Raw genomic sequence first — 54,364 nt, 5'->3', positions numbered from 1 at the left:
TCTCCCCAACAAAAAAGGCGGCCGAAGCCGCCTTTGAAGCATTTCCGCCAGACTTATTCGGCGGCGGTCTCGGCCGGCTTTTCGGCTTCCGCAGCGGCTGCAGCCTCGGCGGCGGCCTTCTTTTCTGCGGCTTCCTGGGCGGCCTTCTCGGCTGCCAGCGCCTCGGCGGCGGCGATCTTCTCGGCCTCGATGCGCGCCTTTTCGGCGTTCAGCGCATCGCGCTCGGCATCGTTGAGCTTGCGGGCGCGAACGCCGGTGTTTTCCGAGATGCGGGCCGACTTGCCGCGGCGATCACGCAGATAATAGAGCTTGGCGCGGCGAACCTTGCCGCGACGAACAATTTCGACGCCTTCGACCATCGGCGAGTACACGGGGAACACGCGCTCCACGCCTTCGCCGTAGGAGATCTTGCGCACGGTGAAGCTTTCCTGGAAGCCGGCGCCCGAGCGTGCGATCACCACGCCCTCATAGGCCTGCACGCGGGTGCGGCTGCCTTCGGTCACGCGCACCTGAACGCGCACGGTGTCGCCTGGCTGGAATTCGGGAAGCTTGCGTTTCGCTTCGATTTTTGCGGCCTGTTCGGCCTCGAGCTGACGGATGATGTCCATCGCCATTACCTCTTCTTGGTTCTCAACAGCCAGAGCGCCCGGCGCTTGCCTTGCAGTCCCATTGACCGCTCAGCTATGCCCTTCTTCCCGAAGGAAGCGAGGCAGGGGCGAATTCACCGTCCTTGTTGACGGGTCCCGGTCGAAAGTTGCCGGTTGGGCTGCGCGCATACACGCTTCCAGCGTATTTGTCACCTCTTACGCCGGTCTTTTTTGCCGCATGGCGCAAATGCGGGGCGGTCCGACTATTTCCTAGCCTTCTGCTTTGACCAAAGGCTAATCCTTCGCTCCGAGCAGATCGGGGCGACGCGCCCTGGTCAGTCGCTCGGCCTGCTCACGTCGCCAAGCCGCGATCTTCGCGTGGTTGCCGGACGTCAGCACTTCGGGGATCGCCCGGCCCTCGAACTCCTGCGGCCTCGTATAATGCGGATGCTCGAGCAGTCCGTTCTCGAAGCTCTCCTCGTCACCCGAAACCTCATTGCCCATGACGCCCGGCAGCAGCCGCACCACCGCGTCGAGCAGCACAAGGGCCGCCGGTTCGCCGCCGGACAGGATGAAGTCGCCGATCGACACTTCCTCCAGCGCGCGCGCGTCGATGACGCGCTGGTCGACGCCTTCGAAGCGTCCGCACAGGATCACCGCTCCCGGCCCGGCCGCGAGTTCGCGCACGCGCTCCTGCGTCAGCGGCTTTCCGCGCGGGCTCATCAGGATGCGCGGGCGCGGATCGCCCTCAGGCGAAGCGTGATCGATCGCTCTCGCTAGAATGTCGGCGCGCATCACCATGCCCGCGCCGCCGCCGGCCGGCGTGTCGTCCACCGTCCGGTGCCGGTCGGCGGCGAAGTCGCGTATCTGCACGGCTTCGAGCGCCCAGGTTCCGGCTTCCATCGCCCGGCCAGCGAGCGACAGGCCGAGGTGACCGGGAAACATTTCGGGGTAGAGGGTCAGCACCGTCGCGCGAAAACTCACCGGCTGCCTCCCGCATTCCGTGGCCCGCGCGGACGCCTTTCCGAATCGAAATCTTCGCCGTCCGGATCATCATCCTCGCCTTCGACCAGCCCTGCGGCGAGGGTGTCGATGCCGATGAAGCCGCCTTCGATGTCGATCACCGGCACGGCTGCCTGCGTGAACGGGATCAGAACCTGCTTCCTGCCGCCAAGCGTAAGCTCCAAAATGTCGCCGCCGCCGAAATTCTGCACCGCCGCTACCTTGCCGATCTCGGCTCCCGTCTCGTCCCTCACCGTCAGCCCGACCAGATCCGCATGGTAGAATTCGCTGTCGTCGCCCTCGTCGTCGGGCAGAGCGGAGCGATCGACAAAAAGCTCCGTGCCGGTCAGCGCCTCGGCTGCATTGCGGTCCTTGACTTGCTTGAAGCGCACCACGACGACCGTGTTTGCCGGCCTGATGTCAATGATCTCGAAGGATCGCCCGTCCTTGGTGAAAAGCGGACCGTAATCGCCCAGAGCAAGCGGGTCGGCGGTGAACGCCTTGACGCGCAACTCGCCCTTGATGCCGTGAGGCGCGCCGATGACGGCCATCTGGACGGGGTTGTTGAGCTTGGACATTTTCATTCCCTACTCGCCGCGTCACTGCATTTCAATCGCGCCATTCTTCACCGCTTGCTAACCTTGGCGCATCAGCATGCGTCGAATCGCCGGAAGCTCGCCATGCAGGAATTTCTCATCTCGGCCAAGCCCGACCTCCAGGCGGCGCGCGAAGCCTGGCTGAAGATGCTGGCCAGGGAGCGGCGGCTGTCGGCGCTGACGGTCGAGGCCTATGAACGCGATACACGGCAGTTCTTCCAGTTCCTGACCGGACATTGCGCGGGTCCGCCCGGCATTTCGGATATAAGCGAACTTCGGCCGGCCGATCTGCGGGCCTTCATGGCGTCACGGCGCTCTGGGGGAGCCGGCGCCCGTACCCTCGGCCGCGGGCTCGCCGCCATCCGCTCGTTCCTGCGCTTCCTGGAACGCCGCGGCCTCGTCAACGCCGCGGGGGCGGCGGCCCTTCGCGCGCCGAGGCAGCCGAAATCGCTGCCCAAGCCACTGACGGCGTCGGATGCAAGACGCGTCGTATCGAGCGGCGAGCAGCTCGCGGAAGAACCCTGGATCGCCGCCCGCAACGCAGCCGTGCTGACCCTGCTCTACGGGTCCGGCCTGCGCATCTCCGAGGCGCTCGGCCTTTGCGGCGGCGAGCTTTCGGGCGAAGGCGACACAGTTCTCCGCATCACCGGAAAGGGCGGCAAGACCCGGCTGGTTCCGGTGCTGCCGATCGCCCTACAGGCGGTGGCGGAGTATCGCAGGCTGTGCCCCTACAATCTCGATCCGAAGGCGCTGCTGTTTCGCGGCGCGCGGGGCGGTCCGCTGAACCCGGCTATCGTCCAGCGCGAAATGCAGAAATTGCGCGGCGCGCTGAACCTTCCCGACACGGCGACGCCGCATGCGCTGCGCCACTCCTTCGCCACGCATCTGCTCGGCAGGGGCGGCGATCTCCGCACCATCCAAGAATTGCTGGGGCATGCCAGCCTGTCGACCACGCAGGTTTATACCGGTGTCGATACGGCGCGCCTGCTGGAAGTCTACGAGGCCGCGCACCCCCGCGCTTAGAGCGTGCCATCGATTGGACAATTTTCGAGCGCCGGTTAACCGTTTCGCCTCATTTAGCGGCTAACGATGCGCCGATGAAACGCGTGATCGCCCTCGCCGACCGAAGCGCAATGCCGGCCTTGAAGTTGCTTGCCGCGGCCAATGTGCTGTTCCTGATCTCTTTCGCGGTCATGCTCGCGCTCGCGACCGGCGAAGCGCGCGGCGAAATTCCGGCCTGCAAGGGTATTGACATGCTCGCCGCCCTCGAGCGGGACGACCCGGCGCTATTGGCCAGGATCAGGGCAGAGGCCGCGGCAACGCCGAACGGCGATTCCCTGCTGTGGAAACTGGAGAAAGCGGGCCAGGAGCCGTCGTTCCTGTTCGGCACGATGCACATGACCGATCCGCGCGTCACCAGCCTTACACCTGCCGCCGAACGGGCTTTCGACGCATCGCGGACCGTGGTGATCGAGACAACCGATGTCCTCGACCCAGCAAAAATGCTCGCCGGCATGATGAAGAGGCCCGAACTGACCATGTTCATCGATGGCACGACGCTGGCATCGCATATGTCGCCGGAAGACGCCGAAGCGGTGGAGAAGGCGCTCGACGAGCGCGGCATTCCGCCGGCCACCGTCGCCAAGATGAAGCCGTGGATGCTGTCGGCGATGCTGGCGCTTCCCGCCTGTGAACTGGCGCGCAAGGCGGCCGGCGCGCCGGTTCTCGACGTCAAGCTGGCGGAAGATGCGAAGGCCGCCGGCAAAAGGCTCGAAGGCCTGGAAACGATAACTGATCAGCTCGAAGCCATGGCGTCGCTGCCGATTGAATTCCACATGCAGGGCTTGATCGACACGCTGAAGCTTGGCGACAAGACCGACGATGTGATCGAAACCATGATCGTGCTTTATCAGAGCGGCCAGACCGGCATGTACTGGCCGTTGTTCCGGGCGGTCCTGCCGGGCAGCGATGAAGATGAAGCAGGCTACGCCGCCTTCGAGGAAACCATGGTCACGGCCCGCAACCGGAACATGGCGGAGAAGGCCGCCCCGATTCTCGACGAGGGCGACGCCTTCATCGCTGTAGGCGCGCTGCACCTTCCCGGCCCCAACGGGTTGGTCGAATTGCTGCGCAAGGAAGGCTATACCGTTTCCGCCGTTAACTGAAACGCGTTCACGCAAAGCGTGATTTGTCCCGCGCGCCACTTCTGGTAGTCTTCATCCGTCCAATCGATTGCGAAGGATGACGATCATGACAAAATCGCTCCTGCTGGCCGCTGTTCTTGGCCTGTCGACTTCCGGGGCTTTCGCCTGCGAATTCCAAAGATCGGCCAAGGTCGACAAGACGGTCGTTGCAAGCGTCGCAACGCCTGCTCCCGAGCAGTCCATGTCGACGCCGGCACCGGTGGTCGTGCCGGAACAGCCGGCTATCGAGCAAGGGGCCGAGTAGCGCCAAAACAGGTCGGCTCACCCGGCATTCGCCATGAATCGACACCCGGATTCCGGGGGTCTTTTTGGCGGCTTTCCATTGAAATGAAACCGAATCGGCCATTGCGCGTTGTCCCGTCAGCTTAACCAGACGGAGTACCGACTATGGCCAACCCCTCACGCATACCGGATCCGCGCCAGAACGATCCGGACAACCCGTCTACGCCCGTCGGAGCCGATCCGCTAAGCTCCGATCCGCGGCTTAATCCAGCCAATTCGCAAGATCCGCGCGTCGTCGACAACCGCAATGTCGTCCAGTCCAGAGGCGCCGGCAGCGGCGTCCTGATCGCCGCCGTCGTCCTTGTACTCGCCGTCATCGCCTATTTCGTCTTCGCGCCGGGCACCGATACTGCCATGACGCCGGGAGCCGATACGACGACGACCGAACCGGCAACGCCGGCGCCTGAGGGAACGGCCCCTGAGACGCCCGCTCCGGACGCAGCCGCTCCTGCGCCTGACGCGACTGCTCCGGCCGATCCGGCAACGCCGGCCCCTGATGCGACCGCTCCGGCTGAACCGGCTCCGGCGCCTGCCGAGCCTGCTCCGGCCCCCGCGCAGTAAGGTTTTGAATGAGAAACGGCCCGCTTTCGAGCGGGCCGTTTTGCCATGTCTGCTCGCCAGAGACAGCGAGCGAGCCGCTCACATGTGGATCGGCTTGAAGAAGGTTGCGAGCGCCGCCTCCTTGACCGCTTCCGACATGGTCGGATGCGCGTGGCAGGTTCGGGCGAGGTCCTCCGACGAGCCGCTGAATTCCATCAGCACGGCGGCTTCGTGGATCATCTCGCCGGCGCCAAAGCCGACGATGTGAACGCCGAGCACCCGGTCCGATGCCTTGTCGGCGAGGACTTTCACGAAACCGTCGGTATGCAGGCTCGCCCGTGCCCGGCCGTTGGCGCTGAACGGGAATTTCCCGGCCTTGTATTCGATCCCGGCTTTCTTCAGCTCTTCCTCGGTCTTGCCGACCGCTGCGATTTCGGGGGTCGTGTAGACGACGCCCGGGATGACGTCGTAATTCACGTGGCCGGCCTGCCCGGCGATGATCTCGGCCACCGCCACGCCCTCTTCCTCGGCCTTGTGGGCGAGCATCGGACCGGCGATGACATCGCCGATCGCGTAGATGCCAGCGACGTTGGTCCTCAAATGCCCGTCGGTCTTGACCCGGCCGCGCTCGTCGAGTTCGACGCCTGCCTCTGCCAGCCCGAGCCCATCCGTATAGGGCCGGCGTCCGGTCGAGATCAGCACGACATCCGCCTCGATCGTTTCGGCATCGCCGCCCTTGACCGGCTCGAACGTCACCGAAGCGCCCTTCTTCGTTTTCGCGACGGCCGTGACTTTCGAGCTCAGCTTTATGTCGAAGCCCTGCTTGGCCAGCATGCGCTGGAACTGCTTTGCGACTTCGCCGTCCATACCGCCGAGGATCGTGTCGAGGTATTCCACCACGGTTACCTTCGCGCCGAGCCGCGCCCAGACCGAGCCGAGCTCAAGCCCGATGACGCCGCCGCCGACCACCACCAGATGGCCGGGAACCTCTGCGAACTCCAGTGCGCCGGTCGACGAAACGATCACCTTCTCGTCGAAATCGACCTCGATGCCCGGAATGCCGGCAACGTCGGACCCGGTGGCGATGACGATGTTCTTCGTCTCGATCTCTTCGCTCTTGCCGTCCTCGCCGGCGACCGAGACCTTGCCTGCGCCGAGCACCTTGCCGGTCCCGCGGAACACGTCGATCTTGTTCTTCTTCATCAGGAAATCGAGGCCCTTGACGTTCTGCTCGACCGTCTGGTCCTTGTGAGCCAGCATGTTCTTCAAATTGAGCTTCGGCTTGCCGACTTCGACGCCCAGCGTGGCGAAGGAATGCCCCGCCTCCATGAACATCTCGGAGGCGTGAAGGAGGGCCTTGGATGGGATGCAGCCGACATTGACGCAGGTGCCGCCATGGGTGGGGCGCTTTTCGACCACCGCGGTCTTTAGCCCGAGTTGCGCCGCCTTGATCGCGCAGACATAGCCGCCCGGGCCGGTTCCAATCACCACGACATCGTAAGCCATTTTCCATCCTTATACGGTTTGAGCGGCCTCGCCCGCTCACTGAAATTATGATCCGGCGTGGCGCTTTACCACGGCGGAGCCCTTCACTCCTGGCAACCCTTCAATGCAAAAACATCCCACGGCACCTTCGAAAACCCATCCTCGCCAAAAGCCGCTGATCTCTCCAGCGAATGGCCGAGATCCGGAAAAATCAGTTTGGCGGGAGCATCGGCGCCCTCGGCCGGCAAAAGGTCGATATTGCCTTGGTCGTCGGACGTGTAGATGACGCCCTGCCAGACCGTGCAAATTGCAAGCTCGGCCCCGGTTACGTCGCCCTGCGGGCATTTGTACATCAGCATGCCGTTTGGCCGCGGCTCGACTGCCGTCCACATCACAATGCCGTCGAGCACCACGTCATCGAGAAGCATGCGGAATGTGTTGGTAACGACCGCCCGGTTAAGCGTAGGCGTAAAGTTGATCTCGGCGACCCCGTCGCGTTCGCCATAGACGGCCAGTTCCATCGGGCAGGCGGCGAACGCCGGCGCGGACGACGACGCCAAAATGCCAAGCGCAGCCATGGTCCGCGCAACCCAAGCTTCGCCTCCAGCTCTGAAGGTTTTTTTATTGAGCAGACGGGTCAAGACATCAGCCTGATCAGCATCAGCAGAATACCAACGATCGATGCGAACCAGGCTATCGTCCGGGCGACCGGAATGCCCATGGCGTAAAGCACGAGGTAAAGCACACGGGCGATCAGCCACAGCCAGGCTCCGGTTGCGCCGATGCCGCCCGCTTTTCCCGTGACCACCAGCGCCAGTGCCAGGGCGATGAAAGCCGGATAGGTTTCAAGCAGGTTCTGCAGCGCCCGGCCGAGCCGACCGGCGAGCACATTCCTCGATTCGAGTTTTTCATCGCGAGGGCCGAGCAGATATTTCGGCCCGAGGTCAGCCGTCGCGATCCCCTGAATGACGATCTGCAACAGCAGGAGCACGACGCTCCACGCAAGAACGGCAATTTCGGTCGATGCAGCAGCGGCTTCCATGGAAAATCTCCCCGGTCGCATGTTCCGGAAGCGAGATTGCTTCCGGAAGGCGCTATCACAAACTCACGGCTACAGGATCGGCGAAGTCGCGTCTAAAGATCCAGCACCAGCCGTTCCGGATCCTCCAGGCTCTCTTTGACCCGCACCAGGAAGGTCACCGCTTCCTTGCCGTCGACGATGCGATGGTCGTAGCTGAGCGCCAGATACATCATCGGCCGGATGACGATCTGGCCGCCGACCACGACCGGCCGCTCCTGGATCTTGTGCATGCCGAGAATGCCCGATTGCGGGGCGTTGAGGATCGGCGTCGACATCAGCGAGCCATAGACGCCGCCGTTCGAGATGGTGAAGGTGCCGCCTTGCATGTCGGCCACCGACAGCTTTCCGTCGCGCGCGGCGAGTCCCAGCCGGCCGATCTCCTTCTCGATCTCGGCGATGCTCATCTGGTCGGCGTCGCGCACCACCGGCACGACGAGGCCTTTTTCGGTGCCTACGGCCACGCCGATATGGGCGTAGTTCTTGTAGATTATGTCGGCGCCGTCGATCTCGGCGTTGACAGCGGGAATCTCCTTCAGAGCATGAACGATGGCCTTGGTGAAGAAGCCCATGAAGCCGAGCTTCACGCCGTGCTTCTTTTCAAAAACATCCTTGTATTTCGTGCGCATGTCCATGATCGCCTTCATGTCGACCTCGTTGAAGGTCGTCAGCATGGCGGCGGCGGACTGCGCTTCCTTGAGGCGGCGGGCGATGGTCTGGCGCAGCTTGGTCATGCGAACGCGCTCTTCACGCGCTTCGTCGCCGGCCGAAGATGGTGTGCGGGCAGCGGCCGGGGCGGCTGGTGCAGCTTGCGGGGCCGAAATCCCCTTGGCCAGCGCTTCGAGCACATCGCCCTTCAGCACCTGGCCGCGTTTGCCCGAACCCTCGATCTCGTCCGCGGCGATCTTGTTCTCGGACAAAAGCTTGGCCGCGGCCGGCGCCGGCGGTACCGCGCCCTTGCGCTCGGTGATCTGCTCCTGTCCGGCGAGCCTATCGGCTTTGGTGGCGGCCTCCCCGGTGGTCGAAGCCGCGGCGGGTCCCGAAGCCTGCGCTACCGGTTCTCCTTCCGACTTGGTCTTGCCGTTCGTCTCCGGTTTGGCCTCTTCCCTGGCTGCCGCGGGCTTCGCGCCGGCGCCTTCCGAGATCGTGCCGAGCAGCGCGCCGACGCCGACCGTCTCGCCGTCTTTCACCGCGATTTCAGCCAGCGTGCCGGCGGTGGGCGCGGGCACCTCGATCGTCACCTTGTCGGTTTCGAGTTCGACCAGCGGCTCGTCGACTGCGATTGCGTCGCCTGCCTTTTTAAACCATTTGCCGATGGTCGCCTCGGTGACGGATTCGCCGAGCGTGGGAACGCGGATTTCGGTAGCCATTTTATGCCTGTCCGTTTCTGAATGTCTTGGTTGCCATGGTCGTCCGAAACTACTTCGCTACTCGCCGAGCGCGTCGTCGAGGAATGCCTGCAGCTGCGCCAGATGCTTCGACATCATGCCGGTCGCCGGCGACGCCGCAGCCGGCCGTCCCGTGTAGCGCACGCGCTGATGCTTGGCATCGATATGCGCAAGCACCCACTCCAGATAGGGATCGATGAACGACCACGCACCCATGTTCTTGGGCTCTTCCTGGCACCAGGTCATTTCCGCATTGCGGAAGCGCGACAGCTCGTTGATCAGCGCCTTGGCCGGGAAGGGATAGAGCTGCTCGACCCGCAAAAGGTAGATGTCATTGATGCCGCGCTTCTCGCGCTCCTCGTAAAGATCGTAATAAACCTTGCCGGAGCAGAGCACGACGCGGCGGATCTTCGAATCCTTGACCAGCTTGATCGGCTGGTCGGGCAGAAGCTGCGCGTCGTCCCACAGCAACCGGTGGAAGGCGCTTTCGCCCGACATCTCGGCCAGCGTCGACACTGCGCGCTTGTGGCGAAGCAGCGATTTCGGCGTCATCAGGATAAGCGGCTTGCGGAAGTCTCGCTTCAATTGCCGGCGCAGAATGTGGAAATAGTTTGCCGGCGTAGTGCAGTAGGCGACCTGCATATTGTCTTCGGCGCAGAGCTGCAGGAAGCGCTCCAGGCGCGCCGACGAATGTTCAGGTCCCTGGCCTTCATAGCCGTGCGGAAGCAGGCAGACGAGCCCCGACATGCGCAGCCACTTGCGCTCGCCCGACGAGATGAACTGGTCGAACACCACCTGCGCGCCATTGGCGAAGTCGCCGAACTGCGCTTCCCAGAGTGTCAGCGCCTTCGGATCGGCCAGCGAATAGCCGTATTCGAAGCCGAGCACCGCCTCTTCCGAAAGCATCGAATTGACGACTTCGTATTTCGCCTGCGCCGCGCTCAGATTGTTGAGCGGGATGTAACGGCTCTCGTCCCTCTGGTCGTAGAGCACCGAATGGCGCTGGGAGAAGGTGCCGCGCTCCGAATCCTGTCCTGAAAGACGGACTGGGTTGCCGTCGAGCAGTATGGAGCCAAAAGCCAGCGCCTCCGCGGTCGACCAGTCGATGCCTTCGCCCGAATCGATCATCTTGCGCCGCGTCTCGAGGAAGCGGCTGATCGTCCGGTGCGCCTCGAAGCCCTCGGGGACTTCGGTCAGCTTCTTGCCGATTTCCTTGAGCGTCTTGAGCGGCATGGCGGTCTTGCCACGCCGCTGTTCGTCCTGATTGTCGGCGGTTCGGAGACCCGACCAGGCGCCGTCCAGCCAATCGGCCTTGTTGGGCTTGTAGGACTGCCCAACCTCCCACTCGCTTTCGAGATGGGCGCGCCAGTCGGCCTTCATCTTCTCGAACTCGTCTTGGGTCAGATGCCCTTCGGCGATGAGCTTGTCGGCGTAGATCTGCACCGTTGTCTTGTGCGAGCGGATGGCTCGATACATGACCGGCTGCGTGAATGCGGGCTCGTCGCCCTCATTGTGGCCGAAGCGCCGGTAGCAGAACATGTCGATGACGACCGGCTTGTGGAATTTCATCCGGAATTCGATCGCCACCTTGGCCGCGTAGACCACTGCCTCCGGATCATCGCCGTTGACGTGAAAGATCGGCGCCTCGATCATCTTGGCCACGTCCGACGGATAGGGCGAGGAGCGCGAGAAGCGCGGATTGGTCGTGAAACCGATCTGGTTGTTGATGATGAAATGCAGCGTGCCCGCGACGCGATGGCCGCGCAGCCCCGAAAGCCCGAGGATTTCCGCGATCACGCCCTGGCCGGCGAAAGCGGCGTCGCCGTGCAGCAGCAGCGGCAGCACCTTGGCGCGATCTTCCAGCGGGATGATCTCGTCCCGGCCGCGACCGTAGAGCAGATCCTGCTTTGCGCGCGCCTTCCCCATGACGACGGGGTCGACGATCTCCAGATGCGAGGGATTCGCGGTCAGCGACAGGTGCACCTTGTTGCCGTCGAACTCACGGTCGGACGACGCCCCAAGGTGATACTTCACGTCACCCGAGCCCTCGACATCGTCGGGGGCGTAGGAGCCGCCCTTGAACTCGTGGAAAATCGCACGGTGCGGCTTGGCCATCACTTGCGAAAGCACATTGAGACGGCCGCGATGCGCCATGCCCAGCACGATGTCCTGCATGCCGAGCGAGCCGCCGCGCTTGACGATCTGCTCCAGCGCCGGGATCAGCGATTCGCCTCCGTCGAGGCCAAAACGCTTGGTGCCCTTGTATTTGACGTCGATGAACTGCTCGAAGCCTTCCGCCTCGACCAGCTTCTGCAGGATGGCCTTCTTGCCCGCCGGGGTGAAGGCAATACCCTTGTCCGGACCTTCGATGCGCTCCTGAACCCATGCTTTCTCTTCGGGATCAGACATGTGCATGAACTCGACGCCGAGCGTCGAGCAGTAGGTCCGCTTCAATATGTCGAGCATCTCGCGGATGGTCGCGTATTCGAGCCCCAGAACGCGGTCGATGAAGATCCTGCGGTCGTAGTCCGCTTCCGTGAAGCCGTAGGCTTCCGGCGACAATTCGTTGTAATCCTCCATCGGCTTGGCAATGCCGAGCGGATCGAGATTGGCGTGCAGATGGCCACGCATGCGGTAGGCGCGGATCATCATGATGGCGCGGACGGAATCGCGCGTCGCCTGCAGCACGTCGGCATCGGAAAGCACCACACCGCCGGCCGCCGCCTTGTCCTTGACCTTCTTTTCAAGATGTTTCTCGACCAGGCCCCAATCGCCGTCGAGCGCCGAAACCAGTTCGCCATTAGCCTGCAGCGGCCAGCTCGGCCGCGCCCATGACGCGCCTCTGGCGTTCTTTTTCACATCGCCGGCGTCATCCTTCAGCGCGCCGAAGAAATCGCGCCATTCGGTGTCCACCGAAGACGGATCGTCCTCATAAGCGGCGTGCAACTGCTCGATGTAGTCGGCATTGCCGCCATAGAGGAACGAAGTGAGGGAAAACTGGTCGTTGGCCTGATCTTGTCGTGCCATGTGCTTTTCGGAGTTTTTTGCTCCGTCTCCTTTGTCAGAGCGAATAGCGAATAGTGAGTAGCGAATAGAGATTCCCGCATTTGCGCCTATTCATTGCTTCTTCCCTATTCGCTGTTCGCTACTCCCTATTCGCTCAGCCCTTGATCGCCTCGACCAGCGTCGTGCCGAGCCGGGCCGGCGACGGCGATACGCGGATACCCGCCGCCTCCATCGCCGCGATCTTGTCCTCGGCGCCGCCCTTGCCGCCGGAAATCACCGCGCCGGCATGGCCCATGGTGCGTCCCGCCGGCGCCGTGCGGCCGGCGATGAACCCCGCCATCGGCTTCCTGCGGCCGCGCTTGGCTTCGTCGATGATGAATTGCGCCGCATCCTCCTCGGCCGAACCGCCGATTTCGCCGATCATGATGATCGATTTCGTCTCGTCATCGGCCAGGAACATCTCCAGCATGTCGATGAACTCGGTTCCCTTGACCGGATCGCCGCCGATGCCGACAGCGGTCGACTGGCCGAGCCCGGCATTGGTCGTCTGGAACACCGCCTCATATGTAAGCGTCCCGGAGCGCGACACAACGCCGACCGAGCCCTTGCGGAAGATGTTGCCGGGCATGATGCCGATCTTGCATTCGTCGGGCGTCACGATGCCCGGGCAGTTCGGGCCGATCAGCCGCGAACCCGAACGATCGAGCCGCGCCTTGACCTTGACCATGTCCATCACCGGGATGCCTTCCGTGATGCAGACGATCAGCGGAATCTCGGCCTCGATCGCCTCGATGATTGCCGCCGCCGCACCCGCCGGCGGCACATAGACCACGGACGCATTTGCTCCGGTCTTTTCCTTGCCTTCGGCGACCGTCGCAAAGATCGGCAGAGGAACGCTGCCGTCCCACTTTTCGCCGCCCTTCTTCGGGTGGATGCCGCCGACCATCTTTGTGCCGTGATAGGCCAGCGCCTGCTCGGTATGGAACGAACCGGTCTTGCCGGTCAGGCCCTGCACCAAGATCTTGGTGTTCTTGTCGATGAGAATGGACATGAAGGCTCCTAAAGCCGCTTGAGGTCTGCGACCGTGAGATCACTCTTGGCGTTGCCGGTGTTGAGCGTGGTCGCCGGTTCGAACATCAGCACGATTGGCTCCTTGGTCAGAGAGCGCGGCCGATGTTCGATGCCACGAGGCACGACGATGAAATCGCCTTCGCCGAGTTCGACAGGGCCGTCGCGAAAATCGACGGCGATTTTTCCGCGCAGGACGAGGAAGGCCTCGTCTTCCTGCTCATGCGCATGCCAGTCGAACACTTCGCCAAACTTGGCGACCTTGGCTTGAGAGTCGTTGATGTCGCCGGCGATATGCGGGTCCCACACATTGGCGATGGTCCGATCCGCCACGGCGACGAGATTTATCTTTCGCGGAGGCATTTGATCAGCCCTTTACCGCCGCGACGATCTTCTTGGCCGCATCGTCGAGATCGTCGGCGGAAATGACGTTCAGCCCGCTCTCGTTGATGATCCTCTTGCCGAGTTCGACATTGGTGCCCTCCAGGCGCACGACCAGCGGAACCTTCAGCCCGACTTCCTTGACCGCAGCGATCACGCCCTCGGCGATCACGTCGCATTTCATGATGCCGCCGAAGATGTTGACCAGAATGCCTTCGACCGCCGGGTCGGCGGTGATGATCTTGAACGCCGCGGTGACCTTTTCCTTGGACGCGCCGCCGCCGACGTCGAGGAAATTGGCGGGCTCGGCGCCGTAGAGCTTGATGATGTCCATAGTCGCCATGGCCAGCCCGGCGCCGTTCACCATGCAGCCGATATTGCCGTCGAGCGCGACATAGGCGAGATCGTGCTTCGAAGCCTCGATCTCCTTCTCGTCCTCTTCGGTCGTATCCCGCAGTTCCATGATGTCGGGGTGACGGAAGAGTGCGTTGTTGTCGAACGACACTTTGGCGTCGAGCACGCGCAGCCGGCCGTCCTTCATGACGATCAGCGGATTGACCTCCAGAAGGCTCATGTCCTTCTCGACAAACGCCTTGTAGAGCAGCGGGAACAGCGTTTCGCCGTCCTTTGCCGCATCGCCGTCGAGTTTCAGCGCCTCGTTCAGCGCTTGCAGATCATCGGCGGTGACGCCCTTTTCCGGGTCGACCGCGACGGTGACGATCTTCTCCGGCGTGTCGTGCGCGACTGCCTCGATATCCATGCCGCCTTCGGTCGACACGACGAAGGCGATGCGGCCGACCGAACGGTCGACCAGGATCGACAGATAAAGCTCGCGGTCGATGTCGGCGCCGTCCTCGATGTAGAGGCGGTTGACCTGCTTGCCTGCCGGGCCGGTCTGCTTGGTGACGAGCGTGTTGCCGAGCATCTCCTTGACGTTGGCGACGACCTCTTCGACCGACTTAGCCAGCCTGACGCCGCCCTTGGCGTCGGGGCCAAGTTCCTTGAACTTGCCCTTGCCGCGGCCGCCGGCATGGATCTGGCTCTTCACCACATAGAGCGGTCCGGGCAGTTTCTTCGCCGCCGCCTCGGCCTCGCCTGCATTCATGATCGCCACGCCCTCGGCGACCGGCGCGCCAAAGCTCTTCAGCAGTTGCTTGCCCTGGTATTCGTGGATGTTCATCGCGAAGGCCTCACTTCTTGCCGAGGTTGGGGGCGATGCCGACGCAGGCCTCGCAAAGGGCCGCGACCGAGGCCACGGACTTGTCGAACATCTTCTGCTCGGCGCTGTTCAGGTCGATCTCGATGACGCGTTCGACGCCGCCGGCGCCGATAACCGTCGGCACGCCGACATACATGTCCTTCACGCCGTACTGGCCGGAAAGATAGGCCGCGCAGGGCAGAACGCGCTTCTTGTCGCGAAGATATGCCTCGGCCATCTGGATGCCGGAAGCCGCCGGCGCGTAGTAGGCCGAGCCGGTCTTCAGCAGGCCGACGATCTCGGCGCCGCCGTCGCGGGTGCGCTGCACGATCTTTTCGAGCTTCTCCTTGGAGGTCCAGCCCATCTTGACCAGATCCGGCAACGGGATGCCGGCGACGGTCGAGTAGCGGGTTAGCGGCACCATCGTGTCGCCATGGCCGCCTAGCACGAACGCCGTGACGTCCTCGACCGAAACCTTGAACTCTTCGGCCAGGAAATAGCGGAAGCGCGCCGAATCCAGCACGCCGGCCATGCCGACGACATGGCTCTTGGGCAGGCCGGAGAATTTCTGCAGCGCCCAGACCATGGCATCGAGCGGGTTGGTGATGCAGATGACGAAGGCTTTCGGCGCATATTTCCTGATGCCCGCGCCAACCTGCTCCATCACTTTGAGGTTGATGCCGAGAAGGTCGTCGCGGCTCATGCCGGGTTTGCGCGGCACGCCCGCAGTGACGATGCAGACATCGGCGCCCTCGATGCCGGAATAGTCGTTCACGCCCGTGACCCGCGCATCGAAACCCTCGACCGGAGAGGACTGGGCGATGTCGAGGCCCTTGCCCTGCGGAATGCCTTCGGCGATGTCGAACATCACCACGTCGCCGAGTTCCTTCAGCCCGATCATATGGGCGAGGGTGCCGCCGATCATGCCGGAACCGATGAGCGCTATCTTGTTGCGTGCCATGTGTGGAGATTTTCCCTGTGTCTGTGACAGGCGCGCGGCGGCGCCGAAGGAGAAGGTTAGGCCAGAGCGAGGAGGATATGCTGCCAAGAATTTCGACGCCGGGCATAGCGTTATGACCAGCATTTTTCAACCGATTATTTCTGCACCATAGATTTCAATCGGTTAGACGAAAGCGGAGTTACGTAAACGTCAAAATTTTTCTGTCTCGGCGGAGGTGACTGCCTTCGCCGGCGGCGTTTTCTCCGCCTGCCGCGCCGCCCAGCCATCCAGCCAGTCGCGGCTTTGCATCTCGATCAGCCGCGAGGCTGTGCGGTCGAACTCGAACGCTTCCGTGCCGCGCCGGCCGCCATAGAGATCCTGCGGCGGCGCCGCCGCACTGACCACCAGCCGGACGTGATGATCGTAGAGCGTGTCTATGAGAAGAATAAGACGCTTCGCTTCGTTGCGCTTGCCCTCGGCGAGCACCGGCACATGATCGATGAAGATGATCGAAAAGCGTCCTGCGATCTCCAGATAGTCGCGCGCACCAAGCGGATTTTCGCATAGATCGGCAAACGAAAAGCGCGCCGCATCGCCCGCCGAGAGCGGCACGACAACCTGCCGGCCTTTTACCGTCAGCGTGGTCGCGCCAACCGGTTGACCATGGGTCACGAGTTCCCATTCCTCGTCCATCAGGCGATCCGCCTCGGGCCCGAGCGGCGTGATGTAGACCGGCATTCGGTTCAGCTTTTCCAGCCGGTAGTCGGTCGGGGAATCGAGGGCGAGCACGTCGGCGTGACGCTTCAGCAAGCCGATGAAGGGTTCGAACAGCCCGCGGTTCAGCCCGTCGCGATAAAGATCATCGGGCGCCACGTTGGAGGTGGCGACGAGCACGACGCCTTGCGAAAACAGCGCTGAAAACAGCCGCGACAGGATCATGGCGTCGGCGATATCGGTGACGGAAAACTCGTCGAAGCAAAGCACCCACGCCTCCTCGGCAAGCTGCCGCGCGACGGGCGGAATGGGATCGTCTTCCCTGGCCTCGCCATTCTTGCGCGCAAGGCGATGCTTCTGGATTCGGTCGTGCGCATCGGCCATGAAGTCGTTGAAATGGACGCGCCGCTTGCGCCGCGCCGGCAGGAGCTCGAAGAACATGTCCATCAGCATGGTCTTGCCGCGACCGACGCCGCCATGGATGTAGAGGCCTTTTACCGGCGCCTGAGTTTCCCGCCTCTTGGCGAACAGCCAGCCGAGCGCGCTCGACTTCTGAGCCAGCCGCTTGGAGCAGATCTCGTCGGTCAGCCGGTCGAGCGCGGCGACCACTTTTTCCTGCGCCGGATCTCGCTCTATCGCTCCGGTTTCGACGGAATGCGCATAGCGCTGCGCGACCGTGGCATGCGTCTGGATGCCGTCGCGCAGGTGCATGGCGTGTGCCGTGAATGACGACTAGCGGCTGAGCGAGATCGGCACGCCGGTTTCGGTCTGACCGTCGAATTTCTCCGGGCCGGAGGCGTAGAGGCGGGCAAGGGTGCCGCCACTTTCATCATAGAGCGTCAGCTGTTTGCCTGCGACATTCCACGACTTCACGCCGTCGATCGGAGCCGGGCAGCGCAGCGGCCCGGCGCGAAAGCCTTGGCCGAACTTGGTCTGCGGCGTTGCAACCTTGCAGCTTTGGCCCGAAACCGAGGCGTTCCAGACGCCTGCGACGCTGCCGGCGGTGAGATCAGGCGCGTTGGCGGCGGCTTCCGGCGGCAACGCCGCGACCTGCTCGCCCGCGCCGGGGGCAGCGGGAAACTGCGACGTAGCTGTACCTGGAGTTGCCGGAGGCGGCAGCGCTCCCGAGGTCACTGTGCCGGCGGGAGCGGCCTCCAGCGGAGCCGGCCGTGTGTCGAGCGACGACATGCGCGAACTCTGGCACCCGCTCGCCGCGAGAGCCATCAGCGATATGGCCACAAGGCCGGTTCTCGAAAATGCCATTAAAACCTCCGCCGGACGCAGTGCGCGCTGTCCGATCATTTTCCTGCCCCACCACAAAAACGGCGATGGTGGCCAAATTTCAACCGCATATGGTTAAAATGCGGTTTGCGGCAAAAAATGTTGCAGAAATGTCCCAGTATGTTGCGTGGCGGCCATGCGTCGCCCAGCCTTCAGCCGCCGATCGCCTGGCTCGGCACGAAGATATAGCCTTCCGGCCCAACGATATGGCATTCGCGCAATCCATGCGGCTTGTCGACCGAGCCGGCCAGAACGATGTGGCCCTCGTCGCGCGCTCGTGCCTCGATTCGGTCCGGGTCCGCGCCGTAAATTCGTATTTCGATGCCCGCGCCGCGTGTCTCCGCACCAGCGATCACCCCGCTCATCGGATTGTCGGAGTAGGAATGATCGGCATGCAGCATGAAGACCGAGCCGAGAATCTCGATCACGCCGAAATCCTCGTCGGCGTAGACGGTTCTAGCGCCGAGAACATTGCGGCAGAAAGTTTCCATTGGTGCGATCTCTGAAACCAGCAGATTGAGCCCGATGCCGCGCGGCAGCGAGCGCCCGAAATCATCGGCCTTCATCCAGGGTGTTCTGGTGCGCTTCATGGCCATGTATCGTCCCCCGTTCCGCCGCAGCCTGGATATGGCAGCCACCCAGTGCTCCTGACCTGACGGGAACCACATCTTCCGGGCCGGCGTTCAGCACTTTGGGATCAATCACAGGCTTTTGCAAAAATGATCAAATGGATTCTCATTCTTCTGGTGATCGCCGCGGTCGCCAGCCTGCTCGGATTCGGTCGCTTGGCAGGTGCGGCGGCAACCGCCGCGCAGATACTTATCGGCGTCGTGCTCATTCTCTTTCTGCTGGTCATCTTCGGCGTGATAGCGATCGCCTGAGCAATTGCGCCGCGCTGCCTGGCGCACTGGTAATTTCCGGCTGGTTCCGCCATATAGGCGCCAACAGAACGAGACTTTGATCGATGGCACGCGAGGCGCCCTTTGCCAAGATGAACGGGCTCGGCAACGAAATCATCGTTGCCGACATGCGCGGACGCGCGGACCGCGTCTCGCCGGCTGCTGCGATCGCACTCAACGCCGACCCTGCGACGAAATTCGATCAGATCATGGCGATCCACGACCCGCGGACGCCGGGCACCGCCAACTACATCGAGATCATCAATTCGGACGGCACGATGGCGCAGGCCTGCGGCAACGGCATGCGCTGCGTGGTGCAGGCGCTGGCTGCAGAGAGCGGGCAGAAGCTTTTCACCTTCGAGACCATCGCCGGCATATTGAACGCGGAAGAACATGCCGACGGAATGATCTCGGTCGACATGGGCGTGCCGCGTTTCGATTGGCAGGAGATCCCGCTGGCCGAGGAATTCGGCGATACGAGCAGGATCGAACTGCAGATCGGCCCTATCGACGCTCCGGTCCTGCATTCTCCCTCGGTCGTCTCGATGGGCAATCCGCATGCCATCTTCTGGGTCGACCGCGACGTTTGGGAATACGATCTCGACCGTTTCGGTCCGCTGCTCGAAAACCATCCGATCTTCCCCGAGCGCGCCAACATCTCCATCGCGCTGGTCACAGCTTCCGATGCGCTGACGCTGCGCACCTGGGAGCGCGGCGCCGGACTGACCAAGGCCTGCGGCTCCGCCGGCCGCCCCCGCCGCAGTCAGCGCGGCGCGCCCCGGCCGCACAGGCAGGAACGTCACGGTCACCGTGCCTGGTGGGCCGCTTGCGATCGAATGGCGCGCCGACGACCATGTCGTCATGACCGGACCGGCCGAGTGGGAGTTTTCCGGCGCTTTCGACCCGGAAACCGGCGCATGGACGCGCGACCGCCAGGACGTCGCCTGATGGCGGTGGAAGTGGTCACATTCGGCTGCCGGCTGAACACCTATGAATCCGAGGTGATGCGCCGCGAGGCGAACGCTGCCGGCCTTGGTGAACTGAAGGACGGCGCGGTGATCTTCAACACCTGCGCCGTCACCGCCGAGGCGGTGCGCCAGGCCAAGCAGTCGATCCGCAAGGCGCGGCGCGAAAATCCGCAGGCCCGCATCATCGTGACCGGCTGTGCCGCCCAGACCGATCCGGCGGCTTTCACCGCCATGGGCGAGGTCGACCTCGTGCTCGGCAATGAAGAGAAGCTCAAGGCGCACAATTACCGTGCACTGCCGGATTTCGGCGTCAACGACACCGAAAAGGCCCGCGTCAACGACATCATGTCGGTGACGGAGACGGCAGGGCACATGGTCGATGCGATCGAGGGCCGGGCCCGCGCCTTCGTGCAGGTGCAGAACGGCTGCGACCATCGCTGCACCTTCTGCATCATCCCATACGGCCGAGGCAATTCGCGCTCGGTGCCGATGGGCGCAGTTGTCGAGCAGGTGAAGCGTCTCGTCGGCAACGGCTATGCCGAAGTGGTGCTGACCGGCGTCGACATGACCAGTTTTGGCGCCGACCTGCCCGGCGCGCCGAAGCTCGGCCGGCTGGTCAAAACGATCCTGCGTCAGGTACCGGATCTCCCGCGTTTACGCCTGTCCTCGATCGATTCGATCGAGGCCGACGACGATTTGCTCGAAGCCATCGCCACCGAAAACCGGCTGATGCCGCATCTGCATTTGTCGTTGCAGTCGGGCGACGACATGATCCTGAAGCGCATGAAGCGCCGTCATCTTCGCGACGATTCGATCCGCTTTTGCGAAGATGTGCGGCGGCTTCGCCCGGACATCGTGTTCGGGGCCGACATCATCGCCGGCTTCCCAACCGAAACCGAGGAGATGTTCAAAAATTCCGAGAAGATCGTGGAGGAGTGCGGCCTGACGCATCTTCACGTCTTCCCGTTTTCGCCGCGCGAGGGAACGCCGGCCGCACGCATGCCGCAGGTCGATGGCGGAGCCGTCAAGCGCCGCGCCGCGCGCCTGCGCGCTGCCGGCGAGGCAGCCTACCGGCGACATCTCGACAGGCTGGCGGGTTCACGCCAGTCGATCCTGATCGAGCGCGGCGGGCTTGGCCGCACGGAAGGCTTCACGCTGGCGGCAATCGAATGCGGCACGCCGGGAGAGATCGTCGACGCGACAATCACCGGCCATGACGGCGCGCGCCTGATCGCCTCGCCGCTTGCCCGGCAAGCCGCATAGACGGACGGACGCATGGCATTCGGCTTCATCAAGAAAGTTTTTTCCTTCGGCAAGAAGGAGGTCGTGGAGGAGCGACCGGCCGAAGACGCGCCCTTGCCGCCGATCGACTGGAAATCGCTCGAGAGCTTAAAGGAAGGACAGGAGAGCGCATCTTCTGCCCTGCCTGACGAACCGGTTCCGACTCCTCCGGAAAAGCCTGCCCCCCAGCCGACTCCGGAAGAGCCTGCTCATCCGCCAACGCCGGAAAGACCTACGCCGGCTCCGACCCCTGAAGAGCCTACTCCGCCGGCGAAGCCGGAGGAACCTGCGCCGCAGCCGACGCCCGCCGAGCCGGAACCGGCCCCGACGCCTGTCCCTCCGCCGGCGCCTCAGCCGCCTGCGCCGCAGCCGGTTGAGCCAGAGCCCGCGCCTGTGGAGATTCCGCCGCCGGCCGAACCAGTGCACGAGCCGCAGCCGTCGGTTCCGCCGGAAATCCCCGTGCAGCCCCCGGAAACCCCGGGCACTCCGCCGCCCGAAGTGCCCGAGCAGCCCACGCCCGTCGAAATTCCGGTCCCTTCGCAGCCCACGGAATTGCCGCCGGCCGAAAGCCTGCCGCCTATTCGTCAGCCGTCGCCTGTCGAAACCGAGCCGGTACTGGCCGAGATCGCGCCCGAGTTGGAGGCCACGCCCAAGCCCGCCGCCGGCAAGGTCGTGGTGACGAGAAAGGTCGAGCAGAAGGCCGAGCCTTTGGCGGCCCAGCCCGTGGCGAAGCTGAGCTGGTTCCAGCGTCTCAAATCCGGCCTGTCGCGCTCGTCGCGGGAGCTCGGCGACAACATCTCCGGCGTCTTCACCAAGAGCCGACTGACCGAGGATATCGTCGAGGATCTCGAGGAGGTGCTGATCCGCGCCGACCTCGGCATGGAGACGGCGATCCGCATCACCGACACGTTGTCTTCCGGGCGCTACGGCCGCCAGACGACCGAAGCCGATGTGCGGCAGGTCATGGCGCAGGAGGTCGAAAAGGTTCTGGGGCCTGTGGCGATGCCGCTCGAGCTCGACCTGTCACACAAGCCGCATGTCATCCTGGTCGTCGGCGTCAACGGCACGGGAAAGACTACCACCATCGGCAAGCTGGCGGCCAAGCTCACCGCCGGCGGCCTATCAGTGATGCTTGCGGCCGGCGACACGTTCCGCGCCGCGGCGATCGAGCAGCTGAAAATCTGGGGCGAACGCACCAACTCGCCGGTAGTCGCGTCAAAGCTGGGAGCCGATGCAGCCGGGCTCGCCTGGGACGCCTATGAGAAGGCCAAGGCGTCTGGCTCCGACGTGCTGATCATCGACACCGCCGGCCGGCTGCAGAACAGGACCGAGCTGATGGCCGAGCTCGAAAAGATTGTTCGCGTGCTCGGCAAGCACGATGCGGAAGCGCCGCACACGGTGTTGCAGACGGTCGATGCCACGACCGGCCAGAACGCGCTCAATCAGGTCGAGATCTTCCGCAACGTCGCTGGCGTCAACGGGCTGGTGATGACAAAGCTGGACGGCACGGCGCGCGGAGGCATACTTGTCGCCATCGCGGCAAAGCACAAACTGCCGGTCTATTTCATTGGCGTCGGCGAACAGGTCGACGACCTCGAACCATTTTCCGCAGGCGATTTCGCCAAGGCGATCGCCGGAGTAGCGTAGGCATGGCGCGAAAGTTGCAGACTTTTCGCAAAAAACCATGCTTGAGAAGGACATCATGAACCAACCCATCCTCGAACGCGACCCGTCGGACCCGAAGAAGAAGGAGATCAATCCACTCCTCAAGCTGGCGTTGGAGCTAGGCCCGCTGATGGTGTTCTTCTTCGCCAATGCACGCGGCGAATGGCTGGTCGCGAACTATCCCGCACTGGGCAATTTCGGCGGACCGATCTTCCTGGCCACCGGCCTGTTCATGATCGCCACCGCGGTTGCGCTCACTGCCTCATGGCTGCTCACCCGGACGCTGCCGATGATGCCGCTGGTTTCAGGCGTGGTCGTGTTCGTGTTCGGCGCGCTGACGCTCTATCTGCAGGACGACATCTTCATCAAGATGAAGCCGACCATCGTCAATTCGCTGTTCGGGCTGACGCTGCTCGGTGGCCTCTGGTTCGGCAAGTCGCTGCTCGGCTATGTGTTCGACAGCGCCTTCAGGCTCGATGCCGAAGGCTGGCGCAAGCTCACCTTCCGTTGGGGCGTGTTCTTCCTGTTCCTGGCCCTTGTCAATGAGATCGTCTGGCGCTCTTTTTCGACCGACGCCTGGGTGGCGTTCAAGGTCTGGGGCATCATGCCGATCACGCTGATCTTTACCATCAGCCAGATGCCGCTGATCATGCGCCACTCGCTGGACGAGCGGGTCAAGCGATAGCTTTTACGGGGAGCGGGAGCATGCAATTCATCAAGAGCCGTGAGGAACTGCGCACGCTCTACAAAAGCCCCGGCGACGGCGCCGTGCGCAAGGAACTGCCGCGGCTCGACGGGCATTGCCGGAGCTTCATCGCCAAAAGCCCGTTCGTGCTGATCGGCTCATCGGACGGCAACGGCAATGCCGACGTGACGCCGAAGGGCGACCGGCCGGGCTTCGTCGCCATTCTCGATGACAACACCATCGCCATTCCCGATCGCCCCGGCAACAACCGCCTCGACACGCTGGAGAACATCGTCGTCAATCCGGCAGTCGGCCTGCTGTTCCTCATCCCCGGCATGAATGAGACTCTGCGCATCAACGGCCATGCCCGCATCACCGCCGACGTAACCTTGCGCGAAAGGCTGGCCGTGGACGGCAAGCTGCCGATCAGTGTGACGATCGTTTCGGTGAAAGCCGCCTACATGCACTGCGCCAAAGCCTTCATGCGCTCCGAACTGTGGAAGCCGGAAAGCTGGCTCGATCGCGCGACCCTGCCCACGCTCGGCGAAATCCTGCGAGACCAGCTGGCGCTCGCTCAATCGGCCGAGGCCACTGACCAATGGCTGGACGAGGGCTACCAAAAGACCATGTGGTGACCACGCCGCGATCCTTTTCGTAAGCTCAGCGACCGGCGCATAGCACGACACCAAGCCATGCACCCAGCGCAATGCTGCATTGCAGCACGCCATGTTGCAATGCACACAAATCATGGCAATCTATTGGAGTATCGGGAGGAACAACCAAGGTCGCTGAACGCGACCCATCAGTGGGGCCCTCACCATGATCTTTTCAAGCATTGTTGCCCGTACCAAAGACCGCATCGCCAAGCGCAGCCGGTATACCCGCCTCGTGGCGGAGATCGAAAGCCTCTCGTCCCGCGACCTCGCCGACATCAACGGCAATCGCAGCGAAATGCTTCGGCATGCTTACCTGGAAGTGTACGGCTGACAGTTCTACCCGAGCCACTCAATCCAGCGGCCATGATAATCGCATCTGGCGAGACGCCGTGTCTCGCCACCCGGCCACAGCGTCAGGCTCAGCGTCGCATATTTGTCGGTGGTCGACAGCGGCTCCATCCGGAGCCACGCGAGCGGCGCATCCGCAGGGGCAGAAGCACCAGCGATCTGCAGCTCGGCTGCGATCGACGCCTTCGTATCTTCGGGCAAGTACTGCCACATGATCGAATGGAACAGCACGTATGCGGCTGCGCCTTGCCGTGACGCCAGGCTCCGCCGCACGAAGGCTGCGGCATCGGCCTTTATCAGCTTGAACGGCTGGATAGCGGCGAGGCTCAGCGCCGCATCGAGCCGTTGAAGCCGCATCGCCTGGTCCGCCCAGATATAGGATCTCAGCCTCAGCCGGTCCTCGGCGGTCGCTACAACGACCGGAGCGATGTCCGAACCGGCGCGCTCCAAGATTTCAAGCTTGGCATGGACGGGCACAGGATTTCCCCGGACTTCCGGCGCGAGGCGCACCGGCGAAGCCGCATCGCCCCATTCCGCGTCGCCGTACCGGTAGTGGAACCTGTCGAACAACAGGTTAAGCCCGGCGCTCGATCCGATCTCATGCAGCGCCAGCGGCAACGCCGTCTCCCCCGCGATTTCCAGAAAACCGGGCAGCAGCATCGCCGAACGGGCAATCTCGTTCGTCTGCGGCGCGCTCTCGATCGATGCGCTCAATTCGAGATCGTGCCGGGCGATTGCGTTCTGCAGAGCAGTGCGAACGTCTGATTCGGTGGCCTCCTGCGGCGGATAGACCGCGGCAAGCTCGGCATCCCTGCCCGCCAGCACCAGAGCGTGAAGCGCGCCGCAAAAGCGCAGCGCCAGCGCGTCCTCGCGGGTATTGCCGGCCCAGTGCAGAACCTTTCGCCCGGTCCGTGTCGTCTCATTGAGGCATTCCGCAAGCGCTCGACACAGCCGCGCGGTGAAGGGGGAGCCAAGCGTTTCGCAGGACGCTGCCTGGTGGACGAAATGCTGGCGGATGATGTTCGGATCGGGAGGAGAAGGATGGATGTCGCTCATGCCGGCGATGTTAATGCGCCGCCGCCGCTATTGCGAGGCGGCGAGCGCCTTCTCGATTTCCGGGAGAAGAACGCGTTGGGTCGCATCCACGGTCAGCGGCCCCACATGCTTGAACAGGATCTTGCCGTCGCGGCCGACAAGGAAGGTTTCCGGCACGCCGTAGACGCCCCAGTCGATCGCGGTGCGGCCCACTGGATCGACGCCGATAGCCGTGAACGGATTGCCGAGATCGCCCAGAAAGCGGCGGGCGTTTTCCGGCTGGTCCTTGTAGTTCAGCCCGGCAATTTCGAAGCGCTTGTCCTGGGCCAGCGCCATCAGCACAGGATGCTCCTCCCGGCACGGGGCGCACCAGGACCCCCAGACATTGACCAGCGTGACCTTGCCGGAAAATTTCGTCGAGTCGAGCCCGGGAAGCAACATGCCTTCCAGCGGCGGTAGATTTGTCTCAGGCGCCGGCTCTCCGAGCAGCGCCGAAGGCACGGTGGAAATGTCGCGCCCCGAGAGAAGCTGCATCAGGAAAATGCCGGCAAGCGCGAGGAAGATGGCCAACGGCAGGAACACGAACAGCTTGCTGACCGGGCGCTTTTCCGGCTGAATTTCCGTCGTCATTCGGAACTCCCGCCGCGGTCGGAGCGGCGTCTTGCGCCACTCGCCTCAAGCTCGGCCAGTTCGCGCCGCCTGGCGCGCTGGTCGAGAAAGATCCACGCCACCAGGCCGGCGATGGCCAGCGCCGAAACGGCATAGGCGGCCGTGACATAAAGCGCATGCGCCGTCATGGCCGGGACTCCGTGGCCGCACAGGTTCCGCGTGTGGTTGGTGTCTTCATGATCCGTTTACATAGCCGCGCGGTCTCGGCTCCGCAATTGAACACCCGTGCGGCGGATTTACGGTCGAGCCGAGATCAATGGCTCTGGCCAAGCCTTAGTTTTCGCTACTGGGCGTCTCGACAAGCAATCCGGACATCTTCTCGACGTAGAGAAAGCCGCATTGCGCCGAAAGGATTACCGCTCCATCGCAGTGGATGTGAATACGGTCGACATTGTCCCACATTCGAAGCGAACTAACCCCGATCCGCCCAAAATGCTGGATGTTGCAGACGCTCAGATCAAGAAAGCCCAGCTTAAGGAACACACGGTTAAACAGGCCCCATTTCGGCGGCGGATTATAGGGCAATACGGTAAGGATTAGTGACAGGGAAAGCCTCGGACCGCTCCTGTCGAGGTTCAATTCTGTAACCGCAACGTCGCCCAAGTTTGGGTAATGCCCATAGGTACTAAGCAAGAACGTCGGATTCTCAATTCTCCTGGGCCACATTCAGTCTGCCCCCCATCGCAGCGCCAGCGCCGCCGCGACTGGCCCGAGCACGGCGAGAAACAGGGTGAGTGCGCAGAGGATGAGAAAGGGCGGCAGGAACGGGTCGGGCTCGGCCACGGCGCCATAGCTGGCCGAGACACCGAAGATCAGCACCGGTATCGTCAGCGGCAGTACCAGCACCGAGATCAGCAGGCCGCCGCGCGGCAATGCCACCGCCACGGCCGCACCCGCCGCGCCGATGAAGGTGATCGCCGGAGTGCCGACCAGAAGCGTCAGCGCGGCTGCGCCTATGCCTGTCGGCGGCATGTTCATGAAAAGTCCGAGAAGCGGGGCGGCAACGACCAGCGGCAGGACGCTCGCCGTCCAGTGCGCCAGGCATTTGACGAAGACCGTCAGCGCGGCCATGTGCCGGTCGCCCGACATGACGAGCAGGTCGAGCGAGCCGTCGTCGCGATCGGCCTGGAACAGCCGGTCGAGGCCGAGAAGGCTGGCGAGCAGCGCACCGATCCAAAGGATCGCCGGGCCGATGCGGGCCAGCAGGTTGAGATCCGGGCCGACGCCGAAGGGAATGGTGGCGATCACCGCCAGGAAGAAGATGACGCCGGTCAGCGCCCCGCCGCCGGCTCGGACGCCGAGTTTCAGGTCCCGGATGTAAAGGGCTAGCATGAGCCGCTCCGGAGAGGGATCGGGCCAGGAGGAATCACGACAGTTCCATCGCTAAAGTCTGCGCCCCTTCCAGCCCGAGCGGCTGGTGCGTTGCGGCCACGATGATCCCGCCATCGTCGAGATGCGCCTTCATCAAGGCTGCGAACTGGTGTTCGGAGGCCTGGTCGAGCCCGGCGGTCGGCTCGTCGAGCAGCCAGACGGGACGGTAGCTGACGAGCAGCCGGGCGATGGATGCGCGACGCCGCTGGCCTGTCGACAGATAGCCGAAGGGCAGATGGCCGATGTCGCCGAGCCCGACGATCTCCAGCGCTTCGCTGCATTCCAGATGCGGCTCTCCCAGAAATTCCCGCCAGAAGCCGAGATTCTCGGACACGGTCAGCGCGGTTTTCATCGCGTTTTCATGGCCGAGATAGTGGCTCGCCGCCGAGACGGTAGGAAAGCCCTCGCCGCCGCCCTCGACCCCTATCGCCCCGGAGGAAGGCGGCAGCAAACCCGCCAAAATACGAAGCAGAGTCGATTTCCCGGCACCGTTCGGGCCGGTAACGATCAAGCTCTCGCCGGCTTCGAGTGCAAACCCGACGCCGGAGAAGACCTGCTCGCCGCCGCGCTCGCCGCTCAGATTGTCGGCGATCAACCGCATCTGCCCCCCGTCTCCGATTGTTCGCCGCGCGTGCGTCGCAGCAATTTTGCCTAAGGTCGGTCTAGAACTATTCTAGGAAATTCTCTATACGCCGGACAACCGGGCCAGCGGTCGGCCCGGAAACCGAATTTGCGCCGAACCAACGAACTCGCCGCCTTGAACGGCAGGACGCGGGGGACGGACAGCGGAAATGACCGTACCCGCACCTTTGCGCGTGATTCGCATGCCACAGGAGTCCGTTCCCGTTTCGGCTGAACAGACCAAGGATGGGATCGCACGTGTCAAAATCTCTCGACAGCTTCAATTGCCGCAGAACGCTTCGGGCCGGCAGTTCCGAATACACCTATTACAGCCTGATCGAGGCTGAAAAGAACGGCCTGACCGGCATAGCGCAGTTGCCCTATTCGATGAAGGTGCTGCTCGAGAACCTGCTGCGCAACGAAGACGGCCGCTCCGTCACGAAGGCCAGCATCCAGGCGGTGACCGGCTGGCTGACCGACAGGGGCTCGGCCGGCGTCGAGATCGCCTATCGTCCGGCCCGCGTGCTGATGCAGGATTTCACCGGCGTTCCGGCCGTGGTCGATCTTGCCGCGATGCGCGACGCGATGGTGTCCCTCGGCGGGGACCCGCAGAAGATCAACCCGCTGGTGCCAGTAGATCTCGTCATCGACCATTCCGTCATCGTCGATGAGTTCGGCACGCCGCTGGCTTTCGCCCGCAATGTCGAACTCGAATACGAGCGCAACCAGGAACGCTACAAATTCCTGAAATGGGGCCAGCAGGCCTTCCGCAATTTCCGCGTGGTGCCGCCCGGCACCGGCATCTGCCACCAGGTCAACCTCGAATATCTCGGGCAGGTCGTGTGGACCAACGCCGAAGACGGTGAAATCACCGCCTATCCCGATACCTGCGTCGGCACCGATTCGCACACCACCATGATAAACGGCCTCGGCGTGCTGGGCTGGGGCGTCGGTGGCATCGAGGCCGAGGCAGCCATGCTCGGCCAGCCGGTTTCCATGCTTCTGCCTGAAGTCGTCGGCTTCCGCCTCACAGGCAGGCTCAAGGAAGGTGTCACCGCAACCGATCTCGTGCTCACCGTCACGCAAATGCTACGCAAGAAGGGCGTTGTCGGCAAATTCGTCGAATTCTTCGGCTCGGGCCTCTCCAACATGACCCTCGCCGACCGCGCCACCATCGGCAACATGGCGCCGGAATATGGCGCGACCTGCGGCTTCTTCCCGGTCGATGCCGAGACCATCCGCTATTTGACCATGTCCGGCCGCGCCGAAAGCCGCATCGAACTGGTCGAGGCATATTGCAAGGCACAGGGGATGTGGCGCGAGAACGTCTCGGCCGATCCGGTCTTCACCGACCTGCTCGAGCTCGACCTCGGCGATGTCGTCCCGTCCATGGCGGGTCCGAAGCGCCCCGAGGGCCGGGTCGCGCTGGAAGGCATCCCTGCCGGCTTCGCCGCGGCGATGGAGACCGAGTACAAGAAGACCGTTGACGTGGCCAAGCGTTACGCTGTCGAGGGCAAAAGCTTCGATCTCGGACATGGAGATGTGGCGATCGCCGCGATCACCTCCTGCACCAACACGTCCAATCCGACCGTGCTGATCGGCGCGGGATTGCTTGCCCGCAACGCCAACCGGCTCGGACTGAAGCAGAAGCCTTGGGTGAAGACCTCGCTCGCCCCCGGCAGCCAGGTAGTCGCCGAATATCTGGAAAAGTCCGGCCTGCAGAAGGAACTCGACCAGATCGGCTTCAATCTGGTCGGCTTCGGCTGCACCACCTGCATCGGCAATTCCGGCCCGCTGCCGGCGCCGATCTCCAAGATCATCAACGACAAGGGCCTGATCGCCGCGGCCGTGCTTTCCGGCAACCGCAATTTCGAAGGCCGTGTCTCCCCCGACGTGCAGGCGAATTATCTCGCCTCGCCGCCACTGGTGGTCGCCTACGCGCTCGCCGGAACGGTGACCCTCGACCTGACCACCGAACCGCTCGGCGAGGACCGCGATGGCCGTCCGGTTTTCCTGAAGGACATCTGGCCGACATCGCAGGAGATCGACGCCTTTATCGCCGAGCACGTCACCCGCGAACTCTTCGCCCGCAAATATGCCGATGTCTTCAAGGGCGACGAGAACTGGCAGAAGGTGCAGGCGCCGGCAGGCCAGACCTATGCCTGGGATGATGGCTCGACCTACGTGCAGAACCCGCCCTATTTCGTCGGCATGCATTCACGCCCCGGCGACATTGGCGAAATCAAGGGCGCGCGCGTGCTCGGCCTGTTCGGCGACAAGATCACGACCGACCACATTTCACCGGCGGGATCGATCAAGGCGGCCTCGCCGGCCGGCAAATACCTTACGGAGCACGGAGTCGGCGTGGCGGACTTCAACCAGTATGGCACGCGCCGCGGCAATCATGAGGTGATGATGCGCGGCACCTTCGCCAACATTCGCATCCGCAACCACATGCTGGGCGAAAACGGCCGCGAAGGCGGCTACACGATCCACTACCCTTCCAAGGAAGAGATGCCGATCTACGACGCGGCGATGCTCTACAAGCAGGAAAATGTGCCGCTGGTCATCTTCGCCGGCATCGAATACGGCAATGGCTCGTCGCGCGACTGGGCGGCCAAGGGCACCAACCTGCTCGGCGTCCGCGCCGTCATCGCCCAGTCTTTCGAGCGCATCCACCGCTCCAATCTGGTCGGCATGGGCGTCGTTCCCTTCGTGTTTGAAGATGGCGACAGCTGGGCTTCACTCGGCCTGAGGGGCGATGAAACGGTCACGATCGAGGGGCTCGAATCGATCCGCCCGCGCCAGAAGATGCTGGCGCAGGTCACGTTCAGCGACGGCACGGTCAAGAACGTGCCGATCCTCTGTCGGATCGATACGATCGACGAACTGGATTATTTCCGCAATGGCGGCATTCTCCAGTACGTCCTTCGGGATCTGGCGGCCTAATACCGCCTGAGCGCATTCAGACCGCCGGAGATAATCTCTCCGGCGGTCTTTCTTTGAGGGCCAGCGGGCGTGGCGCACCGTAGCGCGCCGTGGCGGCGAGCAGGATTGCCAACATCATCCCGTTCAGCGTGTGCCAGAGGAAATGCGTGCCGAGCGGAAATGCGTCGCAGACCCTGAGGTCGATTGCCCGGAAGGTGACGGAGGCGACGAACATGCCGGCAGCGGCGAAATTGTACCAGCCTGCCCGGCTGCCGCTTGCAGTAACCAGCGCCCCGAAGAACAGGAGCGCCAGGAAGGGCGGCAGATAGCCTGTCGAGCCATTGGTGGCTTCCCGCAGCCAGTCGGGCACGAGGAAGGTGATCAGGCCGGCGGCGGCATAGAAGGCAACGAAAATCGGCAAGGCCCTTTGCCAGCTCATCGCCAGGAAGCGGCGCAGATTCATCAGCGTGTAGGCAAGCGTGAAGCCGGCGATGGGCAGAATGTCGGCCCATTTGGTCAACTCGTTGGCGAATGTGTGAAACAGCGTCGAGCCGATTCCGATCGCCACGACCCAGCACGCCAGGACTCCGGCGAAAGTGCCTGCGCCATATCTGCGAACCTCGCGAACGCCCCAGAGTCCGGCGGCGACGAACGCCAGGTTGCTCAGTGCGTTGACCGGCTCCGCCCACAAAGCGGGCGATGTCCGTTCGCAATAGAGGTCGAGCTGGCCCATCAGCGTATCGAGCATGATTTTTCCTGTTCGCACTGCATCGTTTCACTGCAACGTGACTTCCCGTTGAAGCTGCCGTCTGCCTATTCTTTCGGCAATCACAAGAAATCCGGTTCCGCCGGCAATAACAAGTTGGACGGCAATGACATTCCGATTCTTTTCCACGCTTGCGGCGGCGGCGTTGGCCCTGCCCGCGTTGATCGGCGTCGCGCTGGCTGAGGAAACGGCCCGGCCGGCCGGCGTGGTTGAGCTCTTCACCAGCCAGGGCTGCAGCTCGTGCCCGCCGGCGGATGCGCTTTTGGCGGAACTTGCCGCGCGGGACGACATCGTGGCTCTCGCCTACCACGTCGACTACTGGGATTATCTCGGCTGGCGCGACACGCTCGGCAGCCCTGAAAACACGGCTCGCCAGCATGGATACGGCAAGTCGTTCGGCATCCGCTCGGTCTATACGCCGCAGGCCGTCATCAACGGGCGCATCCATGTCAACGGCTCGAGCCGCGCCAAGGTATGGGATGCGGTCGAAGACCTGAAAGGATCGGGCGATGGGCTTGCCGTCGGGCTGACCATCACCCGCGCCGGCGAAAGCGTCGTGATTGACGCCGAAGCCGCAAAGGGTGAAGCGAAGAAAGCTCACCTGGTGGTCGTCTATTTCGAGCCTACGCAGCCGGTCACGATCGAGCGCGGCGAAAATGCAGGGCGAACGGTGACCTATTGGAACGCCGTGTCCGACATACAGACCGCCGGCATGTGGCACGGCAAGGCGGCCCGGTTCGAATTGCCTGCAAGCGAAGTTTCCAAGAAGGGCGGCTGCGCCGTGCTTCTCCAGTCGGTCAGCAAGGATGGCCTGCCAGGCCCAATTCTGGGCGCCGCGATCATCCGCAATCCGGGGAGTTGAGCGCCGGAACAAAAAACCGGCGTCAGCCAGAGCTGACACCGGTTCAATATTGGGATCGTCGCCCCCGGCCTTGAAAAAGAGAGCCGAGGTTGGTTCGATCCGACGCAGACCCGTGGGCGGGGGGCTTGGGGTTACGAGCCGGTGCCGGACCGAACCGTCTCAGGCAACGAGGCTAAGTTCGTCGGACATTGGGGCCGTAGCTGGGATAAAAAACGGCAGCAATGTGGCGAAGAATCACCAATCAATTCAGCCTGTACATATTTGTGACTCCGTTCGTACGAAATCGGGACTGGACAGATTGACCCCCAAATTTAGCAGCGAATCAGGCCGTCGGGCTTGCATTTTTTGAGTGAACGCGCGACCTTTCCTTCGCAAAACCGTCACGAAAGGCCGTTTGCATGACTGATCGCGGTAATGGAGCGGAGGGTAGGGAAGACACCGCCATACTGATCCCGCTCCATGAGGCAAGACGTGAACGGCTCGACCTTCCGGTAAGTTTCGACCGGCGTGAAATCGACCAGTTGCTGCGGCTCTACGGCCGTATGGTTGCCGCCAATGAGTGGCGTGATTATGCGATCGACCATCTCAACGACCGCGCGGTCTTCTCCGTTTTCCGCCGCGCCAGTGAAATCGCGCTTTTCCAGATCGTGAAAAATCCGAAGCTCGCCCGAAAGCAGGGTACCTTCAGCGTCGTGGCGGCAGGCGGCGTCATCCTCAAGCGTGGCCATGACCTGGCCCGTGTGCTCGGCGTGTTCGACAAGGCGCTGAAGCTGGTCAAGGCCTGATTTCCGAATTTTGTCCGGTTCCCGATTCGGCGGCCCGGATCGGGAACAGACCGTCGCTTGAGGGGTTGCCGTACAGTGTATAGAGATCATCCGATCTGTGGACCCGCTACTGATGAGCAAACCGAAATCAATGAGCGCGCAAGATCGCCGGGAGCGCCAGAAGGCGGAGGTCCGCGCAGAACTTTTGGCCGCAGCGCACGAGTTGGTGCGGGAAGAGGGCTATGAAGGTCTGACCATCCGCAAATTGGCCAAGCGCGTCGGCTACGCGCCGATGTCGGTCTACTCCTATTTCGCCGACAAGCACGCCATTCTCCATGCCATTGCCGACGATGCGTTCGAGTCCCTGGCCCGCCGCCTGGAAGCGCAGGCGCCGAAAGAGCCGTTGGCGGCGCTTCGCAAAATGATGACGGAATATGCGGCATTCGGGCTGGAAAACCCGAACGAATACCGCACTGTGTTCATGACCGACGATCACACCCATGATCCCGGCCAGAGCATTGCCGAGCCGGAGAAACGCAATCCCGCCCTGCAACTGCTGCTCAAGCGTGTTCAGGCCTGCATGGACGCCGGGATATTCCAGGGTGACGTGCACGCCTTCGCCACGCTGTTGTGGTCGTTCGGGCACGGCACGGTGTCGCTGCTGATCACGTTTCCGCACTATCCCTTCGGCGATCGCCAGAAATTCCTGGAGATGTCGATGGACGTCGCACTGGCGGGATTGAAGGCACACCCGGTCGGTCCGCTGACGCCGCCGGAAGAACGCTGCTGATCCGCCGGCGCGGGCGAATCGCTGAGCTGCCGACTTCGCCAACTTGCTCCGCGACATATTTCTTTTCGTACGCGTACGAGTCGCTCTTGAATCGCGCTGCCGGTGCCCGTATTTGTACATTGTAATGTACATGTACGAACAACGGAGAACGATGATGAGAAAGATTGCGCTGACGATGGCGGCCGTTCTGGCTCTGTCCGGTACCGCATTTGCCAATGATTTCGCAGCTACGCTGCACTATCCGGAATCGCCTCGCAGCGCACCGCATCCGACCAGCAAAGCGCTGGACCGAGACGTCACCCATTCGATCAAGCGGGAGACTCCGCGCAAGTTTGCGCCGCGCCTCGGCGATAACCCCGCAGATGCGACGAAGAGCCGGCGCAGCGGGATCGCGACCGACCCGTGGGTCGTGCCAAACTTCCGTTGATGCATGATAGGCGGCCGAACAAGCCGAGCCGGCGTCCAGCGACGGCCAAACAAAAACGGCGGGCCTAAAGCCCGCCGTTTTTAGTTTAGATTGTCGAGCCTATCAGCTGGCGGTGGCTTCCTCGGCGGGAGCCGGCGCGGCCGCGGCGGCGGCAGCCTCTTCCTGCGCCTTCTTGATGGCGTCGATGCGCTCCTGGGCCTTCTTGCCCGGCAGCGCCTTGTTCGGGTTCACGCGTGCTTCACGCTTCGACAGGCCGGCCTCGTCGAGAAAGCGGGCGACGCGATCGGTTGGCAGCGCGCCGTGGCCGAGCCAATGCTTGATGCGGTCGGCGTCGAGCTTGACGCGCTCGCCGCCTTCACGCGGCAGCAGCGGGTTCCAGGCGCCCACGGTCTCGATGAACCGGCCGTCACGCGGCGAGCGTACGTCGGCGATGACGATGTGGTAGTAGGGACGCTTCTTGGAGCCCGCGCGGGCCAGACGAATTTTCAGTGACATTTTCTTCTCCTAAAAGTGCAGTTCGCTTGTTCTGAGTTTGGGTATTCTATTCGCCGATCTTCACGGCTGAATTTCTGGTATCGCTGCCATTGGCAGCGAGCATTTCATGATGGCGGATGACCTCACGGATGATGAAGTTCAGAAACTTCTCCGCGAAATCGGGGTCGAGCTGGGCGTCGTCGGCAAGCCGGCGCAGCCTTGCTATCTGGGTCTGCTCCCGTACCGGATCGGCCGCCGGCAGGCCGTGTGTGGCTTTGAGGACGCCGACCGCCTTGGTGCAGCGGAAGCGCTCGGCAAGCATATGGATAAGCGCGGCGTCGATATTGTCGATCGAGGCGCGCAGCTCTCCGAGCTGCGCCTGAGGATTGTCATTCATCGCGCTCATTTCTTCTTCCCCAGACCGGGCAAGCCGCCTCCGCCAAGGCCGGGCAGTTTCGTGCCGCCCGGCAGTCCGGGCAGACCGCCGCCGCCCAATCCTGGAAGCCCGCCCGGCAGGCCCTTGCCGAGGCCAGCCGCCTGCGCCTGCTTCTGCAGCGCTTCGAGCTGCTTCGGATCCATCTTGGAAAGATCCGGCATGCCTCCCATGCCGCCCATACCGCCGGCGAGCCCGCCGAGCCCCATCTTCGAAGCCAGCCCGCCCATCATGCCGCGCATCATGCCGCCGCCCTTGCCCTTGCCGCCCATGGCTTTCATCATGTCGGCCATCTGGCGATGCATCTTCAGGAGCTTGTTGATTTCGGCGGCGTCCGTGCCGGAACCCGCGGCGATGCGCTTCTTGCGCGAATGCTTGAGAATATCCGGGTTGGCGCGCTCGGCCTTGGTCATCGAGCGGATGATGGCGATCTGCCGCCCAAACATCTTGTCGTCGAGCCCGGCGGCGGCCATCTGGTCCTTCATTTTGCCCATGCCGGGCATCATTCCCATGATGCCGCCCATGCCGCCCATCTTCTGCATCTGGCCGAGCTGGTCTGCTAGATCGTTCAGGTCGAACTTGCCCGACTGCATCTTCTTGGCCATCGCCGCGGCCTTTTCCGCGTCGATGTTTTCGGCTGCCTTCTCGACCAATGAGACGATGTCGCCCATGCCCAGGATACGGTCGGCGATGCGCTTGGGATGAAATTCCTCCAGCGCATCCATCTTCTCGCCGGTGCCGATCAGCTTGACCGGCTTGCCGGTCACGGCGCGCATCGAGAGTGCGGCGCCGCCGCGCCCGTCGCCGTCCATGCGCGTCAGGATCAGGCCCGTTATTCCAACCCGCTCGTCAAAGCTCTTGGCGAGATTGACGGCGTCCTGACCGGTCAGGCTGTCGGCGACGAGCAATATCTCGTGCGGCGACGACACCCGTTTGATGTCGGCCATTTCGACCATCAGCGGCTCGTCGATATGGGTCCGTCCGGCCGTATCGAGGATAACGACATCATGGCCGCCGAGCCTAGCCGCCTGCACGGCGCGCTTGGCGATATCGACCGGCGACTGGCCGGCGACGATCGGCAGCGTCGCCACCTTCGTCTGCTCGCCGAGCTGGCGAAGCTGTTCCTGGGCGGCCGGGCGGCGCGTGTCGAGCGACGCCATCAGCACCTTCTTGCCCTGGCGCTCGACGAGCCGCTTGGCGATCTTCGCGGACGTCGTGGTCTTGCCCGAGCCCTGCAGGCCGACCATCATCACGACCACCGGCGCCGGCGCGTTGAGATCGATCGTCTGGCCTTCGCTGCCCAGCATCTCGACCAGCTCGTCATGGACGATCTTGACGACCATCTGGCCGGGCTTGATCGATTTGACGACCGCCGCTCCCACGGCCTTGGCGCGAACCTTGTCGACGAAGGAACGCACCACATCGAGCGCCACGTCGGCTTCGATGAGCGCACGGCGTACCTCGCGCAGCGCCGCCGACACATCGGCTTCCGACAGCGCGCCGCGGCCGGTGAGGCCGTTTAGAATTGAACCAAGTCGCTCTTGCAGCGATTCGAACATTGCACTTCCTTGTGTCTCTGAGCGGTTTCCTGCCCAGAGGTAATGTCTCCGCGCATGAGAGCCAAGCTATAGCCAAAGCCAAAAAGCACCCGGGGGCGCATCGCGCTGCCGGGTGTTGGCCTCCGGGATCGATTTATACCTCTAGGGGTCCCGGTCGGCTGCTCGGAGTCTGTACTCGTCGCGGAATTTGCAGCGCAAGAACATCATGCAGCGCGAAATGTCAAGGTGGCGGCGGAATCGAGCGCCGGCGCTGCTTGAAATGAAGAACGCCGGGCGATGGGCCCGGCGTTCCAGAACCAAGGTCTTCGGCTGCTACTGCCGCATGACATAGACGATCCTGCGGGTCTCCGGCTCGACGAGCACCGGCTGGTTGTTCACGTTGACATAGCGGTACTCGTAGTTCGGGATTTCGCGAAGTTCGACGGTTTCGGGCAGGCTGGCGCCGACCACGACCTCGCCTTCAAGAAAGACCGGATCAGCCCGGTTGGACGATACGAAGGTTCGTACTTCGGCCGGCGGCTCGGCGGCAGCACCGGTAGCGCCGCCTATGGTCGCGCCGGCAACGCCGCCGACAGCCGCACCGACGGGTCCGCCGATGATCGCGCCGGCAACAGCACCGGTAGTGCCGCCTACAACAGCGCCTTCCGCACCGCCTTCACCCGAGGGGGCAGTGACCACCTCGACGGAACCGGCGGGACGTTCGGTAACCACCACCTGCTGGCCTCCGAAATCGCCTGTCAGATAATCTGAATAGACCCAGCCCTGACCGCCGGCTTCGGCAACGGAACACCATTTGCTGCCCTCGATGCAGCCTCGCAGCGTCGTCGCCTGTCCGGCGCTCAGAACCCCGATGACAGGATGCTGCGGACCGGGGCCAGCGCGGACGTTGAGGTCCGTCGTGGCGGTGACAGATGTCTGGGCGAGTGCCGATGCCGTCATTGCAAACAATGCACCGGCAGCCGCGGAAATCAGGAGATTGGGTTTCATGGTAACGCTCCGTGGATTCATTGTCCCGTCCGGTCATAAACGGAGCCAAACCGGTTCTGTTCCGCCCAAAGGCGGTGGAGTGGACCGACGGTTTGTTACATTTGCCTTGCAGAAGCCGTGGATCAGCGCCGGACAGCCAAGAGTTGTACGCGAATGGCCCACGGCCAGATTTCCGGTTTCAGCCATGCGCGACCGCCGCCGGCAAATTTGTGATCCTGGGCAAACCTCGCGCGGAAACTCGTTCCAGGCTTTCCAGGAGCTATTTCGCGCCGAGTTGCGCCGCCACCTGCCGGGCCACCGTTTCGCCCGAAAGCCTTGCGCCGCCACAGGTCTGGATCAGCGATCCAGCCAGAGCCTCGCCGGCGAACCAGATGCGTTCAGCCACCGGCTCCATGAGTGTGGCGCGTGCAGCCGCTCTGCCCGGACGGGCCGCCGCATAGGCGCCGCGCACGAAGCGTTCGCCGCCCCAGTTGGTCATGGCGGCTCGGCCGACATGCTTCCTGACATCGTTGCCGAAGATACCGCAGAGCCTGTCGGTGACGAAATCGACACCCGCCGCCTCGCCCGCCGCCGACATTTCCCACGCAAAATCTCCGCCGACGAAGCCAACCATGAGGTCGGTGTCGAACGGAAAGCACAGGAAATAGATGTCGTGGCGGGCCGGCCGTTCGATCAGCAGGTCGTCGAACGGGGCAAGGCCGAGCCGCGTGCCCCTGATCTCGATCGGCAGTTTGGTGAGCATGCCCATCGGCAGATCGAAGAAAGCCTCCACGACGTCATCGGGCAGGGCGGGTGAGAATTCGATCTCCTCGAATGCCAGTACCGCCGGCGAGGCGGTGACGATGACGGCGCTGGCGCGGATCGTTCCGCGATCGGTGACGCAGGCGACACCCGGCACGTCCCAAAGGATTTTCCGGACAGGGGTCGACAGTTCGACAGGCACATCGGCCGCGTATTGCGCGACCAGTGCGCCAAAACCTTCCTTTGTAAAGTAATTCGGCTCGAGATCGGCGGCCGCGCGAAAATCTTCTATCGAAACCTCGTCGTAATCTTGGCCGAAATCCATCGGCCCGGCGAAGGTCGCGGCGGCGCGCGGCGCATGACCGGGGGAGAGCAGCGACGAGACATTGCCGTCCGCCCCGCTCCAATTCTCGAGCGCCGCCGACATTTCATAGTCGGCGCGATTCATCTCCGCCTCTTCTTCTTCCGAGGCCTTGCGTTTGCCATAGTAGAGATGGTCGACATTCATATCGTGATGGTGAAGGGTCCAGCCGGCCGCTTCGGCTTCCGGAAAATATGGATTGCGGTCGGCTGCGTGGAGCCAGGCGCAGCCGATGTCGAAGGGGATGCCGAAATGCTCGGTGGACGTCCAGGCGCGGCCGCCGACGCGGTTCATCGCCTCCAGAACAGTGAAGCTCAACCCTGCCGCGCGCAGGGTCTTGGCTGCGGCCAAACCAGCCGAACCCGCGCCGACGACGATGACATCAACGTCTTTCATGACTTATTCAGCCCCTTGCCACATTATATACTTGATCGTAGGGAAGTTCTTCGGCGTTCGCCAGCGGCTCGAATGTCAATGACGTTTTGACCGTTGGCAGGCACAAGCGGGCGATTCGCCGGCAGGCTCCCTTCGGGGATCGATTCAGGTTCAGGAGAATGACATGGCATTTCTTGCCAAGATAAGGTTGATTGCTGCTGTGGCTGCGCTCAGCCTGCTGACTGGCGCCGCGCAGGCGGCCTCGTGCGGCGAAAGCGCTGCTGGATTCGAGCAGTGGAAGGCGGAGTTCGCCAACGAGGCGAGGGCTGCTGGCGTCGGGAGCAGGGGTCTTGCAGCGCTAGCCGGCGCAAGATACGCCACTGCAACCATCAGGGCTGATCGCGCCGCCCGCAAAGCGTTCAGCGGCTCCCTGGAAGCTTTCATGCAGCGCCGCGGCGCGAATGTCATCATCTCCAAGGGCCGTTCGCTGAAGAAGTCGAACGCGGCGCTCTTCAATAAGATTGAAAGCTCCTATGGCGTGTCGCCCGGCGTGCTGCTCGCCATCTGGGGCATGGAAACCGGTTTCGGCTCCTTCATGGGCAAGCAGAACACGGTCTCGGCGATCGTGACGCTGGCCTACGATTGCCGCCGTCCGGCATTCTTCACCCCGCATGCCATTGCAGCGCTCAGGCTGGTCGACAGCGGCGCACTGAGCGCCGGGTCGGTCGGCGCCATGCATGGTGAGATCGGTCACACCCAGTTTCTGCCAGGCAACGTCCTGAAATATGCCGTCGGCAACAAGAACCTGCGCGACAAGAGCATTGCGCTGATGTCCACGGCCAATTTCCTGAGGGCTCACGGCTGGAATCCCGGCGCGGGCGCTCAGGGCAATATGGGCGCGATCGCGGGCTGGAATTCCGCGAGCGTCTATCAGCAGGCCATCGCCCACATCGCCGTCGCCATTGACGGGCGGTAAGCTCGATACAGCTGCAGCGCCGGGCCACCACGCCCGGTGCTCAGGCCTTGCGATGCTCCGCCAAACGGCCTATCGCACTTCTATCCTGTAGGAGCATCCGGCAAGCGTCTTGCCGCGATGGGAATCGACGGTAGACACGTTGAGTGCTACGCGGGTCTCGAAAACCATCCCGAGATCCTCCTCCTTCGCCTCCAGGACCACTTTCTCGCCCAGGAATTTGCCGGCCGTGGCGATCTCGGGCGTGATTCCGAGCTTTTTCGCCAATTCGTCCGGAGCCACAGCGTCGAGCACCGCCATCGGACCCGACGCAGTGAAGGCGACACGGTCGATCTCATGGCCGAAAACGGCGATTGCGGCAGGCAGGCTGTATTCCTTCAGGAACGGGTTATCCGAAACGATCGCCTGCCAGCCAAGCGCTTTCGCGGCTGCCGGATCGCCGGTCAGCCACAGGGCAAAGCTGTTATAGGTCCGCGCATCCGAACGGCACTCGATCAGCGACGCCAGATCGACGGCGAGGGGGTCGAACTCGGACGCCGACGCGGCGCCCGCCGAACAGATCAGCGCGACAAGGCAGCGGCCGAGGCGCATGGACCTCAACCTTTTCGACCGCGGGCGGCGAGCGTCCTGAGACGCAGCGCATTGAGGCGGATGAACCCTTCGGCATCCTTCTGGTCGTAGGCGCCGCGGTCATCCTCGAAGGTGACCAGCGCATCGGAATAGAGCGATTTCTGCGAGCGGCGGCCGGTGACGATGACGTTGCCCTTGTAGAGCTTCAGCCGCACTTCGCCCTCGACATCCTGCTGGCTCTTGTCGATCAGCGCCTGCAGCATTTCGCGCTCGGGTGAGAACCAGAAGCCGTTATAGATCAGCTCGGCGTAGCGCGGCATCAGCTCGTCCTTGAGATGAGCCGCCCCCCGGTCGAGCGTGATCGACTCGATGGCCCGGTGCGCCGCGATCAGGATAGTGCCGCCCGGCGTCTCGTAGACGCCGCGTGATTTCATGCCGACGAAGCGGTTTTCGACGAGGTCGAGCCGGCCGATTCCGTTGTCGCGACCAAGATCGTTGAGCGCAGCCAGCATCGCCGCCGGCGACAGCTTCTTGCCGTTAAGTGCGACCGGATCGCCATTCTTGAATTCGATGGTGATCTCGGTCACGGCGTCCGGCGCGTCCATCGGCGAAATGGTGCGCTGGTGGACGAATTCCGGCGGCTCGCTCCACGGATCCTCCAGCACCTTGCCCTCGGAAGAGGAGTGGAGAAGATTGGCGTCGACTGAAAACGGTGCGTCGCCCTTCTTGTCCTTGGGTACCGGAATCTGGTGCTGCTCGGCAAAATTCAGGAGGTCGGTCCGTGATTTGAACGACCAGTCGCGCCATGGCGCAATGACCTTGATGTCGGGATTGAGGGCGTAGGCCGAAAGCTCGAAGCGGACCTGGTCGTTGCCCTTACCGGTCGCCCCGTGGGCGATGGCGTCGGCGCCGGTTTCCCTGGCGATATCGACCAGGTGCTTCGAGATCAGAGGCCGCGCGATCGACGTGCCGAGGAGATAGGTGCCTTCATATACCGCATTGGCGCGGAACATCGGGAAAACGAAATCGCTTACGAACTCCTCACGCACATCCATGACGCGGATGTCCTTGATGCCGAGCATCTCCGCCTTCTTGCGCGCCGGCTCCAATTCCCCGCCCTGGCCGAGATCGGCGGTGAAGGTCACGACCTCCGCGCCCAGCTCGGTCTGCAGCCACTTCAGGATGATGGAGGTATCGAGACCGCCGGAATAGGCGAGCACGACCTTTTTCACGTCTTTCCACTTCGACATATTTACCCCGAGGCTTTGCTGCGCAGCACTTTGTTGGGCCGCGTCTCGGGCGGGACTTTTAGCAGGAATGCCGGGCCGGACAAGGCCCGGCCAGTACACAGGTCAAAGCGGCATTCAATAAACTTTTAACGAATCTGGCGAAGACTTCACGCCCGATGGCTCAATCTGTCGAAATCGTTGGAGAGATTGCCGAACCGGCTGGGAAACGGGTAGCTGGGCGTCGGCGGCTGGGTTTTTGTGCGGCCGCCTTCCTATTGTCTGGAGCGCTCTCGGCCATGGCAGGCGACCGTTGGGAAGAAGCCGGAAGCGGCGCGGTCGCCATATTGCCGGTTCCGCTGAAGGCGACCAATATCACCGGCGGGTCGTTTTCCTGTGCCGAACAGCGCTGGAGCTTTCGCCTGCGCGTCGAGGCTACGTCGGCAACTCTCCTCCATGAAACCGATGTGGTGGTCACCGTAGATGGCGTCGACCTGCCCGCCAAGGCAAGCTTGAGTCCCGGCGTTGTGACGATCGCCATTCCATTCCAAATGCTTGAACCCCTGAAGGCAGGCAACAGGCTCTCCTTCGCATTCGGCGGAGAGCCAGCTGCAGTGTTTTCGCTGAGGGGGTCGCGCGCGGTGCTTGACGCGATCGCGCCCCGTTGCAGCGCAGTCGACATGTCGGCCTATCAAAGCGTCGCTCTCTCGGAAACGGATCAATCCATCGGAACCGCGACAAAGCTCATGGCCGACGAAGCGGCATTGTTCAGCGAGGCCACCGGCAAGCAGCCGCTCCTCTCGGCGGCCTCGGTCAAAGTCGCGCAGGACGCCGAGATGGTCTTTGCCTCGCTTTGCGGGTCCAGCCGCTACTACGGCGAGTCGGGCTGCACGCTGAGCGGCTTTGCACGCCAGGGCGCGAGCGAAGATTGGCGTGAGGTCTACAACAGCGAAGGCATGGCGCTTTACCTCGACCCGAAAACCTCGGCCGACGGTTGGCCCGACCTTGTCACGTTGGTCCAAGGTGGCGGCGCCGAGCCGAGCCACTGGATGTGGAACGGCCTTGCCTATGAGATCCGCGAGCCCGCTATCGCGAAGGATGCGGAACTGCGGGGCGCGGTTCAGTAGATCAATACGCTGGTGTGTCTGCCGAGATTCGGATATTGAACGCCGTCGCGTGAGGTCCGCACCATGCCGTTCATTCCGGAAGCCAGCATCATAGTCCAGTTTGCGGTCGCGACCTTCATCATCGCGATCACGCCCGGGCCGGACATGACCCTATTCGTCGGGCGGGCGCTTTCGGCAGGCCGCGCTGCAGGCTTCGCCTGCATGTTCGGCGCGATGACCGGCGTCATAATCCACACCGCGCTGGTGGCGCTCGGGCTGTCGGCCCTGATCGTCGCTTCGCCGCAGGCGTTCCTGGTGCTGAAAATCTTTGGCGCGGGTTATCTGGTGTGGCTGGCCTATCAGGCGATCCGCAACGGCTCGGCCTTCTCGCCTGAAAAGAAGGCGGGCTCGGGCCGCAGCCTGTTCCAGAACTGGGCGACCGGGCTCGGAATCAACCTGTTGAACCCGAAAATCATCCTGTTCTTCATGACGTTCCTGCCGCAATTCGTCTCGGCCAACGATCCGAACGCACCGGGAAAACTGCTTTTCCTCGGCCTGCTGTTCATTCCGCTGTCGCTGCCGGTGACAGCGCCGATGGTGATCGCCGCCGACAAGTTCGCCGGGCTTCTGAAGAAGAACCCGACGGTGACCCGGGTGGTGGACTATCTATTCGCCGGTGTGTTTTCGGCCTTCGCGCTCAAGATCCTGACGGCGCAGGCGAAGTAGCCCAGTTGGCCCTGGTCACGCCTCGCCGTGACCGGCGATCATCATGGCTTCGAGCGCCAGGCGATCGACCTTCTTCATGCGCTCGGATTCCGATTTGAGCTGGCCGCAGGCGGCGAGGATGTCGCGGCCGCGCGGGGTGCGGATCGGTGAGGCATAGCCGGCATTGTTGATGTAATCGGCGAATTTCTCGATCGTTTCCCAGTCCGAGCACTGGTAGTTGGTGCCGGGCCACGGATTGAACGGGATCAGATTGATTTTTGCCGGAATGCCGCGCAGCAGCTTTATCAGCGCCTTGGCGTCTTCGATGGAATCGTTGACGTCCTTCAGCATCACATACTCGAACGTTATTCTCTTCGCGTTCGACAGGCCGGGATAGGCGCGGCAGGCGGCGATCAGTTCGCTCAGCGGATACTTCTTGTTGATGGGCACCAGGAGGTCGCGCAGGTCGTCATTGGTCGCATGCAGCGAGATCGCCAGCATGACGCCGATCTCGTCGCCGGTGCGGAAGATTTCGGGCACGACGCCGGAGGTCGACAGCGTGATGCGGCGCTTCGACAGGGAAAGCCCATCGCCGTCGGAGGCGATCAGCAGCGCCTTCTTGACCGCCTCGAAATTGTAGAGCGGCTCGCCCATGCCCATCATCACGACATTGGTGACCTTGCGGCCCTCGGCCGGCACGATGGCGCCGTCGGGCGTGCCGCGCTCGGGAAAATCGCCGAGCCGGTCGCGCGCCGTCAGAAGCTGGGCGAGGATTTCTTCGGCCGTCAGATTGCGCACCAGCTTCTGCGTGCCGGTGTGGCAGAAGGAGCACGTCAGCGTACAGCCGACCTGGCTGGAAATGCACAGCGTACCGCGGCCTTCTTCCGGAATGTAGACCGTCTCGATCTCGACCGGACGGCCTGCTCCGCGCGGCGGAAAACGAAACAGCCATTTGCGCGTGCCGTCGTTGGAGATCTGCTCCTCGACGATCTCTGGCCGGGCGATGGTGAAATGCTGCTCCAGCGTCGCGCGCAGATCCTTGGAGATGTTGAGCATCTCGGAGAAATCCGAAACACCGCGCACATAGAGCCAGTGCCAAAGCTGCTGGACGCGCATCTTTGCCTGGCGCTCTGGCACGCCGGCCGAGATCAACGCCTCGCCGAGTTCGGCACGCGACAGGCCTATCAGCGACCCTTTTGCCGGCATGACGGCGCGGGCGCGCAGCATATCGCGCGTAGGATTGGCGGTGAGATCAAGCGAAAGGGTCATGGCGACGCCATATGGTGGGCCGAAGCCGGTTTGTCTAACTTTGCCGCGCACATATCACGGCGAGGCCGCTGCGTCACGCCGCGGCAGGAACGCGAAGGGCCGGACGATGGTCCGGCCCTTCTGAACCAAACTGGCAGTCGTTATTTGCAGCCGGCGATAGAGCTCAGCGCTGCTGAGATGCCCTTCAATGAGAATGCGTAATTGGTCGGATTGCCGCGTCCGGACTTGGCCGCGACCTTCATGTCGGAGCCGGCCTTCATCGCCGCGATCAGCAGCGGCTCCTCCGCGGCATTCTCCACCCAGGCGGATTTTCCGCGAGTGAACATGGAAAAGGACTTGTCGCCGACGGTGACCGATACCTTGGAATTTTCCTGGAAATCATACGAGGCGATGAATTGCGGCTCGAAGGAGACATCCTGCCCCGGCCGCTGGCTGACGAAGAAGAAGATGTCGCCATGATCGAGGTTGGAAGGCTGCTTGTCGGTCGGCACGGTCAGCACATAGCAAACCTTGCCGTTGTTTGCCTGATAGCTGTAGGTGCCCCAGGCGCTGTGCTGGCCGATCTTGGTAGCCGACTGGGCCAGCGCCGGCAAGGCGCTCGCAACCAGGATCAGGCTCGAAATCGTCGCAATCAATCCGCGCATTACTACCGTTTCCCTGTCTTTTCGCATGGTATGCGGGGGCAGGCCGGATCCGGGCCCTGCCGTTCGGTTCATTTTGATTTAATCTGGGTTACCAAATGGTGAACCGTGCTCCAAAAAAGGATCCGTTTCGGCCATTTGGCACTACCGCCATCCAGACGCCACGACCGCTTGCACGGCCCGACGTTCGTCCCATGTGCTGTTCAAGACGGGAAAAAAGGCAAGAGTTTGACTTTTCGTTTCAGAGTGAAACCGTGCGTCAGAACCGGAACGGCAAAAATCGCTCAATCCAGCTCGGCCAGCGCCTTGCGGGCGGCTTGGCGATGGGCCGGGGTGACATGCGCCTTCACGGTGGCGATCGCGGCGGTCAACACCGCAATGTCGTCGGTGAAGCCGAGGCCTAGGATGAAGTCGGGGATGGTGTCCGCGGGCAGAACGAAATAGGCAAGCGCGGCGAGCAGCGTGCCCTTTGCGCGCAACGGCGTCCGGCTGTCGAGCGCGCAGTAGTAGGCGGCGACCACTTCGTCCATGAACGGCACCTGTCGCGCTGCCCGCTTGGCGGTTTGCCAGAACCTTGCCCGCACATCGTTCTCGGGATCGTCGTTGCCCCCGCCGAACATGCGGAAGCCGAAATTGTTTGCCGTAGCCATGCCTTTTGCCTCCTCGACAGCGGAAATGTGGTAAATGGCTCGGGCTTTCGCAAGATGCGCGCCGCGCAAGAGCGCCGCCGCAGCGGTTCATCAGCCTGGCAAGTTTCTCTCTGGCCATTTTCCGCCACCGTGTTAATCGAGTTCCGTCCTGTCATCACAGCGGACGATCGATGATCGCAAAGGCGCACACCAGCATACTTTTCGTCTGCCTCGGCAATATCTGCCGCTCGCCGCTGGCCGAGGGGGTGTTCCGCGCCGTAGCGGCATCGCGCGGCACCGAAAGCGCCTATCTCGTCGATTCCGCCGGAACCGGCGGATGGCATCACGGTTCCGCACCCGATCCACGCTCGATTGCGATCGCGGCCAGCCACGGCATCGACATTTCGGCGCAACAGGCGCGCAAGGTCGTGCCTGAGGATTTCCACCGCTTTGACCTCATCCTCGGGATGGACAGCTCGAACGTCGAAGACCTGAAGGCGCTGGCGCCGCCGGATGCCAAAGGCCAGATCCTGCTGTTTCTCGATTTCGCCGAAGGCGTCACAAGCGAGGTGCCGGACCCATATTACGGCGGGGCCGACGGCTTCGCCTCGGTCTACCGCATGGTTCGCCAGGCTTCGGAAAAGCTGGCCGACAGACTGGAGCGCGGGTCGGCGCCAATGAGCGGCCAGACCTCTTCCACCACATAGGGTCCTCCGCCGACGGAATCGCGCGACGACATCAGCACGAAGCGGGTGACCTTGAACGGTATCGTCGAAAAATTGCCGCGCGCCGAGAGATACTGCGCCACATCGACCGGGTTGGGATTCCTCAACCGGGCGAGCGTGACATGCGGCATGAATTTGCGAGGGTCAGCGGCTAGGCCGACACGTTGGCAGATGCGCTCGATTTCCGCCTGCAGGGCGTTGAGGTCGGGCGATGCGGTGACCCCGGCCCAGACGGCGTGCGGCTTTTTCGAGCCGAATGCTCCGACGCCGGACAGGGCCAGCGAGAAGGAGGGCCGCCGCACCCTGTCCAGCGCATTGGCGATTTCGTCGGCGACATGGCCTTCGACATCGCCGATGAACCGAAGCGTGAGGTGGTAATTTTCGACATCGACCCAGCGCGCTCCGGGCAGGCCGCCGCGGAGCAGGGAGAGGGACAATGCGGCATCGCGGGGAATTTCGAGGGCGGTGAAAAGTCGCGGCATTGCCAGGCTCCCTTCATCGAATCGAAATCTCGAGACCAGCGAATCACCGATCCGGACGGGCCGCAAGCTGTTTATTGGTTACATTCGCTCAACATTTTCAGCAGGCGCTGTGTTCCAGCACGCGGCGTCAACTACCGTCCGGCCGCTCCGCTATCAGTTTTTCCACCGCGGGCAGGAAACGCTCGACCATGCGATCGATGCCGGCCGCATTCGGGTGCATTCCGTCTTCCAGCAGAAAGCTGCGATCGGCAGCGACGCCATCGAGAAAAAACGGATAGAGTGGAAGACCGTGCTTTTCCGCCAGCCGCGAATAGATGCCATCGAAAGCGGCGGCATAATCCGGTCCGAGATTTGGCGCAGCGCGCATGCCGGCCAAGAGAACCGCGATATTCCGCACCTTCAGCCGCGCGATCATCTCGTCGAGGTTCTTTTCGGTGATCTCGGGTGAGACACCGCGCAGCATGTCGTTTGCGCCAAGCTCCAGAATGACCAGGTCGGTCCCGTCCGGCACAGACCAGTCGAGCCGCGAGAGCCCGCTGCTGGTCGTGTCGCCCGAAACCCCGGCATTGCCGATCACGACATCGTGACCTCTGGCGCGTAGCGCCTTTTCAAGCTTTTCGGGAAAGCTTTCGCCCGGATTGAGGCCGTAACCGGCCATCAGACTGTCGCCGAAGCCGACGATCTGGTGCGGCTCGGCCATGACCGGAGATAAAAATGAGAACCAGACGACAATGGCGGCGAGCAAAGCCGGAGCCGGACGTTTGAATGCCATGACCAACAACCCATATGACGAAAGCGCTTCCGGCTTCGTCTCCTCCATATAGGACAGATTTTCCGTGACAGAACCCGTCATCCACCTGAAGGACGTGTCGCTGACGCTCGGCGAAGGGGCTTCCTCGGTCCATGTCCTGAAGGGCGTCAGCCTCGATGTCACCGCCGGTGAGGCGACCGGCATTGTCGGGCCGTCGGGCTCGGGAAAGTCGACCCTGCTGATGGTGCTTGCCGGGCTGGAGCGGGTCGACGCCGGCATAGTTCGCATCGCCGGCGAAGTCCTGAACGGCAGGAGCGAAGACCAGATAGCGGCGTTTCGCGGCCGCAACATAGGCATCGTCTTCCAGTCCTTCCATCTGATTCCCAACATGACCGCGCTGGAAAATGTCGCTGTGCCGCTGGAACTTGCCGGCCGCATGGACGCTTTCGAGATCGCCGCACGCGAACTAGAGGCCGTCGGCCTTGCCGATCGCGTCACCCACTATCCCGGCGAATTGTCGGGCGGCGAGCAGCAGCGCGTGGCGATCGCCCGTGCGCTGGCGCCCGAACCGCGCATCCTGATCGCCGACGAACCCACCGGAAACCTCGACCAGGCGACCGGCCGGCAGGTGGCCGATTTGCTGTTCGCCAAGGCGCGCGAGCGTGGCATGACCCTGGTCCTTGTGACGCATGACCCGGCGCTGGCATCGCGCTGCGCCCGGCAGGTGTCGATGCGCTCCGGCCGCATCGAAGCTGCTCCGCTGGTCGCGGTGTCGGCCTGATGCCGCTCTCGCAAACGCTGAAGCTCGCCATTCGCTTCTCGCTGCGGGAAATGCGCGGCGGGCTTTCCGGCTTCATGATCTTCCTGACCTGCATCGCGCTGGGTGTAGCGGCGATCGGCGGCGTCAATTCGGTCGCGCGCGCCATCACGGCGGGCGTAGCCAATGAGGGCCAAACCTTGCTCGGCGGCGACATACGCTTCGAACTGAACCAGCGCGAGATGACGGATGCAGAGCGCGCCTTCGTTGCGCAACTGGGCACGCTTGCCGAAAGCGCCAACATGCGCTCGATGGCGCGGCTCGAGGACGGCTCCGACCAGTCTCTCGCCGAGGTCAAGGCGGTCGACGACGCCTATCCGCTCTACGGCGCCTTGCTGACCGAGCCGGCGCTGTCCCGGGCAGAGCTGTTCGGCGAAAGAGCCGGCGCTTTTGGAGCGGCAGCGCCCGACATCTTCTTCGAGCGGATGGGCATCGAGCTTGGCGACCGGATCAAGCTCGGCAGCGCGACGTTCGAGGTGCGCGCCAGGATCGTCGCCGAACCCGACGCCATCTCGGACGGGTTCGGCTTCGCGCCCCGGCTGATGGTGTCGCTGGAAGGGCTGCGCGCTTCCGGCCTGATCCAGCCGGGCAGCCTGGTCGAGCATGCCTACAAGGTTCGGCTTCCCCCCAATTCGACCGAGGCGGATCTCGTAGCGATCCGGGACGTGGCGGCGGAGCGCTTTCCGGAAGCAGGATGGAGCGTCAGGACGCGCAGCAATGCCGCGCCTGCGCTGGCGTCCAACATAGAGCGGTTCTCGCAATTCCTGACGCTGGTCGGGCTGACGGCTCTGGTCGTCGGCGGCGTCGGCGTCGCCAACGCGGTCAGCGCATATCTCGACGGCAAGCGCGGCGTGATCGCCACCTTCAAGAGCCTCGGCGCGTCCGGTGGATTTGTTTTTACCGTCTATCTCGTCCAGATCCTGATCATCGCCGGCATCGGCATCATCGCCGGCCTGGCGCTCGGCGCGCTGATGCCTTTCGCCGCGGGCGCTGTCCTGTCCTCGATCATCCCGGTGCCGGCCGAAGGCGGGTTTTATCCGATGGCGCTCGCCATGGCGGCGCTGTTCGGGGTGCTGGTCACGCTGGCTTTCGCGCTTCTGCCGCTTGGGCGGGCGCGCGACGTCCCGGCGACCGCGCTGTTTCGTGAAATGGGCTTTGGCGGCCGCGGCCTGCCGAGGCTCGCCTATGTCGCCGCCTCGCTCGGCCTTGCCGTCATTCTAGCGCTCCTGGCGATCTGGTTTTCCGGCGACAGGCGGATTGCCGCGATCTTCGTCGGCGCCACGATCTTCGCCTTCATCGTGCTGCGCAGCGTCGGCGTAGCCGTGCAGTGGCTGGCAAGAAAGTCGCCGCGCGTGCGCTCCACCGCGCTCCGTCTGGCTATCGGCAACATTCACCGGCCGGGCGCACTGACGCCTTCGGTCGTGCTGTCGCTGGGGCTTGGCCTGACGCTGCTGGTCACGCTGGCGCTGATCGACGGCAATCTCAGGCGGCAGATCGCAGGCAGCCTGCCTGAGCGCGCGCCGAACTTCTTCTTCGTAGACATCCAGGCCGGCGAGGTCGATGCTTTCGCGGCGCTCGTGCAGGAAGCGGCGCCTGCTGGCAAGCTGATGCGTGTGCCGATGCTGCGCGGGCGCATCATGGCGCTGAACGGCGTCGACGTGCAGACGATGCAAGTGCCCCCCGAAGGCGCATGGGTGCTGCGCGGCGATCGCGGCCTCACCTACTCGGCGACCATTCCCGAAAACGCGACGCTGTCGCAGGGCGAGTGGTGGCCGGAAGACTACGACGGCGAGCCTCTGGTGTCCTTCTCGGCGGACGAGGCTCGCGAAATCGGCCTGGAGATCGGCGGCACTGTCACCGTGAACGTGCTTGGCCGCAACGTCACCGCCAGGATCGCCAATTTCCGCGAGGTGCAGTGGGAATCGATGGGCATCAACTTCGTCATGGTGTTCTCGCCCAACACTTTTGCCGGCGCGCCGCATTCCTGGCTGGCTACGCTTTCGGTGGAAGGCGCTACTGCGGCAGACGAATCGCGCATCCTCAATGTGGTGACGCGCGCATACCCCACCGTCACCACGGTCAGGGTCAAGGACGCGCTGGACGTGGTCAACCGCATCGTCGCGCAACTGGGAACCGCGATACGCGCCGCAGCCAGCGTGGCGCTGATCGCCTCGGTGCTGGTGCTGGCGGGAGCGCTGGCAGCCGGCAACCGCGCCCGCATACACGATGCGGTGGTGCTGAAGACGCTGGGCGCGACGCGGCGCACGCTGATCGCGGCCTTCTCCTTCGAATATCTGCTGATCGGGCTCGCAACCGCGCTCTTCGCGCTTTTCGCCGGTGGCATCGCCGCCTGGTTCATCGTGGCGCGGATCATGACGCTCCCTTCCAGTTTCCTGCCGGAGGTGGCCGCGTCGACGATCCTGTTCGCGCTGGTGCTGACGGTCGGCATCGGCCTGGTCGGGACATGGCGGGTGTTGGGCCACAAGGCCGCGCCGGTTCTGCGCAATCTGTAGGGACGCAACCCAAGCGAGAGGGGCGACCGCCTGGCTGGATTCAGCGTTTTGCTTGTCGATTTGGACGTTCACGCGGGGTTGCGGCGTGTAACGGGTCTTGTCCTAACTCGAAAGAAGCATCATATTCCGCCTCAGGCATGCTGGAGTCCCCGCCAGCGGCGCCTGGGTCGTTGAGACCCGACACCGGACGGGGCAAAGCAATAGAGGAAATCATGGCTGACCTTCGCAATTATCAGGCACGCGTCGGGGTAGCGGGCTCCCGCGCCGATGCCGCTATCGACGAGGGCCTGCGCGCCTACATGCTCAAGGTTTACAACCTTATGGCGCTTGGCCTCGCAATCACCGGCCTGGCCGCGCTCGGCACCGTCATGGTGGCGACCACCAACGATCCCGCGAGCGCGGTGGCCACCCTTGCCAACGGCAAGATGCTGACCAATGCAGGGGCGCTGCTTTATGGCTCGCCGTTGCGCTGGGTGGTCATGCTGGCGCCGCTCGGCATGGTCTTCTACCTGAGCGCCCGTGTCCACACGATGAGCGTTTCGGCCGCCCAGACCACGTTCTGGATCTTCGCCGGCCTGATGGGCCTGTCGCTGTCGTCGATCTTCCTGGTCTACACATCGGCAAGCATCGTGCAGACCTTCTTCATCACGGCGACCGCCTTCGGCGCGCTGTCGCTGTGGGGCTACACCACCAAGCGTGATCTGTCCGGCATGGGCACGTTCCTCGTCATGGGCGTGTTCGGCCTGATCATCGCCATGGTGGTCAACATCTTCCTGCAGTCCTCGGCTCTGCAGTTCGCCATCTCGGCTATCGGCGTGCTGGTCTTTTCGGGCCTGACCGCCTACGACACGCAGAAGATCAAGGAGATGTATTTCGAGGGCGACGACGTGCTGGTCGCCGGCCGCAAGGCCACCATGGGCGCGCTGACGCTCTATCTCGACTTCATCAACCTGTTCGCCTTCCTGCTGTCGTTCCTGGGCAACCGCGAATAGTTCGTCCTGGACCAGCAAACCAGCCAAGGGCGGCCCAAAGGCCGCCCTTTTCTTTTGCGCCCGCCCCTGCTTCAATCGAAGCAGGAGATAGGGATTGCACAATTTATGGGCATTTTCATTAGAGACGCGGTGGAGACTGACCTCGACCGGATCACCGAAATCTACGCCGACGCGGTGGAGCACGGCACGGCGAGCTACGAACTCGAGCCACCGACACGCAGCGAGATGGGCGCACGCTTTGCGGCGCTGACTTCATCCGGCTATCCCTACATCATCGCGGAAGCCGATGGCGGCATTGTCGGTTACGCCTATGCAAGCGCCTTCAGGCCGCGGCCAGCGTATCGCTTCATCGTCGAGGATTCGATCTATGTGGCGCCCGAGGCCAAGGGCCGTGGCGTTGGCAGGGCCCTGCTGGAGCGGCTGATCGCCGACACGAGAGCGCTCGGCTTTCGCCAGATCATCGCGGTGATCGGCGACGGCAGGCCGGACAGCCCATCGGTGAAACTGCATGAGAGAATGGGGTTTAGCCATTCCGGCAGGCTCGAAGGCTCCGGCTACAAACATGGCCGCTGGCTGGACACGGTGTTCATGCAATTGGCGATGAATGGCGGCTCGGATACGGATCCAGACCCGGATTCGATGCCGGAGCGCCGGTTCCGGGCGCGGAACAATCCATCCTAGACCATTCCGATCGAACCGGTCGCAGTTTGCGAAAGTATTCTTGCCGAAACTTGGTTGCGCCGGTCCGGACTCCTGCTTCGGAGCTACTGGAAATTGCGCCCTTTGGGCATGACGCTGCTCGCCTTCCGTGACAGCTCCTCATGATCGTTTGCGGCTGACGGCGTCTTTTTTCCCCGTTGCGTGAGAAAATTGCGCCCTGCCCGACCATTTGGCCCGCCCGGACCGGCCGCGGCGGCGATTTGGGCTTCCTCCGAGAGCTCGGCCAGCCAGTGGGAAAGATCCTCGATCTTCTCCGCCACAATGTGGATGACGCCTGATTCCGATTGCAGCCGGCCGCTGACGCGGATGAAGCGTGAACCCATGACGACCGCGCGGAAACGGTCGAAAATCCTCGGCCAAACGATGATATTGGCGACCGCCTCTTCGTCCTCGAGCGTCAGGAAAATCGCATTTCCCGTTCCCGGCCGCTGCCGAACAAGCACAAGGCCGGCCACCGAAACACGTTTGCCATCCGCCACGTCCTTGAGACGGGCATTGGGCGTTATGCCTGCTTTGTCGAGGGACCCGCGGAAGAAGGAAATCGGATGCGCCTTGAGCGAAAGACCGAGCGACCGGTAGTCGTGAATGACATGCTCGCCAAGAGGCATCACGGGCAGCCTTGTTTCGGGTTCGTTGTCGCGCAGGCGGATTTCGGGACGATCGAACAGCGGCAGCTTTTCGGCAGCGCTCTTCCCGTCGAGCGCGCGTACGGCCCACAGCGCGTCACGCCGATCGAGCCCGATCGAGCGAAATGCGTCGGCTTCGGCGAGCCGTTCGATCTCCCCTACATTGAGGCCGGACCGCAGCCAGACATCGCGCACCGAATCGTA

At 63.1% G+C, this 54,364-nt stretch carries 58 protein-coding genes and 1 pseudogene; 24 read left to right on the top strand and 35 right to left on the bottom strand.

The window, feature by feature from the left end:
- Window positions 1–53: 53 nt before the first annotated feature.
- The 3 genes from rplS to rimM form a co-directional block, all read right to left on the bottom strand.
- On the bottom strand, window positions 54–608 hold the full coding sequence (gene rplS, locus MAXJ12_RS04270) for a 50S ribosomal protein L19 (protein WP_040584834.1): 555 nt from the start codon (window positions 606–608) through the stop codon (window positions 54–56).
- Between the two features lie 273 nt (window positions 609–881).
- Complete coding sequence (trmD, locus tag MAXJ12_RS04265; protein WP_008834539.1) at window positions 882–1,571, bottom strand: tRNA (guanosine(37)-N1)-methyltransferase TrmD; 690 nt, start codon at window positions 1,569–1,571, stop codon at window positions 882–884.
- Complete coding sequence (gene rimM / locus MAXJ12_RS04260) at window positions 1,568–2,167, bottom strand: ribosome maturation factor RimM (protein WP_040584831.1); 600 nt, start codon at window positions 2,165–2,167, stop codon at window positions 1,568–1,570. The genes trmD and rimM overlap by 4 nt, the downstream gene beginning before the upstream one ends.
- 102 nt (window positions 2,168–2,269) lie before the next feature.
- Between rimM and MAXJ12_RS04255 the strand changes: the two genes are divergently transcribed.
- The 4 genes from MAXJ12_RS04255 (at window position 2,270) to MAXJ12_RS38150 (ending at window position 5,232) form a co-directional block, all read left to right on the top strand.
- Complete coding sequence (locus MAXJ12_RS04255; RefSeq protein ID WP_008834537.1) at window positions 2,270–3,208, top strand: tyrosine recombinase XerC; 939 nt, start codon at window positions 2,270–2,272, stop codon at window positions 3,206–3,208.
- 74 nt (window positions 3,209–3,282) lie between these two features.
- Window positions 3,283–4,350, top strand: coding sequence for a TraB/GumN family protein (locus MAXJ12_RS04250; protein ID WP_008834536.1), 1,068 nt, complete (start codon window positions 3,283–3,285; stop codon window positions 4,348–4,350).
- Between the two features lie 85 nt (window positions 4,351–4,435).
- On the top strand, window positions 4,436–4,633 hold the full coding sequence (locus MAXJ12_RS04245; RefSeq protein ID WP_139043784.1) for a hypothetical protein: 198 nt from the start codon (window positions 4,436–4,438) through the stop codon (window positions 4,631–4,633).
- A 143-nt stretch (window positions 4,634–4,776) separates the two neighbouring features.
- On the top strand, window positions 4,777–5,232 hold the full coding sequence (locus tag MAXJ12_RS38150; protein ID WP_008834534.1) for a hypothetical protein: 456 nt from the start codon (window positions 4,777–4,779) through the stop codon (window positions 5,230–5,232).
- Window positions 5,233–5,310: 78 nt separating this feature from the next.
- Here the strand turns inward: MAXJ12_RS38150 and lpdA are convergent, their stop codons facing one another.
- From lpdA to MAXJ12_RS04180, 12 genes are all read right to left on the bottom strand, one after another.
- Entirely contained in the window at window positions 5,311–6,717 is a 1,407-nt protein-coding gene (gene lpdA, locus MAXJ12_RS04235; RefSeq protein WP_008834533.1) for a dihydrolipoyl dehydrogenase, read from the bottom strand.
- 83 nt (window positions 6,718–6,800) lie between these two features.
- Window positions 6,801–7,274, bottom strand: coding sequence for a hypothetical protein (locus tag MAXJ12_RS04230; RefSeq protein WP_008834532.1), 474 nt, complete (start codon window positions 7,272–7,274; stop codon window positions 6,801–6,803).
- 59 nt (window positions 7,275–7,333) lie between these two features.
- Window positions 7,334–7,738 (bottom strand): MAPEG family protein, encoded by a 405-nt coding sequence (locus MAXJ12_RS04225; protein ID WP_008834531.1) that lies wholly within the window; start codon window positions 7,736–7,738, stop codon window positions 7,334–7,336.
- Window positions 7,739–7,830: 92 nt separating this feature from the next.
- The gene (gene odhB / locus MAXJ12_RS04220; protein ID WP_008834530.1) at window positions 7,831–9,144 is read right to left on the bottom strand and encodes a 2-oxoglutarate dehydrogenase complex dihydrolipoyllysine-residue succinyltransferase; all 1,314 of its coding nucleotides are present in this window, start codon (window positions 9,142–9,144) and stop codon (window positions 7,831–7,833) included.
- A 57-nt stretch (window positions 9,145–9,201) separates the two neighbouring features.
- On the bottom strand, window positions 9,202–12,189 hold the full coding sequence (locus tag MAXJ12_RS04215; RefSeq protein WP_008834529.1) for a 2-oxoglutarate dehydrogenase E1 component: 2,988 nt from the start codon (window positions 12,187–12,189) through the stop codon (window positions 9,202–9,204).
- A 133-nt stretch (window positions 12,190–12,322) separates the two neighbouring features.
- A complete protein-coding gene (gene sucD, locus MAXJ12_RS04210) occupies window positions 12,323–13,219 on the bottom strand; it encodes a succinate--CoA ligase subunit alpha (protein WP_008834528.1) in 897 nt (298 codons plus the stop codon).
- 8 nt (window positions 13,220–13,227) lie between these two features.
- On the bottom strand, window positions 13,228–13,599 hold the full coding sequence (locus MAXJ12_RS04205) for a cupin domain-containing protein (RefSeq protein WP_008834527.1): 372 nt from the start codon (window positions 13,597–13,599) through the stop codon (window positions 13,228–13,230).
- Between the two features lie 4 nt (window positions 13,600–13,603).
- On the bottom strand, window positions 13,604–14,797 hold the full coding sequence (gene sucC / locus MAXJ12_RS04200; protein ID WP_008834526.1) for an ADP-forming succinate--CoA ligase subunit beta: 1,194 nt from the start codon (window positions 14,795–14,797) through the stop codon (window positions 13,604–13,606).
- Window positions 14,798–14,807: 10 nt separating this feature from the next.
- A complete protein-coding gene (mdh, locus tag MAXJ12_RS04195; RefSeq protein ID WP_008834525.1) occupies window positions 14,808–15,776 on the bottom strand; it encodes a malate dehydrogenase in 969 nt (322 codons plus the stop codon).
- A gap of 189 nt (window positions 15,777–15,965) precedes the next feature.
- A complete protein-coding gene (zapE, locus tag MAXJ12_RS04190; protein WP_008834524.1) occupies window positions 15,966–17,180 on the bottom strand; it encodes a cell division protein ZapE in 1,215 nt (404 codons plus the stop codon).
- A gap of 21 nt (window positions 17,181–17,201) precedes the next feature.
- Window positions 17,202–17,732, bottom strand: coding sequence for an AprI/Inh family metalloprotease inhibitor (locus tag MAXJ12_RS04185; RefSeq protein WP_008834523.1), 531 nt, complete (start codon window positions 17,730–17,732; stop codon window positions 17,202–17,204).
- 170 nt (window positions 17,733–17,902) lie between these two features.
- The gene (locus MAXJ12_RS04180; protein ID WP_040584826.1) at window positions 17,903–18,340 is read right to left on the bottom strand and encodes a VOC family protein; all 438 of its coding nucleotides are present in this window, start codon (window positions 18,338–18,340) and stop codon (window positions 17,903–17,905) included.
- Window positions 18,341–18,469: 129 nt separating this feature from the next.
- Here MAXJ12_RS04180 and MAXJ12_RS34965 point away from each other — a divergent pair, with 129 nt between their 5' ends.
- The 7 genes and pseudogenes from MAXJ12_RS34965 to MAXJ12_RS38145 all read left to right on the top strand — a co-directional run bounded on the left by MAXJ12_RS34965 (window position 18,470) and on the right by MAXJ12_RS38145 (window position 24,235).
- Window positions 18,470–18,631 (top strand): DUF1328 family protein, encoded by a 162-nt coding sequence (locus MAXJ12_RS34965; protein WP_008834521.1) that lies wholly within the window; start codon window positions 18,470–18,472, stop codon window positions 18,629–18,631.
- Window positions 18,632–18,714: 83 nt separating this feature from the next.
- A pseudogene (dapF, locus tag MAXJ12_RS34960) lies at window positions 18,715–19,597 on the top strand (diaminopimelate epimerase).
- Window positions 19,597–20,880: a tRNA (N(6)-L-threonylcarbamoyladenosine(37)-C(2))-methylthiotransferase MtaB gene (mtaB, locus tag MAXJ12_RS04170; RefSeq protein ID WP_008834519.1), complete on the top strand. Its 1,284-nt coding sequence runs from the start codon at window positions 19,597–19,599 to the stop codon at window positions 20,878–20,880. Before dapF ends, mtaB begins: the two are co-directional and overlap by 1 nt.
- Before the next feature lie 12 nt (window positions 20,881–20,892).
- Window positions 20,893–22,545, top strand: coding sequence for a signal recognition particle-docking protein FtsY (ftsY, locus tag MAXJ12_RS04165; protein ID WP_008834518.1), 1,653 nt, complete (start codon window positions 20,893–20,895; stop codon window positions 22,543–22,545).
- 55 nt (window positions 22,546–22,600) lie between these two features.
- A complete protein-coding gene (locus tag MAXJ12_RS04160) occupies window positions 22,601–23,248 on the top strand; it encodes a septation protein A (RefSeq protein WP_040584824.1) in 648 nt (215 codons plus the stop codon).
- 20 nt (window positions 23,249–23,268) lie between these two features.
- Window positions 23,269–23,883, top strand: coding sequence for a pyridoxamine 5'-phosphate oxidase family protein (locus MAXJ12_RS04155; protein ID WP_008834516.1), 615 nt, complete (start codon window positions 23,269–23,271; stop codon window positions 23,881–23,883).
- Window positions 23,884–24,067: 184 nt separating this feature from the next.
- Entirely contained in the window at window positions 24,068–24,235 is a 168-nt protein-coding gene (locus MAXJ12_RS38145; RefSeq protein ID WP_008834515.1) for a hypothetical protein, read from the top strand.
- Between the two features lie 5 nt (window positions 24,236–24,240).
- On the opposite strand, the gene MAXJ12_RS04150 is transcribed toward MAXJ12_RS38145, so the two are convergent.
- From MAXJ12_RS04150 to ccmA, 6 genes are all read right to left on the bottom strand, one after another.
- Window positions 24,241–25,308 carry a DUF2332 domain-containing protein gene (locus tag MAXJ12_RS04150; RefSeq protein WP_008834514.1) on the bottom strand — a complete coding sequence of 356 codons (1,068 nt, stop codon included), beginning with the start codon at window positions 25,306–25,308 and terminating at the stop codon, window positions 24,241–24,243.
- A gap of 27 nt (window positions 25,309–25,335) precedes the next feature.
- A complete protein-coding gene (locus MAXJ12_RS04145) occupies window positions 25,336–25,917 on the bottom strand; it encodes a DsbE family thiol:disulfide interchange protein (RefSeq protein ID WP_008834513.1) in 582 nt (193 codons plus the stop codon).
- Window positions 25,914–26,084 (bottom strand): heme exporter protein CcmD, encoded by a 171-nt coding sequence (ccmD, locus tag MAXJ12_RS04140; RefSeq protein WP_008834512.1) that lies wholly within the window; start codon window positions 26,082–26,084, stop codon window positions 25,914–25,916. Before ccmD ends, MAXJ12_RS04145 begins: the two co-directional genes overlap by 4 nt.
- Window positions 26,085–26,229: 145 nt before the next feature.
- Window positions 26,230–26,622, bottom strand: coding sequence for an Imm50 family immunity protein (locus MAXJ12_RS39955; protein WP_008834511.1), 393 nt, complete (start codon window positions 26,620–26,622; stop codon window positions 26,230–26,232).
- Window positions 26,623–27,288 carry a heme exporter protein CcmB gene (ccmB, locus tag MAXJ12_RS04130; protein ID WP_008834510.1) on the bottom strand — a complete coding sequence of 222 codons (666 nt, stop codon included), beginning with the start codon at window positions 27,286–27,288 and terminating at the stop codon, window positions 26,623–26,625.
- A gap of 34 nt (window positions 27,289–27,322) precedes the next feature.
- Window positions 27,323–27,928: a heme ABC exporter ATP-binding protein CcmA gene (gene ccmA, locus MAXJ12_RS04125; RefSeq protein ID WP_008834509.1), complete on the bottom strand. Its 606-nt coding sequence runs from the start codon at window positions 27,926–27,928 to the stop codon at window positions 27,323–27,325.
- Between the two features lie 278 nt (window positions 27,929–28,206).
- Here ccmA and acnA point away from each other — a divergent pair, with 278 nt between their 5' ends.
- Window positions 28,207–30,897 carry an aconitate hydratase AcnA gene (gene acnA / locus MAXJ12_RS04120; RefSeq protein ID WP_008834508.1) on the top strand — a complete coding sequence of 897 codons (2,691 nt, stop codon included), beginning with the start codon at window positions 28,207–28,209 and terminating at the stop codon, window positions 30,895–30,897.
- Between the two features lie 16 nt (window positions 30,898–30,913).
- Here the strand turns inward: acnA and MAXJ12_RS04115 are convergent, their stop codons facing one another.
- A complete protein-coding gene (locus MAXJ12_RS04115) occupies window positions 30,914–31,624 on the bottom strand; it encodes a ceramidase domain-containing protein (protein WP_008834507.1) in 711 nt (236 codons plus the stop codon).
- 124 nt (window positions 31,625–31,748) lie between these two features.
- On the opposite strand from MAXJ12_RS04115, the gene MAXJ12_RS04110 reads away from it, so the two are divergent.
- The 4 genes from MAXJ12_RS04110 (at window position 31,749) to MAXJ12_RS04095 (ending at window position 34,485) form a co-directional block, all read left to right on the top strand.
- Window positions 31,749–32,504, top strand: a complete 756-nt coding sequence (locus MAXJ12_RS04110) for a DUF1223 domain-containing protein (protein ID WP_008834506.1) — start codon at window positions 31,749–31,751, stop codon at window positions 32,502–32,504.
- Between the two features lie 398 nt (window positions 32,505–32,902).
- Window positions 32,903–33,289 carry a DUF2794 domain-containing protein gene (locus MAXJ12_RS04105; protein WP_008834505.1) on the top strand — a complete coding sequence of 129 codons (387 nt, stop codon included), beginning with the start codon at window positions 32,903–32,905 and terminating at the stop codon, window positions 33,287–33,289.
- Window positions 33,290–33,419: 130 nt separating this feature from the next.
- Window positions 33,420–34,058 carry a TetR/AcrR family transcriptional regulator gene (locus MAXJ12_RS04100; RefSeq protein ID WP_008834504.1) on the top strand — a complete coding sequence of 213 codons (639 nt, stop codon included), beginning with the start codon at window positions 33,420–33,422 and terminating at the stop codon, window positions 34,056–34,058.
- Between the two features lie 124 nt (window positions 34,059–34,182).
- Window positions 34,183–34,485: a hypothetical protein gene (locus MAXJ12_RS04095; RefSeq protein WP_139043783.1), complete on the top strand. Its 303-nt coding sequence runs from the start codon at window positions 34,183–34,185 to the stop codon at window positions 34,483–34,485.
- A 102-nt stretch (window positions 34,486–34,587) separates the two neighbouring features.
- Here the strand turns inward: MAXJ12_RS04095 and rpsP are convergent, their stop codons facing one another.
- From rpsP to MAXJ12_RS04070, 5 genes are all read right to left on the bottom strand, one after another.
- Window positions 34,588–34,980, bottom strand: coding sequence for a 30S ribosomal protein S16 (gene rpsP, locus MAXJ12_RS04090; RefSeq protein ID WP_008834502.1), 393 nt, complete (start codon window positions 34,978–34,980; stop codon window positions 34,588–34,590).
- A 46-nt stretch (window positions 34,981–35,026) separates the two neighbouring features.
- Window positions 35,027–35,365 (bottom strand): chorismate mutase, encoded by a 339-nt coding sequence (locus MAXJ12_RS04085; RefSeq protein WP_008834501.1) that lies wholly within the window; start codon window positions 35,363–35,365, stop codon window positions 35,027–35,029.
- Window positions 35,362–36,951 (bottom strand): signal recognition particle protein, encoded by a 1,590-nt coding sequence (ffh, locus tag MAXJ12_RS04080; protein ID WP_008834500.1) that lies wholly within the window; start codon window positions 36,949–36,951, stop codon window positions 35,362–35,364. Before ffh ends, MAXJ12_RS04085 begins: the two co-directional genes overlap by 4 nt.
- Before the next feature lie 312 nt (window positions 36,952–37,263).
- Complete coding sequence (locus MAXJ12_RS04075) at window positions 37,264–37,938, bottom strand: DUF1236 domain-containing protein (RefSeq protein ID WP_008834499.1); 675 nt, start codon at window positions 37,936–37,938, stop codon at window positions 37,264–37,266.
- Between the two features lie 259 nt (window positions 37,939–38,197).
- Window positions 38,198–39,436, bottom strand: coding sequence for a flavin monoamine oxidase family protein (locus tag MAXJ12_RS04070; protein WP_008834498.1), 1,239 nt, complete (start codon window positions 39,434–39,436; stop codon window positions 38,198–38,200).
- 163 nt (window positions 39,437–39,599) lie between these two features.
- Here MAXJ12_RS04070 and MAXJ12_RS04065 point away from each other — a divergent pair, with 163 nt between their 5' ends.
- Complete coding sequence (locus MAXJ12_RS04065; protein WP_008834497.1) at window positions 39,600–40,391, top strand: lytic murein transglycosylase; 792 nt, start codon at window positions 39,600–39,602, stop codon at window positions 40,389–40,391.
- A gap of 69 nt (window positions 40,392–40,460) precedes the next feature.
- On the opposite strand, the gene MAXJ12_RS04060 is transcribed toward MAXJ12_RS04065, so the two are convergent.
- Together MAXJ12_RS04060 and MAXJ12_RS04055 are read right to left on the bottom strand one after the other, a co-directional pair.
- Window positions 40,461–40,979, bottom strand: a complete 519-nt coding sequence (locus MAXJ12_RS04060) for a hypothetical protein (protein WP_008834496.1) — start codon at window positions 40,977–40,979, stop codon at window positions 40,461–40,463.
- A gap of 5 nt (window positions 40,980–40,984) precedes the next feature.
- A complete protein-coding gene (locus MAXJ12_RS04055; protein WP_008834495.1) occupies window positions 40,985–42,208 on the bottom strand; it encodes an argininosuccinate synthase in 1,224 nt (407 codons plus the stop codon).
- 275 nt (window positions 42,209–42,483) lie between these two features.
- Between MAXJ12_RS04055 and MAXJ12_RS04050 the strand changes: the two genes are divergently transcribed.
- Both MAXJ12_RS04050 and MAXJ12_RS04045 read left to right on the top strand, forming a co-directional pair.
- On the top strand, window positions 42,484–43,311 hold the full coding sequence (locus MAXJ12_RS04050; RefSeq protein ID WP_008834494.1) for a hypothetical protein: 828 nt from the start codon (window positions 42,484–42,486) through the stop codon (window positions 43,309–43,311).
- 63 nt (window positions 43,312–43,374) lie between these two features.
- Window positions 43,375–44,016, top strand: a complete 642-nt coding sequence (locus MAXJ12_RS04045; RefSeq protein ID WP_008834493.1) for a LysE family translocator — start codon at window positions 43,375–43,377, stop codon at window positions 44,014–44,016.
- A gap of 15 nt (window positions 44,017–44,031) precedes the next feature.
- Here the strand turns inward: MAXJ12_RS04045 and rlmN are convergent, their stop codons facing one another.
- The 3 genes from rlmN to MAXJ12_RS04030 all read right to left on the bottom strand — a co-directional run bounded on the left by rlmN (window position 44,032) and on the right by MAXJ12_RS04030 (window position 46,555).
- Window positions 44,032–45,264, bottom strand: a complete 1,233-nt coding sequence (rlmN, locus tag MAXJ12_RS04040) for a dual-specificity RNA methyltransferase RlmN (RefSeq protein ID WP_008834492.1) — start codon at window positions 45,262–45,264, stop codon at window positions 44,032–44,034.
- A 140-nt stretch (window positions 45,265–45,404) separates the two neighbouring features.
- A complete protein-coding gene (locus MAXJ12_RS04035; RefSeq protein WP_008834491.1) occupies window positions 45,405–45,908 on the bottom strand; it encodes an invasion associated locus B family protein in 504 nt (167 codons plus the stop codon).
- A 281-nt stretch (window positions 45,909–46,189) separates the two neighbouring features.
- Window positions 46,190–46,555: a YkvA family protein gene (locus MAXJ12_RS04030; RefSeq protein ID WP_040584821.1), complete on the bottom strand. Its 366-nt coding sequence runs from the start codon at window positions 46,553–46,555 to the stop codon at window positions 46,190–46,192.
- Window positions 46,556–46,725: 170 nt separating this feature from the next.
- Here MAXJ12_RS04030 and MAXJ12_RS04025 point away from each other — a divergent pair, with 170 nt between their 5' ends.
- Window positions 46,726–47,241 carry a low molecular weight protein-tyrosine-phosphatase gene (locus MAXJ12_RS04025; RefSeq protein WP_008834489.1) on the top strand — a complete coding sequence of 172 codons (516 nt, stop codon included), beginning with the start codon at window positions 46,726–46,728 and terminating at the stop codon, window positions 47,239–47,241.
- On the opposite strand, the gene thpR is transcribed toward MAXJ12_RS04025, so the two are convergent.
- Window positions 47,148–47,741 carry an RNA 2',3'-cyclic phosphodiesterase gene (thpR, locus tag MAXJ12_RS04020; RefSeq protein WP_008834488.1) on the bottom strand — a complete coding sequence of 198 codons (594 nt, stop codon included), beginning with the start codon at window positions 47,739–47,741 and terminating at the stop codon, window positions 47,148–47,150. The two genes, MAXJ12_RS04025 and thpR, sit on opposite strands and share 94 nt — an antisense overlap.
- Window positions 47,742–47,868: 127 nt before the next feature.
- A complete protein-coding gene (locus MAXJ12_RS04015; RefSeq protein ID WP_050898783.1) occupies window positions 47,869–48,513 on the bottom strand; it encodes an arylesterase in 645 nt (214 codons plus the stop codon).
- A gap of 64 nt (window positions 48,514–48,577) precedes the next feature.
- Here MAXJ12_RS04015 and MAXJ12_RS04010 point away from each other — a divergent pair, with 64 nt between their 5' ends.
- The 4 genes from MAXJ12_RS04010 to MAXJ12_RS03995 all read left to right on the top strand — a co-directional run bounded on the left by MAXJ12_RS04010 (window position 48,578) and on the right by MAXJ12_RS03995 (window position 53,495).
- Window positions 48,578–49,273: an ABC transporter ATP-binding protein gene (locus tag MAXJ12_RS04010; protein WP_008834486.1), complete on the top strand. Its 696-nt coding sequence runs from the start codon at window positions 48,578–48,580 to the stop codon at window positions 49,271–49,273.
- The gene (locus MAXJ12_RS04005) at window positions 49,273–51,822 is read left to right on the top strand and encodes an ABC transporter permease (RefSeq protein ID WP_008834485.1); all 2,550 of its coding nucleotides are present in this window, start codon (window positions 49,273–49,275) and stop codon (window positions 51,820–51,822) included. The genes MAXJ12_RS04010 and MAXJ12_RS04005 overlap by 1 nt, the downstream gene beginning before the upstream one ends.
- A gap of 212 nt (window positions 51,823–52,034) precedes the next feature.
- Window positions 52,035–52,814, top strand: a complete 780-nt coding sequence (locus MAXJ12_RS04000; protein ID WP_008834484.1) for a Bax inhibitor-1/YccA family protein — start codon at window positions 52,035–52,037, stop codon at window positions 52,812–52,814.
- 105 nt (window positions 52,815–52,919) lie between these two features.
- Window positions 52,920–53,495, top strand: a complete 576-nt coding sequence (locus tag MAXJ12_RS03995) for a GNAT family N-acetyltransferase (RefSeq protein ID WP_008834483.1) — start codon at window positions 52,920–52,922, stop codon at window positions 53,493–53,495.
- 83 nt (window positions 53,496–53,578) lie between these two features.
- Here MAXJ12_RS03995 and MAXJ12_RS03990 read toward each other — a convergent pair.
- On the bottom strand, window positions 53,579–54,364 hold a 786-nt coding region (locus tag MAXJ12_RS03990), incomplete at its 5' end, for an OB-fold nucleic acid binding domain-containing protein (RefSeq protein ID WP_008834482.1).

This window comes from Mesorhizobium alhagi CCNWXJ12-2, assembly GCF_000236565.1.
In the GTDB taxonomy this organism is placed as follows: domain Bacteria; phylum Pseudomonadota; class Alphaproteobacteria; order Rhizobiales; family Rhizobiaceae; genus Allomesorhizobium; species Allomesorhizobium alhagi.
Note: the sequence above shows the minus strand (reverse complement) of the source record. Positions and strands in the feature narration are given on the sequence as shown.

Bases quoted from the DNA above. Each gene is read 5' to 3' on its own strand.
- rplS (WP_040584834.1), bottom strand. From the start codon at position 608: ATGGACATCATCCGTCAGCTCGAGGCCGAACAGGCCGCAAAAATCGAA.
- rimM (WP_040584831.1), bottom strand. From the start codon at position 2,167: ATGTCCAAGCTCAACAACCCCGTCCAGATGGCCGTCATCGGCGCGCCT.
- MAXJ12_RS04255 (WP_008834537.1), top strand. From the start codon at position 2,270: ATGCAGGAATTTCTCATCTCGGCCAAGCCCGACCTCCAGGCGGCGCGC.
- MAXJ12_RS04250 (WP_008834536.1), top strand. From the start codon at position 3,283: ATGAAACGCGTGATCGCCCTCGCCGACCGAAGCGCAATGCCGGCCTTG.
- MAXJ12_RS04245 (WP_139043784.1), top strand. From the start codon at position 4,436: ATGACAAAATCGCTCCTGCTGGCCGCTGTTCTTGGCCTGTCGACTTCC.
- MAXJ12_RS38150 (WP_008834534.1), top strand. From the start codon at position 4,777: ATGGCCAACCCCTCACGCATACCGGATCCGCGCCAGAACGATCCGGAC.
- lpdA (WP_008834533.1), bottom strand. From the start codon at position 6,717: ATGGCTTACGATGTCGTGGTGATTGGAACCGGCCCGGGCGGCTATGTC.
- MAXJ12_RS04230 (WP_008834532.1), bottom strand. From the start codon at position 7,274: ATGGCTGCGCTTGGCATTTTGGCGTCGTCGTCCGCGCCGGCGTTCGCC.
- MAXJ12_RS04225 (WP_008834531.1), bottom strand. From the start codon at position 7,738: ATGGAAGCCGCTGCTGCATCGACCGAAATTGCCGTTCTTGCGTGGAGC.
- odhB (WP_008834530.1), bottom strand. From the start codon at position 9,144: ATGGCTACCGAAATCCGCGTTCCCACGCTCGGCGAATCCGTCACCGAG.
- MAXJ12_RS04215 (WP_008834529.1), bottom strand. From the start codon at position 12,189: ATGGCACGACAAGATCAGGCCAACGACCAGTTTTCCCTCACTTCGTTC.
- sucD (WP_008834528.1), bottom strand. From the start codon at position 13,219: ATGTCCATTCTCATCGACAAGAACACCAAGATCTTGGTGCAGGGCCTG.
- MAXJ12_RS04205 (WP_008834527.1), bottom strand. From the start codon at position 13,599: ATGCCTCCGCGAAAGATAAATCTCGTCGCCGTGGCGGATCGGACCATC.
- sucC (WP_008834526.1), bottom strand. From the start codon at position 14,797: ATGAACATCCACGAATACCAGGGCAAGCAACTGCTGAAGAGCTTTGGC.
- mdh (WP_008834525.1), bottom strand. From the start codon at position 15,776: ATGGCACGCAACAAGATAGCGCTCATCGGTTCCGGCATGATCGGCGGC.
- zapE (WP_008834524.1), bottom strand. From the start codon at position 17,180: ATGCACCTGCGCGACGGCATCCAGACGCATGCCACGGTCGCGCAGCGC.
- MAXJ12_RS04185 (WP_008834523.1), bottom strand. From the start codon at position 17,732: ATGGCATTTTCGAGAACCGGCCTTGTGGCCATATCGCTGATGGCTCTC.
- MAXJ12_RS04180 (WP_040584826.1), bottom strand. From the start codon at position 18,340: ATGAAGCGCACCAGAACACCCTGGATGAAGGCCGATGATTTCGGGCGC.
- MAXJ12_RS34965 (WP_008834521.1), top strand. From the start codon at position 18,470: ATGATCAAATGGATTCTCATTCTTCTGGTGATCGCCGCGGTCGCCAGC.
- mtaB (WP_008834519.1), top strand. From the start codon at position 19,597: ATGGCGGTGGAAGTGGTCACATTCGGCTGCCGGCTGAACACCTATGAA.
- ftsY (WP_008834518.1), top strand. From the start codon at position 20,893: ATGGCATTCGGCTTCATCAAGAAAGTTTTTTCCTTCGGCAAGAAGGAG.
- MAXJ12_RS04160 (WP_040584824.1), top strand. From the start codon at position 22,601: ATGAACCAACCCATCCTCGAACGCGACCCGTCGGACCCGAAGAAGAAG.
- MAXJ12_RS04155 (WP_008834516.1), top strand. From the start codon at position 23,269: ATGCAATTCATCAAGAGCCGTGAGGAACTGCGCACGCTCTACAAAAGC.
- MAXJ12_RS38145 (WP_008834515.1), top strand. From the start codon at position 24,068: ATGATCTTTTCAAGCATTGTTGCCCGTACCAAAGACCGCATCGCCAAG.
- MAXJ12_RS04150 (WP_008834514.1), bottom strand. From the start codon at position 25,308: ATGAGCGACATCCATCCTTCTCCTCCCGATCCGAACATCATCCGCCAG.
- MAXJ12_RS04145 (WP_008834513.1), bottom strand. From the start codon at position 25,917: ATGACGACGGAAATTCAGCCGGAAAAGCGCCCGGTCAGCAAGCTGTTC.
- ccmD (WP_008834512.1), bottom strand. From the start codon at position 26,084: ATGACGGCGCATGCGCTTTATGTCACGGCCGCCTATGCCGTTTCGGCG.
- MAXJ12_RS39955 (WP_008834511.1), bottom strand. From the start codon at position 26,622: ATGTGGCCCAGGAGAATTGAGAATCCGACGTTCTTGCTTAGTACCTAT.
- ccmB (WP_008834510.1), bottom strand. From the start codon at position 27,288: ATGCTAGCCCTTTACATCCGGGACCTGAAACTCGGCGTCCGAGCCGGC.
- ccmA (WP_008834509.1), bottom strand. From the start codon at position 27,928: ATGCGGTTGATCGCCGACAATCTGAGCGGCGAGCGCGGCGGCGAGCAG.
- MAXJ12_RS04115 (WP_008834507.1), bottom strand. From the start codon at position 31,624: ATGCTCGATACGCTGATGGGCCAGCTCGACCTCTATTGCGAACGGACA.
- MAXJ12_RS04110 (WP_008834506.1), top strand. From the start codon at position 31,749: ATGACATTCCGATTCTTTTCCACGCTTGCGGCGGCGGCGTTGGCCCTG.
- MAXJ12_RS04105 (WP_008834505.1), top strand. From the start codon at position 32,903: ATGACTGATCGCGGTAATGGAGCGGAGGGTAGGGAAGACACCGCCATA.
- MAXJ12_RS04100 (WP_008834504.1), top strand. From the start codon at position 33,420: ATGAGCGCGCAAGATCGCCGGGAGCGCCAGAAGGCGGAGGTCCGCGCA.
- MAXJ12_RS04095 (WP_139043783.1), top strand. From the start codon at position 34,183: ATGTACATGTACGAACAACGGAGAACGATGATGAGAAAGATTGCGCTG.
- rpsP (WP_008834502.1), bottom strand. From the start codon at position 34,980: ATGTCACTGAAAATTCGTCTGGCCCGCGCGGGCTCCAAGAAGCGTCCC.
- MAXJ12_RS04085 (WP_008834501.1), bottom strand. From the start codon at position 35,365: ATGAGCGCGATGAATGACAATCCTCAGGCGCAGCTCGGAGAGCTGCGC.
- ffh (WP_008834500.1), bottom strand. From the start codon at position 36,951: ATGTTCGAATCGCTGCAAGAGCGACTTGGTTCAATTCTAAACGGCCTC.
- MAXJ12_RS04075 (WP_008834499.1), bottom strand. From the start codon at position 37,938: ATGAAACCCAATCTCCTGATTTCCGCGGCTGCCGGTGCATTGTTTGCA.
- MAXJ12_RS04070 (WP_008834498.1), bottom strand. From the start codon at position 39,436: ATGAAAGACGTTGATGTCATCGTCGTCGGCGCGGGTTCGGCTGGTTTG.
- MAXJ12_RS04065 (WP_008834497.1), top strand. From the start codon at position 39,600: ATGGCATTTCTTGCCAAGATAAGGTTGATTGCTGCTGTGGCTGCGCTC.
- MAXJ12_RS04060 (WP_008834496.1), bottom strand. From the start codon at position 40,979: ATGCGCCTCGGCCGCTGCCTTGTCGCGCTGATCTGTTCGGCGGGCGCC.
- MAXJ12_RS04055 (WP_008834495.1), bottom strand. From the start codon at position 42,208: ATGTCGAAGTGGAAAGACGTGAAAAAGGTCGTGCTCGCCTATTCCGGC.
- MAXJ12_RS04050 (WP_008834494.1), top strand. From the start codon at position 42,484: ATGGCAGGCGACCGTTGGGAAGAAGCCGGAAGCGGCGCGGTCGCCATA.
- MAXJ12_RS04045 (WP_008834493.1), top strand. From the start codon at position 43,375: ATGCCGTTCATTCCGGAAGCCAGCATCATAGTCCAGTTTGCGGTCGCG.
- rlmN (WP_008834492.1), bottom strand. From the start codon at position 45,264: ATGACCCTTTCGCTTGATCTCACCGCCAATCCTACGCGCGATATGCTG.
- MAXJ12_RS04035 (WP_008834491.1), bottom strand. From the start codon at position 45,908: ATGCGCGGATTGATTGCGACGATTTCGAGCCTGATCCTGGTTGCGAGC.
- MAXJ12_RS04030 (WP_040584821.1), bottom strand. From the start codon at position 46,555: ATGGCTACGGCAAACAATTTCGGCTTCCGCATGTTCGGCGGGGGCAAC.
- MAXJ12_RS04025 (WP_008834489.1), top strand. From the start codon at position 46,726: ATGATCGCAAAGGCGCACACCAGCATACTTTTCGTCTGCCTCGGCAAT.
- thpR (WP_008834488.1), bottom strand. From the start codon at position 47,741: ATGCCGCGACTTTTCACCGCCCTCGAAATTCCCCGCGATGCCGCATTG.
- MAXJ12_RS04015 (WP_050898783.1), bottom strand. From the start codon at position 48,513: ATGGCATTCAAACGTCCGGCTCCGGCTTTGCTCGCCGCCATTGTCGTC.
- MAXJ12_RS04005 (WP_008834485.1), top strand. From the start codon at position 49,273: ATGCCGCTCTCGCAAACGCTGAAGCTCGCCATTCGCTTCTCGCTGCGG.
- MAXJ12_RS04000 (WP_008834484.1), top strand. From the start codon at position 52,035: ATGGCTGACCTTCGCAATTATCAGGCACGCGTCGGGGTAGCGGGCTCC.
- MAXJ12_RS03995 (WP_008834483.1), top strand. From the start codon at position 52,920: ATGGGCATTTTCATTAGAGACGCGGTGGAGACTGACCTCGACCGGATC.